The sequence below is a fragment of the Duganella levis genome (assembly GCF_009857605.1).
GTDB lineage: Bacteria > Pseudomonadota > Gammaproteobacteria > Burkholderiales > Burkholderiaceae_D > Rugamonas > Rugamonas levis.
In genome coordinates this window covers 56097-113228 of sequence record NZ_WWCT01000001.1, presented here as the reverse complement: position 1 = coordinate 113228, position 57132 = coordinate 56097, and the positions used below count along the sequence as shown (strand labels likewise).

Sequence of the window (57132 nt, the reverse complement as noted above, 5' to 3'; positions counted from 1 at the left end):
GCTGGGCTTCGCCGGCCTGTTGCTGGTGGCGCTGCTGCTGGGGCGTCAACGCCGCACCGGCATGTTCCAGTGGGCGATGCCGATCTCCGCCAACCTGGTGTTGCGCAATTTCGGCCTGACCTTGTTTCTGGCGGTGGTCGGTATTTCGTCCGGCGCCACTTTTGCCGCCACCTTTGCGGAAAGCGGCATGCTGTATCTGCTGCTGGGCAGCGCCATCGTTTCGGTGATGGTGATCGTCACCATGCTGGTGGCGCTGGCGGTGTTCCGCCTACCGTTCGACAGCGTGGCAGGGATTGTGGCCGGCGCCACCGGCAATCCGGCCATCCTGGCGTTTGCCAACCGCATCGCCCCCACCGACCGGCCGGATGTCGGCTACGCCATGATCTTCCCGTCGATGACGGTGCTGAAGATTTTACTGGTTCAACTGGTAGGCATTCTGGCCCAGTAGCGCGCGCTGGCTGCCGCGCAGCAGGTACACGCCGTACAGGCACAGCGGCAGCACGGCCAGCAGCGCCGCGTACGGCAATATCGACGCCTCGTCGCCCGCCGTGGCGCCCTGTATCGACGACACCAGCGCAAAGTCCCACACGCCGTGCACCACCATCATCGGCCACACTGAACGGGTGCGCAGGCGTATCGCCGCATAGACGATCCCTTGCAGGAAGGCCGCCGTGGCCTGCCACAACGCGCCGCCAAGGTCGCCCGTGGCCAGGCCGTTGGCCGTGTGCACCACGCCGAACAGCGCCGACGACAGCAACACGGCAGGCCAGATGGCGTAACGGTCAAGCAAGCCTTGCAGCAGGATGGCGCGGAACATCAATTCTTCCGACAGCGCCACCAGCGCCGCGTTGCCGGCCACCAGTAGCAGCGCCTTGGGCGGCGGCCAGCCGCCGGCCCACGCCACCACCAGCATCAGCAGCGAATACAGCAATGGCGGCGAGACCAGCCACCAAGAGCGCGAAGGCGATGGCGCGTGCAGGCCACTGGTACGCCGCTCGTTGCCGGCCAGCGAGACCAGCAAGGCAAACAGCGCCGCCAGCAGCCAGGACAGCCCGATGCCGCCGGCTTGCAGCTGAACCAGGCCCAGCGTCAAACCCAGCCAGACCGCCAGCACGATCAGCGCCAGCGGCAAGGTGATATGGATTTTTTTCATCGGTTCACCAGTAGCCCAGCAGTTTCCACCAGGCGCCGCCGACCACGGCAAACACCAGCAATTCCAGCACGCACATGACAAAGCCGACGCGCCACCAGTTGCCCATGGTGACGTAGCCGCTGCCGAAGATGATCGGCGAGGTGCCGGTGGCGTAATGGGTCAACGTCATCATGATGGCCGAGCCGGCCGTCATCAGCAGCAGGAATGGCACCAGGTATTGCGGCGGCAGTAGCTGCGCGCCGACCGACAGGAAGGCGAACAGCATGGCGCTGATGTGGGCGGTGGTGCTGGCGAACAGGTAGTGCGAGAAGACGAAGGCCAGCAGCAGCACGGTGGCCACCGGCAGCCACCCCATGCCGCTGGCGACGATGGCATCCTTCATCGCCAGCGCGGCCCAGCCGATCACGCCCAGCTTGTTCAATTGCTCGGCCAGCATGACCAGCGCGCCGAACCAGATCAGCGTATCCCAGGCGCTTTTTTCGGATAGCACATCGTCCCAGTCCAGCGTGCCGGTAATGATCAGCACAAACAGGCCGAGAAAGGCAACCACGGTCGGGTCCAGCGTCCAGGCCGGGCCGAGGATCATGGCCGGCACATTGGCCCACAACACCAGCAGCAGGCCGAAGGTGCCGAGCATGACTTTCTCTTTCGGCGCCAGCGGTCCCATGCGATCCAGTTCGCCGCGCGCGTATTGCACCGCGTCCGGCGTCGCTTTCAGTTGTGGCGGCGACAGCAGGTAGATCACCAGTGGCATCAGCAGCAGGCAGACCAGCCCCGGCAGCAGCATGCACAGCGCCCAGGTGGTCCAGCTCAGATGAAAGCTCTGGTTGCTGGCCTTGGCGACGAAGTCCACCACCAGCGGATTCGGCGCGGTGGCGGTGAGGAACATGGCGGAAGTAATGGGATTGGCGTGGTAGTTGACCAGCGCCAGATAGGTGCCGACCTTGCCTTCCGTGCCCTTGGCGGGATCGGAGTCGAAGGCATTGGCGATCGACTTCATGATCGGGTGGACGATGCCGCCGCCGCGCGCTGTATTGCTCGGCGTGAACGGCGCCAGCACCAGTTCGCACACCGTCAGGCCGTAACCGATGCCGATGGTGCGCTTGCCCAGCATGGCGATGAAGATCAGGCCGATGCGACTACCCAGCCCGGTTTTCTTGAGGCCGCGCGAGATCAGCACGGCCACCACGATCAGCCAGATCAGCGGGCTGGCGAAGCTGCTCAGCGCATCGGTAATCGCGCCCTTGGATGAGTTGGAGGTGACTTGCGACAACGCGACGATGACGATCGCCATCAGCGCCATCACGCCAATCGGCATGACCTTGAGGATGATGGCGACAATCGTGGTGAGAAAGATCGCCACCAGCGCCCAAGCCTTGGGATCGAGGCCGGCGGGACAAGGCAGCGCCAGCAATACAAACAGGACAGCGGTGGCAATCAGCGCCGGCACCAGACGAAACGGCACGGCGCTATTGAAGTAGCGGAACATGGCAGACAGCTTGGACAGCATGGACAACCTTTCACTCACAAGATCATCAAATCATACAGGAGTGAAATGTTTAATAGGCAATATTTACGCCGTTACTTGATCCAGGCGCTTGATCTTAGCGATGCAGCGCCTGCGCGATCCAGCTATCGAACAGCTGCTGGTGGTATTTGATCCAGCCGTCGGTATGGCGGGCGATGTCGGCCTGCGAGTTTTCGCCGTCGCGCATGCGCTGGTTTTGCGCACTGATGTCGGCAATCGGCAGGCGCATTACCTCAAACAGTTTGACGGCGGCCGGATTCTGCTCGGCCCATGCGCGGTTGACCACGATGCGCGTGGTGTTGACCGCAAAGCCATAGTCGCTGCCGTCATCCATCCGCGTGCTGGTGTGCTGCGGATTGGACGAGAACGGCACTTGCAGCCAGACCACGTCCTTGCCCGGCACCAGCACCCCGCTCACCCAGTATGGCGTCCACGTGTAGTACAGGATCGGTTCGCCACGCTGGTGGCGGCCGATGGTGTCGGCCATCAGGGCCGCATAGCTGCCCTGCACGTGCTTGACCGTGGCGCGCAACTGGTAGGCGTCCAGATGGTTTTCGATCATCGCCTCGCAGCCCCAGCCGGGATTGCAGCCGGTCAGGTCGGCCTTGCCGTCGCCGTCGTGGTCGAACAGCTTGGCCAGGCCGGGATCGCGCAACTGCTCGATATTGGTGATGTTGTACTTGTCGGCCGTGGCTTTGTCGATCATATAGCCTTGCGCGGCTGGACCGGCGTACTGGCCGGTGCGCAGCAGCTTGGCGTCGCCGCCGGCGTTGTTGTAATAGTCCTGGTGCAAAGGGTCCCAGTGCACCGCGAGGAAGGTGGCGTCGCCATTGGCGATGGCGATATGCGCGGCCGGATAGTCGACTTCCTTGATCGGCTGCGGCTCGTAGCCCAGCTTTTCCAGCGCGCGGTCGACCAGCATGGTCTGGAAGGTTTCTTCGGCGATCGAGCTTTGCAGCGCCTGCACCTTGATGCCCTTGCCGGGCAGGCTGTCGTCCGGCGTTTGCGCCATGGCCAGGCTGGTTGTCAGCACCAGCACGCACAGCGCCAGCATCGACAGCCATTGGAACTGGCCGCGTACCGGGCCGTTGCGCACCAAGCGCAGGATCAGGCCGGCCGGGCCGGTCTGATACCAGTGACGCACGCCGCGACGCGGTTGTCCCATCGCTTGCGTCAGACGGTCCAGCGTGATGGCCAGCAGCACGATGCCCAGTCCGCCGACGGTGGCCAGGCCCATATCCAGCCGGCCGATACCGCGCAACACCATCTGGCCCAGGCCGCCTACCGCAATCATGGAAGCGATCACCACCATCGATAACGACAGCATCAGCGACTGGTTGATGCCGGCCATAATCGACGGCATGGCCAGCGGAAACTGCACGCGGGTCAGCAACTGCCACGGCGACGCACCATAGGCGCGTGCCGCTTCGATCAGGTCCGGACGCACCTGGCGTATGCCAAGATTGGTCAGGCGCACCAGCGGCGCCAGCGCAAAGATAATGGTAACGATCACGCCCGGCGCATTGCCGATGCCGAACAGCATCACCACCGGCACCAGGTACACAAAGGCCGGCGTGGTCTGCATCGCGTCCAACAGCGGCCGCAGGATGTTCTGCGCGCGGTCGCTGCTGGCCAGGAAGATCCCTAGCGGCAGGCCGATCAGCAAACAGAACGCTAGCGAAGTCAGCACCAGCGACAAGGTGATCATGGCTTCCGGCCACACGCCCAGCATGGATACCACCAGCAGCGCCAGCACGGTGCCGACCGCCAGCGCGCGGCTGGTGAACTGCCAGGCCAGCAGGCCGATAATGGCGATGACCATCAGCGACGGCGCCGCCAGCAGCAAGGCGCCGACGCCGTTCAGCGTGGCGTCGATTGGCGCCCGCACGGTCTGGAAGAATGGACGGCAATGCGACACGACCCAGCCCAGGCCTTGATTGATCCAGGATTCCAGCGGCAGCGCGCCGTCAAAAATTTGTGTCAGGTGCAAGCCGCCGGCGTGCTCGGGGGCGACGGCCGGTTTGGCGGCGTCAAGCCAGGCGGTGTCGGCCGGCGCAGATGGCAGCCATGGGTTGACCTGAGCAGCGTGCTCAACAACAGGTTCTACGGCGTTAACGGTGCTTGGATTCATGCGAGTCCTTTCTGTGTTTGTGGCTCGGCAATGGCGGGCGTATCGCGGTCGAGGAACTTCAGCAAGGTGGTCCTGCTGATCGCGCCGTGGAAGCTGCCATCATCGGCCACCACAGGGACGGCGTAAGGCAGCTGCGCCACCTGGCCGAACAGGCCGGCAACAGGATCGTTGGCGTTGATCGACTGCACTTCCGGCAGATACGCATGGGCCAGGCCCAGCGGACCGGTGTGTCCATCCAGCGCGCCACGCAGCGAATCGGCCGACACCAGGCCGAGGAATTTACGCTTGGGATCGACCACATAGGCGTAGCTGCGGTCCTGCTCTTCCAGCATCGACAAGGCCGCCCGCGCACCGCGCGTTGGCGACTCCGACACCACGATCTGGCTCTTGCGGGCAATATCGCTGGCCTTGAAGACGGCGGCGGCATCGACCCCGCGCACAAAGCTGCGCACGTAATCGTTGGCCGGCTTGCGCAAGATTTCTTCCGGCGTGCCCACTTGCACCACATGGCCGTCCTTCATGATGGCGACGCGGTCGCCGATGCGCATGGCTTCATCAAGGTCATGCGAAATGAAGACGATGGTGCGGCGCTTGATCTGTTGTAGGCGCAGCAGTTCCGATTGCATTTCGGTGCGCATGATCGGGTCCAGCGCGGAGAAAGCCTCATCCATCAGCAGGATCGATGGATCGCACGCCAGCGCGCGCGCCAGGCCGACGCGTTGCTGCATGCCGCCGGATAATTCATCGGGATAGCTGCCGGCATAGGCGGCCAGGCCAACCTGTTCCAGCGCCTGCCGCGCCAGCGCGTGGCGCTCGGCTTTCGGCATGCCGGCCAGTTCCATGCCGAAGGCGGTGTTGTCGAGCACGGTAATTTGCGGCAGCAGCGCGAACGACTGGAACACCATGCTGATGTCCTTGCGGCGCAAGGCGCGCAGCTGCGCGTCCGGCAGCGTGTTGATGTCGTTGCCGTCGATCAGGATGCGGCCGGCGGTCGGCTCGATCAGGCGGTTGAGCATGCGCACCAGGGTCGACTTGCCCGAACCGGACAGGCCCATGATGACGAAGATCTCGCCGGCTTCAATGGTAAAGGTGGCGTCGAACACGCCGATGGTGCATTCTGTCTGGGCAAGAATGTCTTGTTTGCTGGCGCCTTTGCGGACCAGCGCCAGTGCCTGTTCCGGCTGGTCGCCGAATACTTTAAAGACCTGGTCAATAATGATTTGTTTAGCCACGATGTGGTTCTCCTTCGTTTTGGCGAATGGAATGAAACCTCGCTGGCCGTAAGCCTGCGATGGGAATCAGCGGGATAAAGGACAAGGGTGACCGGAGCGGAGCCGGTATGCCGGAATGTCAAATGCGTGCCAAAAGAAGCTGGGGCTCAGGACTGTTAGCCACGCTGGGGTGGGCGCTTGGCCCATGAATGTTGTAAAAACGCATCAATTATACTTGAAACCCTTACAGAAGTCCATTGACTTTCCAGATTGAAATGCGTAGACAATGTTCGCCAGCGAACATAGCAGTGCAAAATATTGGATAAAAATGAAGGTTACGCTGGTCATGCTGGACGGGGTGCAGGCGCTGGATGTGGCGGCGCCGTTGGATGTGTTTGCCGAGGCAAACCGCTTTTTGCCAAAGAAGGACCACTATCAAACCACGCTGGTCGGTGAGCGGCCGGACGGCGTGACCAGTTCCAGCGGCATGGATTTCAAGGTCCATTACGACTACCTGAATTTTCACGCGGACAGCGATCTGCTGCTGGTGGCCGGCGGGCCGCGCTATCAGGACTATCGCCCGGCGGCGGCGCTGGCCGACTGGCTCAACCTGCATGCGCGCCGCGCCAAGCGCTTCGGCGCCATCTGCAATGGCGTATTCTTGCTGGGCCACGCGCGCCTGCTGGACGGCCGCGAAATCACCACCCACTGGGATCACGCCGAACGGCTGGTGGCGCAGTTCCCCTCCTCCATCGTCCGGCCTGACAAGATCTTTGTCCGCGACGGCAACCTGTTCACCTGCGGCGGCGTCAGCGCCGGCATCGATCTGTGCCTGGCGCTGGTGGCCGAGGATTGGGGCCATGAACTGGCGCTCAAGGTGGCCAAGCGGCTGATCGTCTACATCCGTCGCGACGGCGGCCAGTCGCAGTACAGCCCGTACCTGGCCGTCGGTCCGGACCAGGACTCGCTGGTGGCGCGGGTGCTGAAATACGTCACCGACCACATCACCGAGCCGCTCAGCATTGAAGAGATCGCCGACGCGGTAGGCGTTAGCCGCCGAACGTTCTCGCGCGCGTTTGCCAAGCACGCCCACGTTACGCCGTCGGTGTTTGTCGACCAGGTGCGGATTGACTTCGCCCGCAAGCTGCTGGAAGAGACCGACGTGCCGCTGAAAACCGTCGCCTTCCGCTGCGGCTTCAACACCGCCGAAAAGATGCGGCTGATTTTTTCGCGCCAGCTGGATACCACACCCAAGGCTTATCGCGAACGTTTCCGCTCCCCTGCGCCTGACGCTTGACGTCTTTCGGGACAGCTAGCACGCGTTTGGGGACAGCACGTCCCGCCCGCCCGTTTGCTCGGGCAGAATTCCCGCATCCACTCAATCACGGGGAACCATTATGGAATCTGCCCACGAAACTTTTACCACGGCGACGCTGCCGTCCACGCGCAACCTGCCCGTCAACCTGTTCGGCTCGGTCATGAGCGTGGCCGGGCTGGCGCTGGCGTGGCGTCTGGCCAGCAAGCGCTACGGCGTTGGCATCGCCATCTCCGATAGCATCGGCATCGTCGCCCTACTTCTGTTTGCCGTGCTGGCGATGGGTTATCTGCATAAACTGATACGGCACACGGCGGCCGTGCGACAGGAATTCGACCATCCGGTGATTGGCAGCTTTTTCGGCACGATCGGCATCAGCATCTTGCTGCTGTCCAGCGTAGTTGCCAGTTACAGCAGCGGCGCGCAGTGGCTCATGTGGAGCATCGGCGTCGCTGTCACGCTAGCGCTGAGCGCCGTCATGATCGGCCGTCTGCTGAACGGCAACGCCGCGCCGGCCAGCGTGGCGCCGGCCTGGCTGATAGCCGGCGTCGGCAGTCTCGATATCGTTGTCACCGGGGGCAGCCTGCCCGGTCCGTGGGCGCGTGAAATCAACTTGCTGGCGGCGGCCATCGGCGGCGTCAGCGCCCTGGTGTTCTTCGTGCTGATCTTCTCGCGCCTGGTGCATCAGGCGCCGATGGCCGATGCCATGCGGCCGTCCAAGATGATCCTGATGGCGCCATTCGCGGTGGGTTTCGTCGCCTACGTCAACCTGATGCAGACGGTGGACAGGTTTGCCGCGCTGCTGTTTTACTTTGGCCTGTTCCTGTTTGTGATCATCGCTTGGCGCCTGGTGCGCAAGCCGCCGCCGTTTTCGTTGTCGTGGTGGGCGATTGGCTTTCCCATGGCGGCCCTGAGCAGTGCGGCGCTGAACTACGCCGGCGCAGTCGGCGGGCTTGGGCTGGAACTGCTGGCGGTGACCTTGCTGATCGTGCTGTCGCTGACCATCATTGCGCTGGCGATCCGCTCGCTGTGCGCCATGGCGGAGGTGCGCGCATGAACGCCGCCCTCAACCTGAAACAGAATCTGGACGATTACGACGACTTCTACGACATGCTGACCGAGTCGCACCACGACCTGAGCGAAGCGCAAAGCAAGATGCTGGACGCGCAGATGGTGCTGCTGCTGGCCAATCACATCGGCGACCTGGCGGTACTGCGGCAAGCTTTCGCCCTCGCCCGCGTGACCGTGGAAGCCAGCAGCTAGGTGTATCATACCGGCCATGAATAATATCGACTTACCTTTCAGGGCCACCACTGAAGAAGCCTGCGCCTGGCTGGCGCATCAAACCAGCGGGCCATGGACCTTGGCCCGCCTGCTTGAGCACGAACTGACGCCGGTGGTATGGCTGGACTACGATGCGGCCTATCCCGAGCTGTTCGGCGACGCCAACGGCGGTTACGCCGCGCCGATTTTTTTCCAGGACGACATCGCGCGCCTGGCGGCCGGCAGCGAAGACGTGCTGATCACCTTCACCAAAGACGCCTACAAACTGCCGGCGCGATTACCCGAACCGGGCTTCCGCCGCCCTCTCGACCAATTGCGCTTCCAGAAACGGGATCTTGAGCGGCTGGCCGCTAAGCTGAAACAGGATGCGCAAGCGGCGCTGGCACCACCGCCCAAGCCGCCGGAAACGCAAGAATCACAGGCCGGCATTAGCAAGCAAGAGGTGCTGCTGGCGTTTGCGGCCATGGTGCGGCTGGACCTGGACCGTTCGCTGGACGATGCGATCGGCATCTTCGGCGATGATGGCGCGCGGGTGAAAGCCAGCGCCAAGAAATCCAAGCGCAACGCGGTCTGGAATCCCGTCACGCTGGCGCTCGGCCTGCATGATGTGTATCGCACGCCCATCGGGCCGCTGAAACGCGCCTTCAAAACGCACGACTTCCTGCATGCCTGGCAGGGCAACTGGGAAGAATCGCTGCGCTTACTCGGGAAGTAAACGCCGTTCGCGTATCCATTCGTACACCCGTTGCCGCACTTGCGCGGCCATGCGGGTTGGGAAGCGGATAAAGCCGTGCGGTGCTTCCGGCATCAAATGGCATTCCACCGCAGCCACGGCGCGCCAGCGTTCGGCCATCAGTGTGGTGTCGTCGCGCAAGGGGTCGCGCTCGCCGGCGAACATCAGCACCGGCGGCATACCGGACAAGTCGCCATACAGCGGCGATAGCGGAGCTTCGCGGCGCTGTTCATCGGTCAGACCGGGCGTGAGCAGGCGTAGCGAATCGAGCATACTGGGGCCGTGCAGCACCAAGGTGTCGGCGCCGGCCTGGCGCACGCTGGGCGTACCCGCCAAATCGTACACGCCGTAGTACAGGATGGCGCCGTCGATGCGGCGCAGCAAATCAGGCCTGCGCTTGAGCCGCAACAGCGTCGCCGCCGCCAGATGGCCGCCTGCCGACTCGCCGAGGATGTAGACCGGCAAGCCATCAAATTCAGGAAGTCCGCCGTCCAGCAGCCAGCGCGCGGCTGCCAGGCAGTCATCCATGATGGCGGCCAGCGGCGCAGTCGGCGCCAGCCGGTAATCCACCGATATCACCGCCACGTTGCAGGCGCTGATCAGGCCGGCGTTGAGCTGGTCGTTCATTGCCGCATTGCCGATGGCCCAGCCGCCGCCGTGAAAATCCAGTACCACGCCCCGCGCCGGCATTGCGCCGCGCAGCACGCGCACCGGCACCTTCAATCCGTCTGCGTGCGCCGAGTAACTGGCGACCCGGATGCCCTCACGCGCCAGTTTGCCATCGGCGCCGAACTGCGACAGCCGCAGCAGCGACTGGATCACCAGCGGAATCACACGGTTGTTGATCTTGAAGCGCGGCGCCCAATGCAGCTTGCGGTTGAAGCTGCGCGCGTCTTCCAGCGTTTCGCTATCCCACGCCAAGGTCATGGCGCCAGGTCTTCCTTGCGGCATGCATCCGCCAGAATTCGCTCGACCACATCGCGTGGCACCTTGCGGAACAGCAGAAAAGCGGCGGCGCTGCGCTGGCCATAGGTGCGCGACCACTCCAGGCCTTCGCGAACGACGGATGCCTGTTGCGCATCCGAACGAGGTGTCATTTTAATATCCATGACGAACTATCGCATAAATGCCCTGGAGACATTGTGCGACTGCACACGGACTCGGCAATCGTCCGCTGGTGAAAACGAAAGAATGGTAATTTAATAAAACAAAAAAGCACCATCGTTCGTTTATTTGTCTTCAAAGGAATATTTTGACTCCCCTACCCTACACCCCAGACATCGAAGTCATCGACGCCGAAGAAACCGCCTTGATCACGGAAATCGTTGAACAAATGGCAGCATCATCGCGCTGCGCCTTCGAACGCCACCGTCACGCCATTCGCGACGCGCACGCCAAGTCAAACGGCCTGCTCAAGGGCGAACTCACCATCCATGACGACTTGCCGACGGAATTGCGCCAGGGCGTCTTCGCCCGGCCCGGCACCTACCAGGTGGTGGCCCGCCTATCCTCGGCGCCAAGCGATATCCACTCCGACAAAATCCCGGCGGCGCGCGGCTTCGCGCTGAAGATTATCGGCGTCGATGGCGAGAGGTTGGCTCCCGAAATTGGCGGCAACAATCAGGATTTCCTGATGGTCAATTTCCCCGCGCTGGCCTTCGGCACCATCCCCAAGTACAAGCGCATGCTGACGCTGCTGGAAGCCAATTCCCACGCGCCGGACACCTTCCAGCGGCTGGTGGCAGGAACGGCACACGGCGCCAAACAGGTGCTCGAAAGCGTGGGCGGCACGCCCGGCGCGACGCTGGACGGCCTGGCCCGCGACAACCATCATCCGCTGGGCGAGACTTACCACACACAAGCGGCCATCCGCTTCGGCGCCTACATCGCCAAGTTGGCGTTGGAGCCGAGCTCGGACAGCGTGCGCCGCCTTACCGGCCAGCCGGTTGACGATGTCGGCTACGCCACCTTGCGCGACGTGATCAGTGATCACTTCGCCGAGCACGGCGCGGAATACACGCTGAGCGCGCAACTGTGCACGGACCTCTCGCGCATGCCGGTGGAAGACGCAGCCATCGCTTGGCCGGAAGAACTGTCGCCGCACCGTCCGCTGGCCACCTTGCGCTTCGCGCCGCAATCGACTGCGCACCCGGCGCGCCAGGTCTACGGCGACGACGTGCTGTCGTTCAATCCGTGGAACGGCATCACGGCGCACCAGCCGCTCGGCGGCATCATGCGCATCCGCCGCGCCGCCTACGAACGTTCGACCGCCTTCCGCCACAGCATGAACGCGCAGCCGCGCGTCGAGCCATCCCAATCTTCCGACATTCCCGATTAAAGGACCACCATGACCGACCACAATCCCGACCCGCGCCTGGCCGACGAAACCAGCCTGGAAGCGATCCGCCGCAAAATCGACGCCGTCGCCCACGACGCCCCGCACCTCGCCAAGATCGCGCTGGAGGCGCTAGTGCGCAAGCATAATCCCGACCTGAAAGGCACGGCCAATTCCGCCGGCCGTGTCGGCAAGCAGTCCGGCAACGTCTCGGAACTGACCGCGATCGCGCCGCTTAAGCCGGGCGGCGCCGAACGCCTGCGCCGCATCTTCGATCTGACCAACGGCAATATGGACGGCGCGCAGCGCGTCTCCACACTGCACGACATGCGCTTCGTGTTCTTCGATGACGATACGCGCATCCTGTTCGCCACCACCTACGACGGCGACTGGGACAGCTATATCAACGACTTCGCCACCAAGATTCCCGAGCTGATGGATCTGCTGTTTGCCAACATCGAAGGCTGGCCGGGCATCGACAGCCCGGCCGTGAAGGACTTCATCGCCGGCCACCAGATTGACGCCGCCGGCTGGTTCGTCGCTAATCCGCAGGTGACGGTGGTGGACACGCGCCGCTTCCAGCGCATGGACAAGGCGCTCACCGCCTTCCTCGACCAGATGTCGGCCCACCCGCCGCAGGACGAGACCACGCGCGAGGCGCTTGAGACGCTCAGCGCAGCGCTGGCGCAACCGCAGGGAGTGGACTACTGATGACTTTCCTCACCGACCTCAAAGCGCGCTTCGTGCGCGAACACGTGACGCTGGCGCTGGACGATATCCAGGCACTGATTTTGCGCGCGCGGCCAGAACCCTATGTCGGCATCCACGCGATGCTGCACATCGACGACGCTGCCGGCGGCCGTGACCTGATCCGCCGCATGGCCGAGCACATTCCCTCGGCAGCCGGGTGGACCGACGACCGCGATGCCTGGATGGGCATGGCGCTGAGCTTCCAGGGTCTAAAGGCGCTCGGCGTGCCGGAGTCTTCGCTCAGCAGCTTCCCGCTGCCGTTCCAGCAAGGCATGGCGCAGCGCGCCGAACAGTTGCGCGACGTCGGCAGCAACGCGCCGGAGCATTGGGACGACGTGTTCCAGCCGAGCGCCTGCCACATCGCGCTGACCATCTACGCCCGCGACGAAGCGGCGCTGGACGTGGCGATCGACAAAGCCATGGGTGAACTGGAACACTCGCACGGGGTCACGCTGGTCGGCAAACACGCATTTGGCGCGGACGAAGAGGCGAAAAATCCCTTCGGCTTCCGCGACTCGATCTCGCAACCGGCCATCGCCGGCAGCGGTGTGGCGCCGCTACCCGGCCAGGAGCGTTCGATTGCGGCAGGCGAATTCATCCTCGGCGAAAACAGCGAAACCGGCGCTCCGGTGGCCATGCCGGAGCCGCCAGAACTGGGCCGCAACGGTTCGTTCGTGGTGCTGCGCAAGTACGAAAGCCAGGCCGGCGCCTTCAACGATTTCATCCGCAGCCAGGCGCAAGATGAAGCGGCGCAAGACCTGCTGGCAGCCAAGCTGGTCGGCCGCTGGCGCAGCGGCGCGCCATTGACGCTGGCGCCGGAGCATGACGATCCGGAGCTCGGCGCCGATCCCAAGCGCAACAACGATTTCGATTTTTCAAAAGACCCGCGCGGCCTGATGTGCCCGCACGCCGCGCACATGCGCCGCCTGAATCCGCGCGATAGCCAGCTGACCATCCTCACCGACGTCAACATCCACCGCATCATTCGCCGCTCATCGACGTTCGGCCCGAAATGGCGGCGCGAGCTGACTGCCAGCGACGATACCGGCGAGCGCGGCATCTTTTTCATCTTCATCAGCGCGCGCGCCTACGACACCATCGAATTCTTCCAGCAGGAATGGATCAACCGCGGCAACTTTATCGACCTCGCCACCGAACGCGATCCGATGGTGGGACTGCACGAGACGCCGGGCAGCTTCACCATTCCGGAAACGCCAGTGCGCCGCCGCGTCGATGGCGTCACCACCTTCAACCAGCTGCGCGGCGGCGAATACCTGTTCATGCCGTCACTGAGCGCTTTACGTTGGATTGCAGAAGCGCACTGAAGCATTATCGGCGCGCATCGCCCTTGGCCATTTGACCAAACACCTCGTCGCGCCGCACCCATGCATGAAACAGCGCCGCGCCGAGGTGGCCGAGGATGGTGAAGAACAGCACATAGGCCAGCACACCGTGCAGCGGACGCAGCCAACCGTAGATCACCGGGCTGTGCGGCAGGATGGCCGGCAAATGCACGCCGCCGAACATCGGTATCGGGTAGCCGCCTGCCGACAGCATGGCCCAGCCGATCAGCGGCATGGCCAGCATCAGTCCGTACAACAGCCAGTGCGACGCGTGCGCGGCGAATTTCTGGATGGCCGGCAGATCGGCCGGCAGCGCCGGTATCGGCCGCGTCAGGCGATTGACCAGACGCACGATGGCCAGCAGCAGGATGGCAATCCCAAGCGGACGATGCAGGGCCAGCAACTGGTCGCGGTACTGCAACGACACGACCATGCCGGCGCCGACAAACAGCATGCTGAGAATGGCGATGGCCATGGCCCAGTGCAGTACCCGCGCCAGGAGATTGAAGTGTTGTGGGCGATTCATCGGGCGCTCCCGTTCTGGACGTTAGGATAGGCATTCTTGCCTTCGCTGATCTCGCGTTCGCGCCGGTTGAACGACACCGAGTACGCTGCCGAGCGCGCATGCAGGATTGGATCGTCGCTGGCGGCGATACCGGTCGGCAGGATCAATGGATCGAAATTCAGGTCGCGGCATGGGCCGTTGGCCTGCGGTTCGGCATGCACCAGGGTCAAGGTGGCGATGTTGACCTCCTGCCGGGTATCCGGCCAGGCTTGCGACGGATCGGTGATCGGGTCACCCGGTGCGGCGATTTGCACCACCATATCCCATACCAGCGGGCCGGCCGCGAGGCGTTGATCCAGGTCGGCGGCGAGGAAGTTGACGTCAGCCGCCTTGAGCTGCTCGGCGGTCATCGCTACCACCGGCGTGCGCGGCCGCATCGACCAGCGCACCATGCGCTCGACGCCCTGTGCATCGGTCAGGCGAAACGCGTTCACGCCGTTGAAGCGGGTATTCCCCAGGCTATCCGACTTGGGCGCCGTTTTTGCCCACGCCATGAAGGCGGCGACCTCGGGATGGTCAGCCAGCAAGGCTTTCATCTTATTCGGGTCCGGCTTGCCGGTGGCCGGGTCGGGTATCCCCGCCTCGTTCATCTGCTGGAACCCCTGCGGCGTCGAGGCGGCGAAGAACGGGAAACTGTTCATCGCAATGCGCCACTCCTGGCCGTCGTCCGTTTTGATCTGCACCGCCATGCCGCGCACCGGCGACGCGCCATCGGGTGCGTACGGGTTATTGGACGAGGCGGAAAAACGGCCGATGACCGCGATCGACGGCTGCGCGAACGCGCGCGCCGTCGACAGCTTGGCCGCCTCCGCCGTTGGCGCGAAGGTGCCGGCAAAGCAAATACCCTTGCTGTGCGCGCGTCGGAAACCCGGCTGTTGTTTGCCCGATGTCTGGGCCAGGTCCATCATTTGTTGCGGCGTCAGGTCGTGGTGGCCGATCCAACCGCCGACCCACGCGAACAGCGCGACGATTAGGGCCAGGATGAGCGCAATCGGCAGGAGCAGCAGCATGGAGCCGCGAGAGGTGGGTATGGGCATGGCTGTCTGGCTTTCAGTGATGAGATGGCTAACAACCGGGATTGTCGCATGGCTAACGACCACAGCGGCGCGCCAAAGCCCCCTCTTTGGTCGTACAAAAGTCCGGCACATGCTGTATTGTTGTCTTTTCCGTACTGAGGACATCGCATGAAACGTTTGGTCGCTGTGATTTGTGCCGCATTTTCCGTTCATGCAGGAGCCGCCGATGTCTCTGGCGATGTCACTGCGTTTCTGAAGCAAACCATGCAGGAGCAGCGCATTCCCGCCTTGCAGGTCGCCGTCATCCGGCACAACAAGATTGTGAAGCTCGATGCGTATGGCACGGCCAATGTCGAAAACGCCGTGCCGGCAACGCGTGACAGCATTTTCTCGATCAACTCCTGCACCAAGGCGTTTACCGGCGTGGCCATCATGCAGTTGGTGGAAGCCGGCAAGCTGGGCATTGACGATCCGATTTCCAGGTATCTGGACGACCTGCCCGACGCCTGGCGCGCGATCACGGTCAAGCAGGTGCTGACCCACGTCTCCGGCCTGCCGAATATTATCGACAGCAAAGAAAATCCAATCGGCGACGGCAGCGATGCGTCGGCGTGGGCGACCGTAAAAACGCTGCCGCTGGAGTTTCCTGCGGGCGAACGCTTTAAATACAATCAAACCGGCTACGTCATCATCGGCAAGATCATCGATAAACTGAGCGGCCAGCCATTCGCCCGCTTCATCGAAGAGCGCCAGTTCAATGTGGTCGGCATGCCGCATACGCGCTTCGGCGATTCGTCCGACGTGATCCCGCATTCGGCCGGCGGCTATTCCTACCTGCGCAACGACAACGGCGAGTGGAAAACCGGCGACCGGCTGTCTGCGATTTATGTCTCGTTCCCCGGCTACTTCAGGACCGCTGCCGGCATTCTCTCCAACGCCGAGGATATCGCCCATTGGCTGATCGCGCTGCAAAGCGGCAAGCTGTTGAAGAACAAGTCTAGCCTGGACGTGTTGTGGTCAACGGTGGTTCTGAACGACGGCAAGACCGGCGGGATGAATGCCATGCTGAACGGCTCGGCGCTGGGCTGGCCGGTGACGACCAGGGCCGAGCATCCGGCCGCCGGGCCCATTGGCGGCATGCGCTCGACGTTCTTCGTCTATCCCAAGGATGATATGTCGGTGGTCTTGCTGACCAATCTGCAAGGGGCGAATCCGGAAAACTTCGCCGATGAAGTCGCCGCCTACTACATTCCCGAAATGCACGCGTCGAACGGCTTCGGCCTGCCGCCGCAGATCAAGACGCTGCGCACGGCCTTGCTGCGCCACGGATTCAATCACGCCGCCTCGGTGTATGCCGACCTGAAGCGCGCCAACGCTGCCTTCAATCCGAGCGAAGAAGAAATCAATGACTGGGCTTACCTGCTGTTTGCCCAAAAACAGCCGAAGCAGTCAATTGCGGTACTGACGCTCAATACGGAACTGCATCCGGCCAGTTGGAACGCCTTCGACAGTCTCGGCGAAATCTTCCAGAAGGCGGGCGACACGACGAAGGCGATCGAGAACTACCGCCGCTCGTTGAAGCTCAATCCCGACAACACCAACGCTACGGTGCATCTCAAGGAAATGGGCGCGGCGTAGCGCAACGACATTGATGGACACAACCACCCAATTCTGGCGCGACGCTGCCCTGCCCTATGCGGAGAGCCGTCGCGCCTGTATCAGCCGCGCTTGCTACAAGCCGCATAGCCATCCGACGTATTCGGTCGGCGCTATTGATCAGGGGCAGAGCCTGTTCTCCAGTGAAGGCGGAACGCCGGTCATCCTCGAACCTGGGACGCTGGTACTGGTTCCTGCCGGCCATGTTCATTCGTGTAATCCCCGGCCCGGATTGACGTGGAGCTATCAGATGCTGTACCTGAGCGCTGCGTGGCTGAGCGAGGTTCGCGCCGAGTACGACGGCCGGCAGGAAGCGGTTCGCCTGATACGCAATCCCGCCATGTATGCCAAGTTTTGCGCCCTCAATGCGCTGCTGTTTTCAAAGAACGATGTGCAGGAAAAGGAAGCGGCACTGGTCGAGTTTGTCGGCGATTGCGACGCCTATCAAGTGACGGAGATGGATGACTTGGTGCCGGCTGCGTCCGCGTCCCCGCAACAATTGCTTCCGGTATTCGAGATCCTGCGGGCAGCGCCAACAACCAACTTCCCGCTGGAATTGCTGGCGCGGTCGGCGCGCATGAGCCGCTACCAGTTGATCCGCGCCTTCCGCTCCGCCACCGGCCTGACGCCGCACGCGTGGCAGCTGAATCACCGCATCAATCTCGCCAAAGAACTCATTCGCGCCGGCGAAAGCAGTGCCTGCGTGGCACATACGCTGGGCTTTGCCGATCAGGCGCACTTCCAACGCGTATTCAAAGCCTATGCCGGTATCACACCCGGAGGTTTCCGGGCCTGACCGGCGCTGCAATTTCATTCAATACTTTCTGCGCCGGGGTCGGCATCATCGATGAAAACAACTTCGATCGATACTCCCCATGGAACAATTCCTCATCATCGCTGCCGCGCATTTCCTGGCGGTGCTGTCGCCGGGCCCTGATTTTTTCCTGATCACCCGGACCTCCGTCACTTCCGGATGGCGGGTTGCCAGCGGCGCCTGTCTTGGCGTGGCCGCTGCCAATGCGGTATTCATCGCCCTGGCACTGACGGGCACATCGGGATTGAATCGCCACAGCACGTTCTTCCTGTGTTTGCAGCTTGCTGGCTGCGCTTACCTGCTGTATCTCGGCATAGCGTTTATTCGCTACGCTGGCGCCACTTCGCTGGCGGCCGCTTCAGGACCAGTGCCCCTGCCGCGTGCCGAGTGGATGATCAGTGCGTGGCAGCGCGCTGCGGCGATGGGCTTCGCCTCCGGCATTCTCAATCCGAAAAATGCCCTGTTTTATGTCAGCCTGGCGGCCATGCTGTCAGGTCCGCTGGCCAGCGCTGGCGGCAAGACTGTTCTCGGCGTCTGGATGTTCAGCGTCGTGCTGCTGTGGGATGTGCTGGTGGCTGTCATGATCGGCAATCCGGCGGTATTGCGGCGCTTTGCTCATGGCTTGCTGTGGCTGGAAAGAATCTCCGGGGCCGTACTCATTCTGCTTGCGATGGGCATCCTGTTCGCTTTATGGATCGGGCCAAGTCAGGTGTAATACCCGCGTTAGGCTACAATCCCGGTTTCCCCTGGAGCCGCAGAAATGATTTTCAAGCTGCGATGCATGTGTTTTGCCGCTTGCACCCTGTTTATATCGGCATCTTCAATCTCGGCGCCCGTGCCGGCATCCAGCATTGCGCCGCTTGAATTACGGATCGCCGTGGTGTCGGATGGACGTGCCGACTACTTCGTTCGTCTGCTGGAAGAGTCGCTGAAGTTGATTCAACAGCCCTATCATATTCAGTATGTGAAGGACATCCCTGCCCGCCGCATGTGGTGGATGCTGGGCCGGGGCGACATCAATCTTTTCTACGGCATGCAGTCAAAGGAAAAGGATAACGACAAACAACTGGTGCCGGTGCGGAACGCCTTGACGAATGGCTTGATCGGCCAGCGCGTGCTGCTGATACGCCGCTCCGACACGGACGCCTTCCTGCCAGTCCGCTCCGTGGGCGATTTAAAGCATACCGGGCTGATCGCCGGGTTCGGCGCCGGCTGGGGCGACGCCAGGGTGTGGAAGAGCGCCGGCTTGCCACTGTACGAGCATGCCGCGCCCTGGAATACGATTTACGCGATGGTGACGGCTGGAAACCGCCACGTCGACTATCTGCCGCGCGGCGTGATTGAGGTGCTGGCAGAGGCGCGCGCGCATCCCGAACTGGCGGTGGAACCGCGCCTGCTATTGGAATACCCGGCCGACTTTGGCTTCTATCTGAGTCCATCGGTCGCCCATTATCGCCCCATCATCGAGCGCGCCTTGCAAGCAGCAGAAGCCAGCGGACTCAAAGCCCGCCTGATCGACGAAGCATACGGCGCCGACATCAAGGCGCTGAACCTGAACCGCCGTTTGCGCCTGCGCCTTCCTGCCGCGCCGGACTGACCTCACGGCGCGGCATGCATGCGGTACAAGGTACGGGCGGCGAGCGCGTCACGGCGTGGCGTCAGCCCGAACATGCGCACATATTCGCGACTGAACTGAGACGCGCTCTCGTAGCCGACATGGAACGCCGCACGCGTCACGTTGGCGTTCTCGGCCCCATCAGCCGCTTGGCCTCCAGCAGCCGCAGCTGCTTCTGGTATTGCAGCGGCGTCATCGATGTCAACTGCTTGAAATGATGGTGGAACGACGACACGCTCATGCCGGCGGTGACGGCCAGCTCGTCGATGCGCACCGGCCGCGCGAAATCGCAGCGCAGCATATGCAAGGCGTCGGCGACGCGGCGGGTGTCGACCACGTACAGTCCCAGTCCATGGTCGGCGCCGGACGGTGGCGCCGGCGGCAGTTGCCGCATCGTCTCGATCAGCAGCGGCACGTCCAGTTCCAACGCCATCACCAGCAAAGGCCGCTCAGGGGTGGCCTCCAGTACCCGGCCCACACCGGGCAACTCGACGCTGGCGACCAGCGCCTGCATTTCGCGGTAGTCCAGTGCCACGTCGCCCAGCATCACCGACTTGACGCCTTGCACGACCACGCACAGTTCCGGGCGGTAAATCAGGTGGTTCGGCAGCGATGTATGGCTGGCGCGCATCAATGTCAGGCCGTCGATGGCGGTACGGAACAGCCCATCGCCACCGCCGTTGCCGTCGATATAGCGGGCCAGCGCCTGTTGTAGTTCGACGCTCATCGGCGCTCCGGAAAAATCACCCAGCGCCCGATTCTACCCCATCCTGCACACCACGGCCCACCGGCAATTTGGAGGAATAGGCAGGAATTCCGCAAGTTTCCCCGTTTCTTCCGTGGCTGGTCCGCGCGACACTGACGACATCGCAACGCTCACCCACGCAAGGAATCTTCACCATGAAAATGCACGACAACACCATCCTGATCACCGGCGGCAGCTCCGGCATCGGCCTCGAACTGGCCAGGCAATTGATCGCTTTGAACAATACGGTCATCATCACCGGCCGTGATGCGGCCAAGCTGGAGGCGGTGCGCGCGCAGCTGCCCGGCGTGCACACCGCGCTGCACGAGCACATTGCTGCCAGCCATCCCGGCATGAACATGCTGATCAACTGTGCCGGCATCATGCGCAAACTCAACCTGCACAAGCGCGGCGCGACGCTGGAAGACGCGACGCGCGAGGTCACAACCAACCTGAACGGAACCATCTGGACAAATTTGCAGTTTTTGCCGATGCTGAAAAACCAGGCCAACGCGGCAATCGTCAACGTTTCGTCGGGACTGGCGTTCGTGCCCATGCCGATCTCGCCGGTCTACTCCGCGACCAAGGCGGCGATCCACTCGTACACGCTGTCGCTGCGGGCACAGCTGAAAAACAGCGGCGTGCGGGTATTCGAGCTGGCGCCGCCGGCCACCGAGACGCCGCTGTTCCACAATGACTTCACCAAGGAGGACGTGGGCGGGCTGGTGCCCATGCCGGTGGCGACCCTGGCCAAGCGCGCCATCGCCGGGCTGGCTGCCGATGTGGCGGAGATCCGGCCGGGCCTGAGCAACATCCTGAAAATCGCCAGCCGGCTCGCCCCGGACTTCATGTTGCGCCAGCTCGGCAAGTCGGTCGATCTGATGCTGAGCGCGGACAAAAACCGCTGAGACCGTCAAGCGCCGGGCTGCCGTGTGCTAAGCCAGCAAGCGCTGCGCCGTGCCAACAATGGCAGTGCGCAACACACGCGTAACCTGCGTCTGAATATTCCACTGGTGCCAGTACAGGGGCACACTAATCATGTTCTTCTCCTATGGGCATCTGTCCGTTCTGGCCGGAAGCGCGTGGTTAGGTGTGTGCTTCTACACAAATTACAGCAGATGGATGATGTTCTCGGATGGTATCAGGGGCACCCTTAAGGTCATCCCCGTCGTCGATTGAATAGGTGAACCGCGAAACAGCTGCCCCGGTATGCGACTCAAACTCGCCCTCGGACAGCACGCCAACGCCACACCAGACAGTCGCACCAGTGGCATTGCTGACCTGTAGTGCGTTCTCAAAACCGTTATTTGTAATTGCTAAATGCCCGTCTTCATAAATATGTCGTTTTCCGATTCGTCCTCTACTGGCCGATTGGCGGCGATGGGCTAGCATAGCATTGTTGCCTAGATGGAAAATCCTCAGATTCTAACGCTGCAGGAATGCACTAGTGATGACGGCAGCGCATAGTGGAGCTCCAACACAAGGAGGTCCATCATGAACACACACTTCCGCTTCCGGGCGCGGTGCGCCATGGAACAAGGTAAGCTAGTGGGTCAGAAGGCGCCGCTGCGCATCAGTGAGGTCTGGGCTATTCGGGTCAGGCTTGAAATCTACGGGCGCCGGCGAGATCTAGCACTTTTCAACCTCGCGATAGACAGCACCAGAAAAAGCCTGCTTGAATGGATTGATGCGGCCGGATTACGGCACAACGATTTTCTATTCCCAAGCCGAATCGGTAAATCCCCACATATCTCAACCAGGCAATATGCACGGATAGCATATCAATGGTTTGATGAAATACGCTTGAAATGGCTGAACAAACTGATGCCTGATATAGCCACGTGGACGCGCACCGGGGGCTGGTCGCGTGCACCAACAAAATTCGCCCAAAAGATTGAGTAAAAAGTGAAAATGAGTTTTTTAAGAAAAATGCAATGTACATCGTACCTGCACCATGGCTTTTTTTGTCGAGCGTGGAATTCTGGATGGCGACCCATTACGGTGGCGATACGAAGTACATTGCAGGAGTTGGTTTCGGCTGTTTTGCAATGCTGTTCTATCTTGGTCAGAAGCGCCGTTATGAGGCGCTCTTGACTCGTTGGAGTTGAAGCGCGCGTTGGTGGCTCTGGCGCACGGTACGGCGGCGTACAGTGCGGTGGGTTCTTCCAGTACACTGCGTAGCTCGAATACAAAGCCAGGAAAAAAGACGATGTTACATTTGATGTTGCCACTGCTGGCCTGCGCGCTACTGGGCGGATGCGCCCTTACCCGCGTTTCCGACGCCACGCTGGCGGCCGAAGCGGACCAGCTGCAAGCGGTCGGCCTGACCATGGACGCGGCCAGAAAGGTCGCCACAGAACACGGCTTCGAGTGCCGTCCGTACATCGATCGGGACGTCTCGGTATCGACCCCGCAAGGCACGCGCAAGACCGACATGCTCGAATGCAGCAAGAAATCGCTGGAACTGGTCTGCCCGCAGCGCCGCTACGTGGTGTTTAATATCGAACCATCTACCGGCTTGGTGCGATCGGTTGGCAAGCGGTTCAACCAGAATTCATGTTTTTGATGTTCAGCTCAGCTGGCAACCTCAACTTTATCTTCACTGATGCGGAACTATTATTTTTTAAGAAATCCTATTTGTCATGGCGAGAGAGTTAAGATGAGCACGACGACTACAAAGCTCCGTTAGGGCCTTGGGACGCAAAGACCGTCTCATCGTGGCTTAATGAGGAATACGGCAACCTTGCTCCGTCGGCCGAAGTCGCAAAGCGGCTCGGGCTAGTCTAGCGACCGGATCTCGGGCGGGTATCTCTGTTTCCGAATGGCTGCTCGGGGCGTAACCAGCCGCTTCAAGGCAGCGTCGAGAAGTTCCGCAGCAGGAAGATTCGCACACATTGAAGTTCGCGGTATAGTTGCCGGATCGTGTGGACAACAGCGGAGGTGGGCGTGTCGTCGGGAACAATACTGATCGCATGGAGCGGTCGCTACATCGCGACTATCACGCAGTCGCTGGCGCGCGTCCTGCTGGACGGTGGCATCTTCGCGACCAAGGCACTGCTTCTGCTGCTGGCCAATGCCGGCATTGCCGCCGCTGCCGATCCGGTGGCGGCTCAGGTCGACCAGTACGTGGCCACGCAAATGGCGCGGCTGCATATTCCCGGCATGGCGGTGGCGGTGGTGAAAGATGGCCGCATCGCGCTGGTGCGCAGCTACGGCACGGCCAACGTCGAATTCGGCGTGCCGGTGGCAGACGACACGGTGTTCGCCATCAATTCTGTCACCAAGGCATTTACCGGCGTGGCGGCGATGCGTGAGGTGGAACTGGGCCGGCTCGACTTGACGGCGCCGGTCGAACGCTACCTGCAAGACTTGCCGGCCAGCTGGCACGGCGTCACCATCCGCCAACTCCTGAGCCACACCTCCGGCCTGCCCGATGTGTTGCGCGCGCCCACCGTGGAAACCGATCAGGCAGCTGCCTGGGACTGGCTGCGGACGCAGGCTCCCTTGTTCGCACCGGGTGCGCGCTTTCACTACTGCCAAACCAACTATATGCTGGTGCAGCGCATCGTCAACCAGCTGGAGGGACGCGCGCCGGACGCCCCGTTGGCGAATGAACAGTTGCGCGCGGCCGGCATGACCAGCACCGCTTATGGCGATACCTACAGCGTCATCCCGCGCAAGGCGCCCACCTATCGCTGGCAGTGGACAGGCCCCAAGGTGCACGGCTACCCTGCTCCCACTGCCGCCGAGTCACTCCAGGCCGACGGGAATCGCACCCTCACGGCCGTCTCCGAGCGCTTCCCGCCCTTCCGCCACGCCGCTTCCGGCATGAACAGCGACGCCACCGATATGGCGCGCTGGCTGATCGCATTGCAACAAAACCAGATGCTGAAAGACACCACGCTGAACCTGATGTGGACGCCAGTCGCCTTTAACAGCGGGCGCCTCGGTCAATGGGGCATGGGCTGGCAGATCCTGCAGCGCGGCGACCATCGCGCGGTCGGCATGACCGGTGGCGGCCGTGCCGCCTTCTACCTTTACCCAGAAGACAAGGTCGGCGTGGTTATCCTCACCAACCTGACCGGCAGCTACCCGGAGGACATGATCGACAAACTAGCCGCTCTCTACATTCCCGACCTGCCGCTGGGCGGTGTGCCCGGCCTGCGTATTGCCTTGGAATCGCGCGGCTATGAACAGGCGGCCCAGGCTGCCGCCGACGTCGAGCGCAGTTACCCGGGCCAGCCATGGCAGGAGGACGAACTGAACGACTGGGGCTACCGCCTGCTGGCGGCCGGTCGCCCGGCAGACGCGCTGGCCGTGCTCAAGCTGACCGCCGAGCGCTTCCCTGCCAGCTTCAACGCCCAGGACAGCCTGGCGGAAGCGCTGGCGGTCAACGGCCAGCGCGAGGCGGCAAAGCGCGCCTATCAGCGCGTATTGGAACTGCATCCAGGCGACCCTAACGCCCTCAAGCAGCTGGAGTCGCTGTAACGCTTCGCCGCACCATCAACGCACACCAAGCCGCCTTGCCATGAGAATCACCAAATAGCTTTAGCAGAGGCATCCTTGATCTGTGCCTTCCAGGCGTTTTCGATCAGGGTCACGACCGGCGCCGGCATCGGGATGTAATCCAATTCGGTAGCCATGCCGGCGCCGTTCTTGAACGCCCAGTCCATGAACTTCAGCACTTCCTTGCCCTTGGCGGCATCATCCTGGTTCTTGTGCATCAGGACGAAGGTGGCGCCGGTGATGGGCCAGCTTGCCTTGCCCGGCTGATCGGTCGACACCACGGCGAAGCCAGGCGTATGAGCCCAGTCGGCGCCGGCCGCCGCAGCCTTGAAAGTACTGTCGTCAGGTTGCACGAACTGGCCTTCCTTGTTCTTCATCTGGGTGTAGGCCATCTTGTTCTTCTTGGCGTAAGCGAACTCGACGTAACCAATCGAACTCTTCAGGCGCTGCACGTTGGCGGCCACGCCTTCATTGCCCTTGCCACCCACGCCCACCGGCCATTTGACGGCGGTGCCGGCGCCGACACTGCTCTTGAAGCTGGCGTCGACTTTCGACAGGTAGTCGGTAAACAGGAAGGAAGTGCCGGAGCCGTCGGCGCGGTGCACCACGGTGATGTCGTCGGCAGGCAGCTTGACGCCCGGATTCAGCGCAACGATTTCCGGCGCGTTCCACTTGGCGATCTTGCCCAGGTAGATGCCGGCCAGCACGGGGCCGTTCAGTTTCAGCTGGCCAGCCGCGATACCGTCCAGGTTCACCACCGCCACCACGCCGCCCATTACCACCGGAAACTGTACCAGGCCTTCTTTGTCCAGTTCTTCGGCCGACAGCGGCATGTCGGAAGCGCCAAAGTCCACGGTCTTGGCCTTGATCTGCTTGATGCCGGCGCCCGAGCCGATCGACTGATAGTTCAGACCGGTGCCGCTGGCGGCCTTGTACGCCTCCGCCCATTTGGTGGCGATCGGATACACGAACGACGAGCCGGCGCCGGTCATGTCGGCCGCCAGGACTGGCAGCATCAGGGTGGCGCTCAGTACAGCGGCGACTGGTTTCAGCAGGGATTTGAATTGCATGGTGTGTGTCCTTCAGTGGTCAAAAGCGGGCAGTCTAGGCAGGCTTTATGACATCGGCGTGACATTCAAAATATAGTTGCCGCCAAGGGTTAAGTGGTCAAAAATTAAGGATGAGTTAAGTACATTTTGGCATACTCCGGCAGCTGCATTTGGCCTGCTTTTACTCATATAAATCCATATTCATGCATGTCCTGTTGATCGAAGATGATGCGCTGATTGCCGACAGCGTACGCCAGGCCCTGGGCCACGTCGGCATCCAGGTCACCTGGCATCGCAACGGTGCCGGTGTGGTCGCGACGCTGGCCGAAGAACGGATCGATGCGCTGCTGCTCGACCTGTCCCTGCCCTGCCAGGACGGCATCGACGTGCTGACCACGCTGCGCCGCGCCGGCCACGACACGCCGGTGCTGATCCTGACCGCGCGCGACACCGTCGCCGATCGCGTGCGCGGCCTGAACGCAGGGGCCGACGACTACCTGGTCAAGCCCTTCGATCTGGATGAGCTGTTGGCACGCGTGCAGGCGCTGGTGCGGCGCGCGCGCGGCCGCCAGCAGCTGGCGTATCTGCACGGTGACGTGGTGATCGATACCGACGCGCACCAGGCCACGCGCGCCGGCCAGCCACTGGTGTTGACCAGCAAGGAATGGACCTTGCTGGACTTATTGGTGATGCGGCCCGGCATGATCTTCTCGCGTGGCAAGCTTGAACAGCTGTTATACGGCCATGCCGCCGACATCGACAGCAATGTGGTGGAGGTGCACATCCACAGCCTGCGCCGCAAGCTGGGACAGGAAGTGATCGTTAACGTGCGCGGCCTGGGCTATATGGTCGCCAAGAGCCGATGACCGGTATCCGGCGTCGCCTGCTGTCGCTGCTCGGTACGCTGATCGTGGTGGTCAGCGCGCTGCAGTTTGGCGTCTCGTTCACCGCCGCGCTGGACCAGACCAACCGCCTGTTCGACGAGCAAATGCGGCAGATCGCCCACACACTGCGGCTGTCCAAGGACGGCACGGTGTTTGGCGCCGATCAGGATTTCCACACCGAGTACGACCTGGTGATCCAGATGTGGCACGCCGGTCAGGTCACCGTCTACGAAGAACGCCAGCACCGCATGCTGCCATTGCGCGCGCCGTTCGGTTACTCCAACATTACCCTGGCCAATGGCGAATGGCGGGTGTACGCCGCGCAGTACCACGGCGGCGTGGTGCAGGTGGCGCAAAAGCTGTCGATGCGCCGCCAGGAGGCCGTCAACCTGGCCCTGCACACGCTGTGGCCTATGCTGCTGTTGTCGCTGGTGCTGCTGGCCGCGATGGGCTGGGCGGTGCGGTTCGCGCTGCGGCCGCTGGACGCGGTGCGTGCCCAGATCGCCAGCCGCGACGCCACCGCGCTCGATCCGATCGCGCTCGATGCCGCGCCGGCCGAAGTGCTGCCGCTGCTGCAGGCCCTGAACGATCTGCTGGCGCGCGTGGCCGACAACGTTGGCCTGCAGCGCCAGTTCGTGGCCGACGCCGCGCATGAACTGCGCTCGCCGCTGACGGTGCTGCGCATGCAGATCCAGATGCTGGGCGGACAACAGGCCGAACCCGAACGCCTGGCCTCGCTGGCGGCGTTGACGGCCGCCATCGGCCGCAGCAGCCGCATGGCGCAACAGCTGCTCGGCCTGGCGCAGCAAGACGCGCTCGACGAGAGCGCCAGTCCCGCTGCGATCGCGCTGAACGAATTTGCCGCTGCCGCCATCGCCGAAATGGCGCCATTCGCGGCCGCGCGCCAGATCGAACTAGGCTTCCTCGATGCCTTGCCGGTGACCGTGCACGGCCATGCCGACAGCCTGATGATCCTGCTCCGCAATCTGCTCGACAACGCTGTCCGTTACACGCCGGCCGGCGGCGCCGTGCACATTGCCGTCGACAGCCACCACGGTCACGGCGTGCTGACGATCGCCGATTCCGGCCCCGGCATCCCTGAAGCGGAGTTGCCACGCGTGACCGACCGCTTCTACCGGGTGCCGGGCAGCGGTGACAGCGGCAGCGGGCTTGGCCTCTCCATCGTCGCCGCCGCCGCGCGCCACCTGAACGCCCGGCTGGAGCTCCGCAATGCCAGCAGCGGCGGCCTGGTCGCCAAAGTGGTGTTTCCGTGAGACGCGCCCTGTCCATCGCCCTGCGTGCCCGCATAACCAAGCACCTGCCCCGCCTGGCCTGGCAGCCTCCGCTGCTGGCCGCCGCAGGCATCGGCGCGCTGGGCGCACTGTGCACCATCGGCTTCCGCGAAGGCGTGCTATTGCTCGAACAACTGGTCTACGGCCGCAGCGGCAGCCTGGTCGGCATCGCCGGCAGCCTGCCATGGTGGCAACGCCTGCTGGCGCCGGCGCTGGGCGGAATCGCCGCCGGCCTGCTGCTGGCCTGGGCGCGCCGCTACCAGGCGCGCGGCGACGACTATATGGAGGCGGTGGTACTGGGTAATGGTGACCTCGGCGTACGCGCCTCGCTGCTGCGGGCGCTGTCCTCGACGGTCACCGTGGCCAGCGGTGGCGCCATCGGCCGCGAAGGCCCGATGGTGCAACTGGCGGCCTTGACCGGTGCGCTGTTCGGCCGATGGCGCGCGCTACCGGTGCCCCGCCGTCGTCTGTATGTTGCCTGCGGCGCCGCGGCCGGCATCGCCGCGGCCTACAACGCGCCCATCGCCGGCGCCCTGTTCGTGGCCGAAATCGTACTGCGCTCCCTGGCGGTTGAAAGCCTGGGGCCGCTGATCGTGGCGGCTGTCGCCGCCAAGCTGGTGGTGGCGCAACTGTTCGGTTTCCGGCCGGTCTACCACATGCCTGCCATGCGGCTGTCCGGTGACGGTCCAGCCATGGTGCTGGGCCTGCTCGGCATTGTCGCCGGTCTGCTGGCGCCTGCCTACCTGATCCTGTTGGACGGCAGCCGCACCCTGTTCCAGCGCTGGCGTGGCAGCGCGCCCTGGCAGCAACTGGCGGTGGGCGGCTTGCTGGTGGGCGTCATCTCCATTGCCAATCCGGCAGTCTGGGGTAACGGCTACAGCGTGGTGAACTCGGTGTTGCAGGGCGGTTGGCTGTGGCAGCCACTACTGGCCTTGCTCCTGCTAAAACTGCTCGCGGTGGCGGCCAGCGTCGGTTCCGGCGCAGTCGGCGGCATCTTCACCCCGACACTGTTTGCCGGCGCCGTCACCGGCGCGCTGTTCGGCAGCCTGTTTCACTGTCTGTGGCCGGGCCTGGTGCCAGTGCCGGCCGCTGTCGTCGTCGGCATGGGCGCTTTTCTGGCGGCGTGCACGCATGCGCCGCTGATGTCCATTCTGATGATTTTCGAGATGACCGACAGCGACGACCTGATCGTGCCGCTGATGGCGTCCTGTGTGCTGGCATATGCGATCTCGCATGCGCTACGGCCGCAATCGATCTACGCTGGCACCCATGGCAGAGGCCAGTACATGCCGGCGCTGGCGATGGCATCCGACCTGCTGCGTACCGATCCGCCGCGCATCGCGATCGGCCAGAGCTTGGGCGAACTGGAAGCCGTATTCGTGCGTTTCCGCTGGCAGCACGTGTATGTGATCGAGCGCGACGGCACCTTCCTCGGCGCCGTGTCGTTGCATGATTTCGGTCCGTATCGTCAGACCAACGCCGACACAGCGGCGCCATGGCCAGTGGCGATGATACGGCGAGACTATCCGCGTGTGCTGGACACTGCGCCAATCTGGCAGGTAATGGATGCCGTTGGCGGCCATCCCGGTGAGCGATTGCCAGTGCTGGACCACAGCGGCAGCTTGCGCGGCTATCTAACCAAGACCGACCTGATGCTCATGTTTCGTGGCCTGGAATCCGTTGGCGCCCATTGACTGCACCGTCCAGTCAAGACATCAATTGCATGTCGGCTCGACTGCGGCGGCCATCGATCCGGGGTCAATGATTGAGGGGGCGACTCTCTCCGGCATCCGCCCCAGTGCGCGCCTGCTTACGCGACTGCTTCGACCGCAGCGAAGTGCTGGCCAAGCCTGTGGTTGAGCACGCCGCAACCAGCTTCAGCGCGGGCATCAACTCGCTGAAGCCTATTTTCGACGCGAGCACCAGGCTCTCCGCGGAGGTCGGCAATTCGGTCGAGAACTTGCCTTCGATATCCAGCACACCCACCTCATGGATCTGCAATTCGAGGGCGATAGATTCCTGGCTGCTGCTCCTCGCAACCTGCCGGCCGTTGATTTGCAACGTCATTTCAACCGCGCCGGTATCGCGCGAAAATGTCACATGAGCAGTTTTCATAGCATTCCTCGTTTCAGACTGGCGAAGCAAATTCGCGTTCATTCGACGTCAAGCGTACCATTTCCGGGCATGTCAGACAACATTGCCACAACCTCAGCAGATGCATCAGCCGAGTGCTTCATTGTGCGCTCAGTTTCGCCAGCGCGCCGGCCACCACTTCCCGCTCCTGATCGAGCAGTATCTGGCAAGCGATGCGCAGCAACAGGCTTTTCTTGATCTTGCCCCCCTCACCCAATTCATCGCGCAAGACTTGTAACGCCTCGTGTTCCGATGCCGGCAAGGCGACCGTCCATTTCACCGGTTTCGACGGCTTGCCCCTGGCTGGTTTAGGCTTCTTGAGCTTTTCATCGGGTGCCGGACTGCCTTCGACGCCGGCATTTCCGCTGCCGGCCAACACCTGTGCTCCGGTCTTGCGCAATGATGGCGTCGCGTCTGTACCATCAACAACCACTGCGGCGGATGTGGGCAACGTCTTGGATTTCATGGCGTCCTCCTTAGTTGAGGAACCAGCATACGCTTGAGTCCCTCCCGCACATTTGCGCGGGACTAGATCCATGTCAAATGATCGTCACATCAGATCCGTTCTTTAAGCGAGTGCAGTTTAATGCTCAGAACTCGACCCAGTCCGCCTCGGCGCCTATCTTGCCAGACTTCAGACCGGAAGCTTTTGTCGTGACCAGCGAACGTTGCGGTTCACCCTGGCTTTGACCGGCTTTTTTGACGGCCACAATTTTAGGTTGAAACGCGGCCTTTACCATGGGGCGCGCGGCACTGCGCTTCACATCGGCAGGATGCAACACGAATTTCGCGACCACGTTGGAAAGTGCAACGGCCTGATCCTGCAATGATTCGGCGGCAGCTGCAGACTCTTCAACGAGAGCGGCATTCTGTTGCGTCACGCCATCCATCTGAATGATGGCCTCATTGACTTGTTCGATACCCAAGCTTTGCTCCTGGCTGGCCGCGGTGATTTCCGTGATGATGTCACTCACTCGCCGGACGCTGTCCACCACATCGCTCATCGTCACCCCGGCCTGGTTGACCAACAGCGAGCCCGCCTCTACTTTTGATACCGAATCGCTGATCAGGGTTTTAATTTCCTTCGCCGCCGCCGAACTGCGGTGCGCGAGGTTGCGCACTTCTGTCGCAACCACCGCAAAGCCACGACCTTGTTCGCCCGCGCGCGCAGCCTCTACGGCAGCATTCAAAGCCAGGATATTTGTCTGAAACGCAATCCCGTCGATCACACTGATGATTTCAACGATTTTCCTGGAGGCGTCATTAATGTCACCCATCGTGCTGACCACGTCAGCGATGACGGCGCCACCCTTGCTAGCGACGTCCGAGGCAGTATGGGCCAAGCTGCTGGCTTGACGCGCATTGTCTGCGTTCTGCTTGACGGTGCTGGTTAATTCTTCCATCGATGATGCAGTTTCCTCAAGCGAGCTGGCCTGTTCTTCGGTGCGCGAGGACAGGTCCAGGTTACCTACGGCAATCTCTTGCGAGGCCGTGGTCATGGTTTCGGTGCCGTTTCGCACCTGGCTGACGATCAGTTGCAAACTGTCATTCATCGCCTTCAGCGCGCTTAACAGCAGGCTGGTTTCATCGGTCCCGCGCACCTCGATGTCGCTGGTCAAGTCGCCTGCGGCCACCGTCTGAGCAATCTCCACCGCACGATTGATCGGCACCGTGATGCTACGTGTAATCAGCAGCGCCAGGGCAATCCCGAGTGCGACAGCAACCACAGCCAAACCGACAACCATGTTGCGCGCAAAAATATACGAGGCATCTGCTGCCACAATCAGCTCTTCGTTTTGCTTACGCTCGGATGCCACCAGGGACGCCAGGCTTGCGCTCCATTTATTCTGTATGGTGCGCAAGTCGCCCATCAAGAGCTTTACCGCCTCGGCGTTGTTGTTGGCCAGCCCAAGCCCCTGCACTTTTTGAATCAATGGCTGAGCCGCCTGGCTACTCTCCTTGATGTCGGCTAACAGCTTGGACTCGTCGTCCTGGATGCCATACACCACGAAAGTGGCGCGCAGCTTTTCTTCCGCAGCGTCGTAAATCTCACCTTGCTTGGTGATGCGCTCAACCTGCTGCTGCATCTGCTGCGCATCCTCCAGGAGCACAACATTGCGCAGCGCGATCATGCGATCGTCAAGACTGAGCTTCATGTCCGACGCGAGATTGGCCTCAACATCGTTTCCTTTTGTGATCTCTTCCATTGCCCGTTGGATGGACGCCATCCGCGACAAGCCCACAATGGAGACACCGATGAGCATGACCAGAACGATGATGAAAGCCCCAATAAGCCGCGAACCTATTTTCAAATTTTCGATTTTCATTTTGCTGTTCCCATAGAGGAAAAATCTTTCGCACTTTGACGTACGCTTGGAATATGACAGCGGCGGGCATGGGCCGGAGAGATGTTGCGTTGGTTAGCAACGGTGATTTAGGCAAGACCTGCCATCAAATCGGAGAGCAACAGTGCTGCGGAGTTGGGAAGCACTAAGCGATGAAATAAGTGTACATTAATTTCCAACAGGAAATTAATCCTTTCCAAAAAGATAGGTCGCAACGTTTACAGGGACGATTGTGGCCGGCAATGCCGGCCTTGCAAGGCTCAATCTTCCATCACGCGCTGAATGCGCGGAAAGTCGCTGCCATCGCACTGAATCGGGCTAAAGGCGACTTTATCATGCTCGGTGAGCGCTATCGCGCGCGGCGCATAGGCCGTCGCATACTTGCGCAGGCGCATGGGGCCGTACTTGAGGTCGACAAACCGGCCTTCCGCCAGTTGTTGCGGCGTCAATGCCGCGAGGCAGGCCGGCAGTTTCGCGGGCTTTTCGCCCACCGCATACACTTTGCTGACGTAGCCATGGCGGCCTTGTTCAGGTTTACGGGTGGCGCAGCCGGCAGTGACCAGTACGGCGGCGACGGCAAGCATGCATGGCAGTTTGTTCATCTCATTCTCCTTAATCGACAGACCATAGGGCGTGCGCATCCAGCTGGACACGCGCGCTGGATGCCAGCGCGGTAATCTGGGCAGTTTGCGCGGCCAGCGCCGCATCGAGCGCCTGCCTGCGGCCCAGCAAGGCATCGGCCAGGCTGGACTCGCCGGACTGGTAGGCCCGTTCCATCAGCTGCGCCTGCCGTGCACTCTGCTCGGCCACCGCGCGCAAGCTGGTCCAGATCTGATAGCTGTGCCGCTCTTCGGATACGGCCCGTTGCGCATCCAGCTGCACCTTGTTGCGCACCTGCGTGACACGTTCGTCGGCCATGCGCGCGCGCACGGTGGCGGCGGCCGCTTCGGACGAACGCAGCTGTCCCGGCAGCGGGATCGACAGCATCAGTCCCAGCGTGCGTTCCTGGCCGTCGCGCTCGCGCGTGGCGCGCACCGCGATGGTGGGATCTGGCATGCGCTCGCTGGCGGCGCGGCGCGCTTTCAGCCCGTACAACTGGGCTTCGGTCTGCGCCAGCTCCAGTTCGTGATTGTCTTGCGTGATGCGGGCAACCCGTTCCGGCATGGCGTCCTGCGCGCGCTGCGGCTCGGGCAGGCGATCCGGCTGAGGAACCGGCAACTGCTGGTAGGTCGTCGACAACAAGGTCACGGCCTGCGCCACATCCTGCCGCGCTTGCTCGACCAGCGCCTCGGAGCGGCGCAGTTCGGTATCGGCCTGCATCACTTCCAGCGCCGGGCTGTCGCCGGCCTTGACCCGCCGTTCGGCCACGGATTTCAGCTGCTGCACCAGCGCATGCTGTTCGGTCAGGCGTTGCAGCGTGGCCTGCGCGCGCAGGGCTGCATACCAGTCCTGCATCAGGGTACGGCAGCTTTCATGCCAGACATCGGCGCGCTGCGCCTCCGCCAGCGTGATGCCTTTCTCGCCGATGGCGCGGTCCTGATCGGCCTTGCCGAACCAGCGCACGCCACGCTCCAGTCCAAACTCCTGTTCGCGGTAGCGCTGTTCGCCCGCCACGCGGCGCTGCGACGCGCCGGCGCGCACCAGCCACTCGTGCGGCCCGGCGTTCAGCTTGCTCTGCTCGGCCGACGCCAGTTCGTTATTCATGGCGCCGATGCGCAACTGCGGCAAGGCTTCCAGCGCACGGCGCACCATCGGCTCCGGCGGAAGCGCGTACAGCAGATCGCCCGCCAGCGGCAAGCCGGCGCCGCGCGCGCCGATGCAGGCAGCGGCAATGGCGGCGGCCAGCGCCAGCTTCGACAGCACGCCTGTCATGCCAGCCTCCCGCTGGCCAGCAGAGGGCTCAGCCAGTACGCCACGTCCGGCGCCGGCATGTCATCAGCCAACGCTTGCACCAGCTGTTGCAGATCGGCCTGCACGCCGGGGATCAGCACCAGCTTGCGGGCGCTGCGGCCCTGCACCAGTTCCATCGCCGATTGCAGCGGCGCGCCCTGCCCCATGCCTTGCGCGGCCAGAATCGAAAAGCCGCTGGCCCACTTCGGATGCAACAACAAAAAGTCCATAATGTCTTCTTCAAGGCTGACGGGAATCACCAGCGTCAACAGGGTATCGTTGGGTAAGGTTTTCATGCGGTTTCCAGTTTTGCGCTGCCGGGCGCGCCGAAACGGCGGAACAGCAGCGGCAGCAAGATCAGGGTCAACAGGGTGGCGCTCAGCAGACCGCCGATCACCACGATGGCCAGCGGCTTCTGGATCTCCGAGCCGGGGCCGGTCGCCAGCAGCAGCGGCACCAGGCCCAGGCCGGTGATACTGGCGGTCATCATCACCGGGCGCAGGCGGCGCAAGGCGCCCTGCACCACCACCTCGGCCAGCGGCACGCCGCGCGCCACCATCTGGTTAAAACAGGTAATCATCACCAGCCCGTTCAGCACGGCGATGCCCATCAGCGCGATAAAGCCCACCGAGGCCGGCACGGACAGGTATTCGCCGGTCACCGCCAGCGCCACCACGCCGCCGATCAACGCAAATGGAATGTTGACGAACACCAGCACCGCCTGCCGCACGCTGCCCAGTGTGCTGAACAGCAGCAGGAAGATCACCGCCAGCGCGGCCGGCACCACCACCGCCAGGCGCGCCGCAGCCCGCTGCTGGTTCTCGAACTGGCCGCCCCACGACAGGCGATAGCCGGCAGGCAGCTTGACCTGTTGCGCCACCGCCGCCTTGGCCTCGTCGACAAAGCCGACCAGGTCACGCCCGCGCACATTGGCGCGCACCACCGCCAGGCGGCTGCTGTTCTCGCGTTCAACCTTGACCGGGCCGTCCACCGCGCGCAGCGTGGCGATCTGGCTTAGCGGCACCGCCGCGCCGTCGGCCAGCGGCAGCCGCAATTGCCGGAACAGTTCCGGCGACATGCGCATCTCGTCGCCACCGCGCAGCAGCAGCGGCAGGCGCTGCACGCCATCGATGACGATGCCGGTGGTACGGCCTTCAATCATGGTGCGCAGGTCGTTCTGCACCTGCTCGGCACTCAGCCCCAGGCGGCCGGCGGCCACGCGGTCAATATCGACCTGCATATACTGCACGCCTTCGTTCTTGACCGTCAGCACGTCCTCGCTGCCGTGGATGGTCTGCACCACGCCGACAATCTGTTCGGCCAGCTCACCCAGCTTCTGCGTATCCGTGCCGAAGATCTTGATGGCCAGGTCACCGCGCACGCCGGACAGCATTTCGGAGGTACGCATTTCGATCGGTTGCGTGAAGCTGAAGTTAATCCCAGGGAAGCCGGCGGTGGCCTTGCGCAAGGCATCAATCAGCACTTCTTTATCCGGGTTGCGCCATTCAGCGCGCGGTTTCAGCACCAGGAAGGAATCGGTTTCGTTCGGCCCCATCGGATCAAGGCCCAGTTCATCGGTGCCCAGGCGGGCCACAATGCGCGTCACCTCCGGCACTTCGGCCAGAATGCGGCGCTGTATCGCCAGATCCTGCGCAGTCGACTCCTGCAGGCTGACCGACGGCAGCTTCTCGGCCTGCATGATCAAGTCGCCCTCTTCCAGCACCGGCATGAAGGACTTGCCAACCACCATGAACAGGCCCACCGCCACCACCAGCGCCGCCGCAGCCATGCCGACCACAATGCGTTCATTGCCCAGCGCACGGGTCAGCACCCTCTGGTAGACCGCCTCCATCCACACCACCATGCGCGGCGCCGGACCGTGATGCGCCTTCAGCAGGAAGGACGCCAGCACCGGAATCACCGTCAACGACAGCAGCAGCGAGGCGCCCAGCGCAAAGATAATCGTCATGGCCACCGGCGCGAACATCTTGCCTTCCAGCCCCTGCAAGGTCAGCAGCGGAATGAACACCACCATGATGACCACCATGCCGGCCGTGACCGGCACCGCCACGTCACGCACCGCGCGGTAAATCACATGCAGCCACGACATGCCGGATTGCGCCTTGCTGCTATGGGCTTCGATATTCTCGACCACCACCACGGCGGCATCCACCAGCATGCCGATGGCAATCGCCAGCCCACCCAGCGACATCAGATTGGCGCTCAGGCCAAACTGGCGCATCAGCAGGAAGGTGCCCAGCGCCGACAGTGGCAGAATGCACGCCACCACCACGGCCGCCCGCACATTGCCCAGGAACACGTACAACAGCACCACCACCAGCACGGTCGCCTCCAGCAGGGCCTTGCTGACCGTGTTGACGGCGCGCTCAACCAGACTGCCGCGGTCATAGAAGGTGCTGATGGTGGTGCCCGCCGGCAGCGATTTGCCAATCTCGTCCAGGCGCTCGCGCACCTGGTCCACCACATTCAGCGCGTTGGCGCCGCGCATCGCCAGCACCAGGCCTTGCACCGCCTCGCCCTTGCCGCTCTGCGTCACGGTGCCGTAGCGCGTCAGCGCGCCGGTGCGGAGCCGCGCCACCTGGCCCACCGTCACCGCGACGCCGTCGCGGCTGGTGATGGCGATGGCGGCCACGTCCGCCAGCGTGCGCACGCTGGCGTCGCTGCGGATCAGGAACGATTCTTCACCGCTGACCAGACGGCCGGCGCCGTCGCTGCGATTGTTGGCTTGCAGCGCTTTTTCCAGCTGTTCCAGCGACACCTTGCGCGCCGCCAGCGCGGCCAGGTCGGGGATCACTTCGAAGCTGCGCACTTCGCCGCCCAGCGAGTTCACATCAGCCACGCCGGCGATGTTGCGCAGCTGCGGGCGGATGGTCCACTCCAGCAGCGTGCGCTTTTCCATCAGCGACAGCGGGCCTTCAATGGTGAACATGAACACATCGCCCAGCGGCGTGGTGACTGGCGCCAGGCCGCCGCTGGCGGAAGACGGCAAGTCCTTCAGCACCGCCGCCAGGCGTTCGGTGGCTTGCTGGCGGGCCCAGTACATATCCGTGCCTTCCTGGAAGTTCAGTGTGATGTCGGCAATCGCATATTTGGACTGCGAACGCAGCACCGACTGCTGCGGTATGCCCAGCAGCTCCTGCTCAATCGGCGCCACGATGCGCGTTTCCACCTCTTCCGGGGTCATGCCGGGCGCCTTCATGATGATCTTGACCTGCGTGCTGGAGACGTCGGGGAAGGCGTCTATCGACAGTTCGCCAACCGCCTTGGCGCCGGCCAGCACCATCATCACGGTCAACACCAGCACCAGCAGACGCTGCGCCAGCGACAGGGCAATCAGACGGCCCAGCATTATGGCTGTCCTTTCGCTTCAACGGCCGGCTCGCCAAGGCCGCTCCAAGCGCCCTTGATGGCCACCAGGCCACGCATTGCCACCGGCGCGCCGGCGCGCAGCGCGCCGCGCACCCAGACCTGGTCGCCGGCGGCGGCGCCCGGCTGCACCGGCACCGCCTGGAAACCCTTGGCGTTGCGGACGAACACGTAGCTGGCGGCGCCACGGCGCACCAGCGAAGCGGCCGGCACCGCCATCGCACCGGCTTGCGCACGCGGCCGCGCCAGTCGGGCTTCCACAAATGCATTGAGCTTCAGGCAGCCATTGCGCTCGACCTGCTCGGCGCGCACCAGCGCGGTCTGATTGACGCCGTTCACCAACGGCGAAATGGCGCTGACTTTCAGCTGGCAGCCTTCCGCCACCAGCAGCTTGTCGCCCACCGACACCGACGCCAGTTGCTGGCGCGATGCTTGCAACTCCACCCATAGCGGACCGTCGCGCACGATCCGGGCCACGCTGCTGCCCGGTTCAGCCTGCTGGCCCACCGACAGCGGCAATTCCACCACCGTGCCGGCCGCTTGCGCGCGCACCGTCAGCAAGGGACTCAGTTGACGCTCGTCCGGCAGCCTGACTATCGCTGCCTGGGGCATGCCGCCGGCCCGCAACGCTTGACCGCGCTGGTCAGCCGCCAGCCGCGCCAGATGGGCGGCGGAGCGGCTTTCCTCCAGCCGCACGCGGGCAATGATGCCGTCGGCGTAAAGGCTTTCATCGCGGGCCAGCTTGTCAGCTGCCAGGCGCGCCTGCGCGGACAGTTCCACATACTCGCGCTGCAATTCCATCCATGGCTGACTGAACAGCGTGACCAGCGGCGCGCCGGCTTTCACCGCCTGCAAGGTCGCGACATGGACTTCCTGTACCATTCCGCCCCAGACGGCGCCGCTGACGACTGTCGCCGTGGTCGGCGGCACCACCGTGCCGGACAACACGATGGCGTCGCCGCCGGTCGCGCCATGCTCCGGCAGTGTAGCCAGCGCCGGCGTGGTAACGATGCCGGCGCGCGTGATCTGCTCCGGCGTGATGAGCACCTGCTCCACTGCGGCGGCGGGCGCCGCAGCGGCGGCAGACAATAAGAGAAATGCATTCAACATGTCGGGACGGGTTCCATAGTGGGACGAAATGCCGGCGATGTTGCTAAGAAGTTCTTAAGAGGTTCTTAACAAGTTGTTCGTACGATCCAGACATCTTTTTTCAGGCTTGCCCCCATGCGTATTTTGCTCACCGAAGACGATCCCCAACTTGGCCGCGCCACCCAGATCGGGCTGGAGCAGAACGGCTACGCGGTCGATTGGGTCACGTCGGCCGAACATGCGCGGACAGCGGCGCGGCTGCACGACTACGGCTGCGTGCTGCTGGATCTCGGCCTGCCCGACCAGGATGGCATGCAGGTGCTGGCCGGCCTGCGCGACACCGGTTACCAGGGCGCCGTGCTGGTGGTGACGGCGCGCGACCATATCAGGCAACGCATCGCCGGCCTCGATGCCGGCGCTGACGACTTCATCATCAAACCGTTTGACCTCGACGAACTGGCGGCCCGCATCCGCAGCGCCAGCCGGCGCGCCGCCGGCCGCCTGCGCGAACAGCTGGTGCATGGCAACCTGGTGCTGGACATCGCCGACCGCCACGTGACCCAGGCCGGCCAGACGGTCACGCTGACCATGAAGGAATTCCTCATCCTGCAAATGCTGGTCGAACAGGCCGGCCGCGTGCTGAGCCGAGAACAGCTGGAAAAGAATCTGTATAGCTGGGGCGACGAAGTGGAAAGCAATGCCGTGCAGGTGCACATCCATCACTTGCGCCGCAAGCTGGGGCGGGAGCTGATCCGCACCGTGCACGCGGTCGGCTACTGCATCGATAAGCCGGCGGCCCCATGACCGGCAATGTGTTCGGCAAGCGCTGGTCGCTGAAGCGCACTTTGCTGGCGTCGCTGCTCGGCCTGACATTGACGCTGTGGGCCAGCAGCGCCGCCATCGTCTACGTCGACGCGCAGCAGGAAAGCGACGAACTGTTCGACCAGTCGCTGGTGGAGACGGCGCACCTGCTGCTGTCGCTGGTGGAAAACGAAGTCCGCGAGCACGGGCTGGCACAGCCGATCAGCCTGCCGATGAAGGGGCACGCCAATCCACACCGCTACCTGCTGTTCCAGGTGCGCGACATCAACCAGCGCGTGCTGTACAAGAATGACGGCGCGCCTGGCGACGTGTTCTCGCCCGAGGCGCCAGACGGCTTGTCGTGGACGCGGATCGGCGGCAAGCGCTGGCGCCTGTTCACGCTGTGGGACGAGCGCCACGAACTGGCGCTGGTGGTGGCCGAGCCAACCAGCCACCGGGAAGACATCAGCAGCCGCTTCTTCTACAAGATCATCATCTTTGGCACGTTGCTGGCAGTGCTGGCGACGGTGGCGATCTGGTGGAGCATCAGCCGCGTGGTGCGCGCGCTGCAGGCATCGGCCGACGAGGTCACGGCGCGCACGCCCAACGATCTGGCCGAGGTCAGCCTGAGCGGCGTGCCCAGCGAGGTACATCCACTGCTGCAGGCGATTAACCGCCTGTTCGGCCGCGTCAGGCAAACCATGGAGCACGAGCAGCGCTTTACCGCAGACGCGGCGCACGAGCTGCGGACACCGTTGGCGGCCATCAAGACGAATCTGCAAGTGCTGAAGCGGGCGCGCAGCGCGGAAGAGCGCGACGAATTCATTGCCGGCCTGAGCGCCAGCGTCGATCGCGCCACCCATCTGGTCGGCCAGTTGCTGACGCTGGAAAAGATGGACCCGCAATCGGGGGTAACCACCACACCGGACGCGGGCGACCTGGCCGATTTGCTGCGCGAACAAAGCAGCCATTGGCGGGAGCAATGCCCACAACTTGATGTGCAGCTGGGCATCGCGCCCGCGCCGTGCGCATTGCATGTCGACAGCATGCGCATCCTGCTCCGCAATCTTGTTGAGAACGCGATGCGCTACACGCCGTCGCCGGGCACGATCATCATCAGCTGCGGACAGCGTGACGGTCGCAGCTTTCTATGCGTGGCAGATTCAGGCCCCGGCGTACCCCAGGAAATGCAGGACCGTGTGTTCGAGCGCTTCTTCCGCCTGGGCGGCGCATCCCAGCCTGGCAGCGGACTGGGGCTATCGATCGTGGCCCGTATTGCTGACCGTCATCGCGCGCAAATCCGCTTAAGTCCCGGCATCGCCGGTAGAGGACTCTCCGTCACCGTGACCTTGCCATAACCCCGCGAGCACGAGCCGATCCATGCTTCGCGCCCTAACACAATAGCAACTCCCTGAGATCGAGTTGAGCCCGAGATTGTTGCAGTGACAAACCGCGTACTTTACACACAAGCAAGATGCTATCCTCACCATCTTGGTCCGTCTTCGGCCAGAAGCAATGGGATGGACTCCTCCTCACCTATCGGCGTCTAGGCGCCTAAACTGGGAGTTACCACACAACCAGTTAAGAGAAGGAGTCCACGATGAAGATTATCCGCGTCGGCGTCGATCTGGCCAAGAGTGTCTTTCAGGTGCATGGGGTGGATCGTTGCGAAAAAGTTGTTTGGCGTAAGAAGCTGGGCCGTGCAGAGTGGTTATCGGCGCTGCTGGAGAAGATAGAGCCAGGCTGCGAGATTGGCATGGAAGCCTGTGGCGGTGCGCACCACTGGGCGCGGCAATTACAGAAACGCGGCTTCACCGTGAAACTGATTGCGCCCCAGTTCGTGAAGCCGTACGTGAAGAGTAATAAGAACGACGCCAACGACGCGGAGGCGATCTGCGAGGCGATGAGCCGGCCGAGTATGCGCTATGTCGCCGTCAAGTCAGTCGAGCAGCAGGACCTGCAGGCGATCCACCGGATCAGGGCGGAGCTGGTGAGTCAGCGTTCCGCCAAGGGCAACCAGATCCGTGGGCTGTGCAGCGAATATGGCTTGGTGGCTCCCAGGGAAATGATCCAACTGCGCGCCGCCATTCCGCTGTGGCTAGAGGACCTGGAAAATGGATTGACGCAACGTTTCCGGCGTATGCTTCGCGGCTTGTGGCTCGATCTGTTGAACCTGGAACTGCGAGTTAAAGAACTGGATCAGGAAATAGAAATCGCGGCGGCCACGGATCCTGTCGCCACCAGGTTGCAGCAACTGCGCGGCGTTGGCCCGATCATCGCGACCGCGCTTGTGGCCAACGTCGGTGACGCCAAGCAGTTCAGCAGTGGCAGGCAGATGGCGGCATCGTTGGGGCTGACGCCCAGGCAAAATAGCTCGGGCGGGAAGGAGCGATTGCTGGGGATCACAAAGCGAGGAGATGCACAGCTACGCACGTTGTTGATTCACGGTGCCCGGTCCGTGTTGCGCACGGCGGCCAGCAAGAATGACCGGATGAGTCGCTGGGTAACGCACATCGCCCAGACTAGGCATCACAACATCGCGGCGGTTGCACTGGCCAACAAGATGGCGCGTATTGCCTGGGCGATGATGACCAAAGGGACCGATTATCAGCCTGGGCTGGTGGCGGTCTAAATAGTAGCGTAATCAGTACGTAAAAAAGAGTATCCAACCACGATTGCGAAACATGCCGATGATGGCCAACAGGTCGAACCGGCGCTGGCAGAACCCGAGAATGTCTGCGGCCTTCGAGCCCGAAGAAGCGATAGGGAGCCAGCGCGCGAATAGCCCATTATGGTCATTGCCCGAAAGCGGGCAATGTAGTTAGAGACCGAATATACGTGAGCAGTCGTACCTGAAAGTCAAAGACGGAATGTTTGCAAACGAGGAGGAGTCCATATACGGGCTGTCCGGTCGCGTGCGCCCACAAAATTCGCCAAAAAATTCGGGGGAGAAGTGAAAATAAGTTTCTTTAAGAAAAAAACAATCTACATCGCTCCTGCACCGTGGCTTTTTTTTGTTAAGGCATCCCTGAGCGTGAAGATCACGGCAGCCCTTATTCCTTTTCGTGGTGAACTTTCTGTACCCATGATGGGGTTAAGACCGCTTGACGGGTCCTATGACCTCGACACCATTCATTGATAAATTTTTAGCAGCTCAAACGAGGAGTTTATGAAAGCAGTTCGCTTCACCGTACTGGTAGTCCTTGTCCAATTGCTTCTGGCCGCTTGCGCAGCACAACCGCCTGTTGACTACAAGAGCTCAGCGGCCCCTGCTGACAAGCCGGAGCTCGACAGCGCAGCCCTGATTTCCGATTTGCGCACCTTGTCTTCGCCGGCGTTCGCTGGCAGATTAGTCGGCAGCGACGGCAGCCGCCTCGCGCAGGAATACATCAAGCGCCGCTTCGACGAGATCGGCCTGGCTCCCCTCGGCGCCAGCCACCTGACGCCGTTCACCTTCACCCGCCCTGCCAGGAATGGAAAGGCAGAGAAGACGTATCCATATGCGGCCAACCTGATCGGTCAAATACGCGGCAGCGTCAGTCCCGAGCGCTACATGGTGGTGTCGGCGCATTACGACCATCTGGGTGTCCGAGACGGTAAGGTTTATCTGGGCGCCGACGATAACGCATCGGGTGTGGCGGCGATGCTGGCGGTTGCCGCGCATTTCAAGAAGTATCCTCCGCACAATACGATCATCTTCGCTGCTTTCGACGCCGAAGAGGGGGGCGCCGATGGCGCGAACTATTTCATCAATTCGGCGCCAATTCCGATCGAGCAAGTGGCGGTAAACCTGAACTTCGATATGGTCAGCCGCAACGACAACAATGAGATTTTCGCCGCTGGCACCAGCTATACGCCTGCCCTCAAGATATTAGTGGCAAAGGCGGCGGCGACCAGCAGTGTCAAGGTCCGGCTGGGGCACGACAGCAAGCCAACCGGCGCGGCGCCCGATTATGACTGGACGACCCAGTCGGACCACGTCAAGTTCCACGAGCGGGGCATTCCCTTCCTGTATTTTGGTGTGGAAGACCATGTCGATTATCACAAGCCAGGCGATTCTTTTGAAAAAATCAATCTGGTGTTTTATGCCGAGGTCACGCGCCTGCTCGTATCCACGGCCGAGATCCTCGACCGTAATCTGGACACACTCAAATAGCGAGGGCAAGCGGGGCCACAGGAGACCCCATCAATAGGGTGCGCCATGGACTGTGAGCGGCCAGGACTGGCCAGAGGCAGTAAAATGAGCAATGGAACGTCGGCTTAGGGGCGAAAACAGACCCAGGCAGTTCTTACCGACCTCAACCGCAAAAAGGGCAGCCACATGGCTGCCCTTCTACATTTTGGAGCGGGGGAAGAGTCTCGGCCTCTCGAACTCTACCTTGGCGAGGTTACGCTCTACCAACTGAGCCACTCCCGCATGGAGCTTTGGAGGCGATGATAGAGTCGAACCGACCTAGACGGCTTTGCAGCCGCTGCAAAACCGCCCAAAGACCGCTCGCTAAGTCAATAATGCCTTGATCTAAATCGTGAACGCCGTTGATAACTCAAGCGACGCCCATAAATAAGTCCACTATTTCACTTTAAAATCATGGACTTATAGCGAACCCCTCACTCCCACTCGATTATTAATGGGGCCGGTAAGCTGTTGAATTCATGCACAATAATTCATGGCCGCCAGCGCAGTACCATCAAAAATACCATCAAAAAAAAGGCTAGGTGGAAGCGATGTCGAGATGTTCTGCGCATTGAACGTTGTCTCAGATTATAGCTCCAGCGCTATTTTCGGCGCCACCACGGAAGGTACGCCGTTGCCCTTTCCACTTACCACAGTAGTCTTTCACGCAGGCCTTGAATCGCACGAAGCGGGTTTGTCTGCTGCTGAAAGACAACCGGCGATGGCGCCTCCACGAAGGCCGCATTTGTTGGGGAGATAGGAGTCTGCTATGCCAGCCTCATTAAATTGCGCCCGCATTTGAATAAACTCGCCTACCACCTTGGCAATCTGGGAGGTGATTCGCCAGTACTGGAATCAAGAAAGCATGAGCGCCAAGGAAGCCGCGCGCCGGCTGGCGCAAGCGACGCGCGCGCCAACCTCACATTAAACTTCGTCGAGGATAGCGACGGCCCGGTTCCAGCGGGCAAAAGCGCGGCGGATTTTGTGGGGAAGCAGCTGATGGTGACGCCGGTCGGCGGCGGCGCTTCGAGATTATGCCTCTTTTCAAGGTGACTGTACTCTGGGTAGCGCTGGACGGCGTATCGAGTTCGGGGGCGGCGCGCCTGATCGAGTGTCTGGCGCCCAGCAGCGCCGTTGTCGGCTACGCGATGATGAGCGGGCAAAAAACTACCTCGGGAGACCTGATCATACCATTAAGAATGCCATGAAAAAACATCGCTTAAACGTGCTCATCGTTGTCAGACAGCGCTAGGGGAAATAACAATCAAGCCCGTGAAATCACGGCTTGGGTGTATTTCACTGCCTGTTAGTGCAAGTAATTGTTAAACATCAGATCATTCCCACCAGCACATACTTGATGTGAAAGCGGTTCGCCAGCCAGTCGCCGCCGACCACGCCGATGACCGCGCCAAAGTTCAGCACCTTCACGAAGGTCAACGCCGAGTCCAGGCTGTAACCGACGCCTGCCATCAGCTTCGCTAGCCAGGAACTCAGCGCATTCACCACGTCGCCAGCGCTACGTTGAACGGCAAGCCGCTGGCGCAGACATACCTGCGCCACGAGCAGATTACCGCCGGCGGTGATCTGTCGCCATGGCGAAAGAGCCGAACCAGGAAAGGGGCAAGGGCTCTAACTCCCGTGCTTATACCGATACCGCCTACTAGGCCGACAGGCGCAGCACGCGCTCGTCCGTCAGACGGAAGGCGCCGACTAGGCCGGTCATTTGGCAGGCCTCATGCTCCAACGCTGCTGCGGCCGCGGCCGTTTGCTGCACCATGGCGGCATTGGCCTGGGTCATCTGGTCCAATTGCATGACTACTTGATTGACCTGTTCGACACCGTGGCACTGCTCGGCGGCAGAAAGGCTGATCTGTTCGATGACATCAACCACCTGATCGACGCTGGCGACCACCTCCTTCATCTTTGCGCCGGCCTGTTCCACCAATCTGCTACCGGCCGCGACATTCGTCAGCGACGTGTCGATCAGCGTCTTGATCTCCCTGGCCGCTGCGGCGCTGCGCTGGGCCAGTGTGCGCACCTCGCTGGCAACGACGGCAAACCCCTTGCCCTGCTCACCGGCTCGCGCCGCCTCGACCGCCGCGTTCAGCGCCAGAATATTGGTCTGGAAAGCGATGGCGTCGATCGTCGTCAGGATCTGCGCGATGTGTTGCGCACTGGTGTCGATCGCGCCCATGGTATCGACCACGCCGGCCACCACTGCTGCACCGTCGCGCGCCACCTGCGATGTCGACATCGACAGCACATTGGCTTTTTGCGCGGCCACAGCCGTTCCCTTGATGGCAACCGTCAGTTCCTCCATTGATGCGGCAGTCTGCTCCAGGCTGCCGGCCTGCTCCTCGGTACGTTCGCTAAGGTGGGCGTTGGCACTGGCGATCTGCGTTGCACCCGACGCGACCGACAGCGCGGCCTGCCGTACCTGGCCAACTACCGTGGCCAGCGCCCGCTGCATTACCGCCAGCGAATCGAGCACGCTGCCGGTGGAGGCGTGCTCAATGGCGATATTGCGCAAGTCGCCGTCCGCGACCTGGCGCGCCGCCGCGCCCAACTGCGCCGGTTCGCTGCCCAGCGAGCGCTGCAGCGTGCGCGCTATCCAAACGCCGGCCAGAGCCGCCGAACCGAATGCCGCCAGGCAGACCGCCACCAGCAGATTGCGCTGGTGGGCGAACGCTACCGTTCCGGCCCGCTCGCGGCTGGCGGCGCGGGTCTCGGCATGTTCTGCATAGTCTGCGGTGGCCTGGCCCAGCTGCGCCAGCAACGGCTGACATTCGCGGCGCAGCTTGGTGATGGCTTCGCCATGCTGACCGGCCAGCGCAAGCTTGACGATTGACATGGCGACCTGGCCGTAGCGGCTCTCCAACGCCTGGATGCGGGCGATCATGGTCGTGGCGGTTTCAGTGATTTCGCTCGACTGCTGAGCGCTTTGCTCCAGTTGTCGCAGGAAGAACTGCACCGCGTCATGCGACTGAGCGACCCGCTCGGCCGCATCGCGGATCTCTGCCGCGTCGTCGAGCAATACCATGTCGCGGGCGCTGATGGCGCGGCGATCGACCGCTTCCCGCAGCTTGGTCATCAGTACCGCGCGGGCGTGGCTTTCGGCCAAGAAGCTGTGGAAGCGCGCATTGGCATCCAGCAGCGATGTTATCGCGATGGCGGCCACCAGCAGCACCATGCATGCTAGCAGGGTAAAGGCCAACGCCAGCTTGCCTTTGACGGTATGAATTTTCATCGCTGAGTGCTTTCTTCAAAATAAGTTGGAATGAATGTCGACGGCGCACGCGTCGCTGAACACCACGCGGTTCTTGCCGGCCTGCTTGGCCTGGTACAGTGCCTCATCGGCCCTGCGCATGGTGTCGGACAGGGAGTCGGAGCGCAGCAGGCAGCCGCCAATGCTGATGCTCATGCGTCGCTCGGCCACCGTGGCGCCGCTCACCGCCCGCAGCAAGGACTGGCCCACCTGGGACGCTTGCGCCAGACCGCCGCGCACCACCACGGCAAACTCCTCGCCGCCGAGCCGGCAATGCGGCAGGCCGATCGCGGTATCGGCAATGATGGCGGCAATTTTCTGCAGCACGGCGTCGCCGACGTCGTGGCCTGCCTGATCGTTGATCTTTTTAAAGTCATCGACATCGATCATCAGCAGGTAGCCGTTTAACTGCTGGTTTTTCAACCCAAGGTTGACCGCCTCCATGAACCAGCGCCGGTTGGGGATGCCGGTGAGATGGTCCTTGTAAGCCATCTGCACCAATCGCAATGTGCACAAATGGTTGAAGACGCGCAGGCGGAACAGGAAAATACTCAGCATTAGACCGATCACGACCGCCGACGCCATGTATAGCGTCGACCACCAGCCATCCGGCCCGGACAGATCAAGGTCCAGCAACAGCCAGGCCAGCACCATCATGAAGCCATACATCAACGGGCCGCTGACAATCACGGCAACCGATGTCGCAATCAATCCGCTGAGCGGCAGCGCCCAGTAGTCGCTGCGATCGTACGCCGCGAGTATCAAGCGGAATCCGACGCACACTGAGGCGATGGTCAGGCAGCCGCCGACGTTCAGTGCGCGCAGGTTCCGGCTGGCGTAGCTGATCAGCAAGCCGGCGAGGATACCGATCAGGCAGGCCGGATAGAAACGCAGCGGTGTACCCGGCACAAGGTCGGGCGCCGTAGCTTCGGCGGCGATCAGGCCGACCAGCGCGATGCATTGCAACGACAGACTGGGTGTTTTCAGTTCCCGCAACGCGTGCTGGTACGGCGGTTGGGCGCTGATATCAAGTTCAAGGATGCCGGATAGCTCGTGAATTCTGCGCGCGATGATCATGCGTGGCGCCTTTCTTTGGTGCACTCATGAACTGAGTATTGTAAAAAATATCGTTGGTATTTCCATTTGGAAATCGTGGGGGCAGCTTACGCGGGCATTCCGGTGCGAACTACTACACCATGGTTCTATTGATCTATGTTCATGCGGCCGGTACTATCGCCGCACCTCGTTGACAGGAATTACCAATGCTCATGCTGCGTTTTTGCGGCGCTGCCTTACTGGCCGCGTTGCTGATGTTATTGATGTGCGATCAAGCGAGAGCGGGCAATGTGGACCACGACGTGGCGCGGGAAGAGCAACTCGGGTTGGTGCTGCGCTATGAGTTGTTGCCGGACCCTTCCGGATCGCAGGGACTGACCGAAGTACGCAACACTGGCGGCTGGAGCTATGTGAGCGGCCGTTCGCCGCATTTCGGCTTCACCAAGTCCGCTTGGTGGCTGCGACTAGGACTCAGCAATTCCGGTGCGCAGTCCAAAGAGGTGGTGCTGGACATGCGCACGGCGCTGCAGGACTATGTCGACTGGCATGTGGTCGATGCCAGCGGCCGGGTGAGGCAGACTGTCCTCAGCGGCGACCGGCGCGCCTTCGACTTCCGGTATCAGCGCCATTACACGCTGTCGCTGCCGTTGACACTGCAGGCCGGTGAGCGGCTTACGCTGTATATACGGCTGGCCTCCCACGACGGCGTGCTGGAATCCACCGCGCTGACCTTGATGATGGCCGATCAGTTTTTTGTCCAGCAGTCGCAGCGCAAACTATGGATGGGCATGTATTTAGGCGCGCTGCTGGCGTTTTGGGTGTGTGCGTTCTTCCTGTATTGCCTCACCACGGAAAAGATCTACTTGTGGTTCTCGCTGTTCCTGTTGCTATTCACTGCCACCAGCGTGGTGTACCACGGTGTCAGCGCGGAGCTGATGCTGAGATCGTACACAGCCGTGAACAACGCGCTGGTCCTGATTTTCTTCGCCCTCGCTGCAGCGGTTTTTTATCTTTTTGCGCGGCGCTTCCTGCGCTTGTCGGGCAGCGCGCCTGGTGTGCTTCTGAAAATTTACGATGTTCTCATCTGCGCGGTGCTGGCGTCGGTACCGCTGGTGCTGTTGATCGGCTATTCGCTGGCCTACATGGTCAGCTCGACGCTGATTTTGATGAATACCATGCTGTTGGTGGTCATCGGAATCAAGTTGTGCATTCGTCGCAATGTGGACGCGATGTTTTTCTTTATCGCTTTTTTGCCGATGGGCTTAGCGCTGACGTTCAAGCTGCTCAGCCTATACAAGGCGTGTGTTTGCCAGATGCTGCTGGAACGGAATTACTATCTGGCCGAGACCAGCATGTTCACCGTGGTTGCGCTGGGTTTTTCGATCGCGCATTCAGTGCAGAGCTGGCGCACCGCCATGCGGGAGAATGAGTTGAAAGTGCTGCACCTTGGCCGCATTACGTTGGCCGGAGAGATGACAGGCACGCTCACGCACGAACTGGCCCAGCCGCTTAACTCCATCCTGAACAATAGCCAGGCGGCGGAAAGGATGATCAAAGACCGGCGCTTCGATCCTGCCAGGCACCTGGAGATCATGCTGGACATTACCCATCAGGCAAAAGTGGCGACCAGCATCATCACTCACGTGCGGCGCCTGCTGCTGCCGGGCGAGCGCACGGTCGAACGGGTGGCTGTGTGTGAGAAATTCCAGACCGTGCACAAGCTTTTGAGGCACGACTTGAAGCGACGCCAGATCCGCCTGCGGCAGGAATGCGAGGCCGGGCTGCAGGTGCGCGGCGACCCAGTGCAGCTGCAGCAGGTGATCGTCAACCTGGTGATGAACGCCACCGATGCGGTCAAGGACTTGCCGGAGGAGCGGCGCAACATTACCTTGGCCGCCAGGAGCGTGGGAGGCAGTCACGCGCTGTTATCGGTGAGCGACACCGGCTGCGGCTTCCCCACCGATTGCCAGGATGAGATCTTCTCGGCGTTCTTCACTACAAAGGAAGGCGGCATGGGACTGGGGCTGAACATCTGCAGAAAGATCGTGGCGGCCCATGGCGGCGAGATCACCGCCAAGTCCAACCAGGCGTGCGGCGCGACCGTGGAATTTACCTTGCCTCTTGACCATTATGTTTAAACCCCATTGTATTTTCCTGGTCGATGACGATGAGTTCATCCTGCGCTCGATCGAACGGCTGTTTTACGGCTCGCGCCACGAGGTACAGGCATTTGCGTCGCCAAGAGCGTTTCTTGCCTGCGCCGACCTGAACCGGTCTGGCTGCGTGGTGCTAGACCTGTCCATGCCGGAAATGCCGGGCTCCGAGCTGCAACAGCATCTGCTGCAGGCAGGCTCGCTGCTGCCGGTCATTTTCCTCACCGGAAACGGTGATGTTGCCAACAGCGTCGCCGCAATGAAGCTGGGCGCGTCGGATTTCCTCACCAAGCCGGTAGACGCAGACGTGCTGTTGGCGGCTGTCGAGCAGGCGTTGACGCTGAATTTCAAGCGTCGGAAGGATCGCGCGGTGGTCGCCGACATCGAATCGCGCCTGGCGTTGCTGACCAAACGCGAAACGGAAGTGATGGAGCTGGTGGTACAGGGCCGTCTGAACAAGCAGATCGCCGCCGCGCTGGGGACGGTGGAGCACACCATCAAGTTGCACCGGGCCAGCGTGATGCGCAAGATGCGAGCCGAATCGATTTCCGACCTGGTCACCGTCGTCAATACCCTGCGCATGCTGCGCCCGCGCTGACGTCCCGCGGGCGCTAGAGCGGCATCGTGTATTGATACGCGAGCCTCAGACGCCATTCAGGGCCGGCGCGGGCTTCGCTGTGCAGCTTGAGCCGCGCCGTGATATACACAGAAGCACTTAGCGTTTCCCAGTGTAATTTGCTTGAGCAGGACCGCCCGTTCCACCGGCAGCAGTCCCGATGTGCTGATCTGCCTCTGAACACGTCACTTAAAACAGACCAGAATGAACCTGACCGCACCGGTATATCGTGCGCAGTGCCGAATTCGGCGCGAACGAGCACTTGCCCAGCTCGTACAACCATGCTACGACCTGATCGTAAAGCATACGATAATGCAACAGGGTGACCCGAACCCGCGTGATCCAATAGCCGCCCGCCCGTTCCCAGCCCACCATCCCGGCTTGGTACTCATCAACCGAAAACAACTATTACAAAAGGTCCCCCCTCTCGGAAAGGACAATACTCGACATGGAAAACGCCGAGAGCTCCCACGGCGATTCGCGATCAGTGCCCGCCATGTCGCGTGGGACCTCCAGGAAGTCGATCAATGGATCGAGCGCCGGCGTCAAACTGCAGGTCAGCTTCAAGCGCCGCGGACGGATTTGCGTACCAAATAGTCAGGTCAAGCCGTCACACCTACCCACTCATCGATCATATCAGCCTACTTCTGCAGCATGTCACAGCGCTGCACCGCATACTCCGCCTTGCTGTAGACAGATCTGACGCCCCGCTGCTTATGCGCCAGGCACTTTTCTATCCAGTCACTGTTAAAGCCCGCGTCGTGCAAGAGTGTCGATTTGGTACGCCGCAGATCTTGGTCGGTGAACGGCGCTAACTGGCGATCATGCGTCCATGCCTGCTCCTCCACCGCATACACAATCCTATTGAGCGTAAGGTGCGAGATAGGTTGATCGGGATCGTAGCGGGAAGGGAAAATAAGATCTAACCCGCCTGCGCAGATCTTCAAGGCCAACAGTATTTCTAACGCCTGGCTCGACAAATACACATGATGGGGATTTCGGCGTTTCATCCGCTCAGTGTTCGTTTGCGCGCAGAGTCGACCCGGTATGATTGACCCGCCTTTGCACCGCAAACATGGACAGGATGCTTTACGCCTCAAATCGTATGGGTCATCTGGCACCACAAAACTATACCTAAGGTTGGGTCATAATCTCTCGCAAATCAACACGCAGAGGATACAAAGTCTTCCAACCGTTCAAATCAGTTCGTATCCATCATTAATCATTGAAGCCCCCGCAAAATGGTGGTAAGCGCCGCAAAGCGGCCACTTATGCTTCTCGCAGCGCCACTAGTCTCGCTCAGCGTGGTCAGCGATTCCTAGCCGCGCAATGATCAAGGACGAGAAGCTCCTGACTCCGACTCGGATGCTTTCTTCATCTACTTGAAAATCCGGAGCATGGTTCATTGCAATGAGACCTTTCTCGGCATTTGATCCGCCGAGGAAAAAGTATACACCCGGAATTTTCTGCTGAAAGTAGGCGAAGTCATCATTGAAGAATGGTGCCTGTCCAAAAGCTGGCTTGACCGTGCCAACTCGGTTGCTTCGCTCCAGTGTGCGGAGGGCAAAGCGAGTCAGTGAGGCGTCGTTGAACACAGTGAGATTCTTTTGCACGTAGGACACGGAGATCAGTTTGCGTTTGTGGCCGCTGGCATCAATCACGCGCTCGATGCTAGAAATGATTCCCTCCAGCTTCGATGCGTTTGTTTCATATAGATAGAACTCCAGAACTAGCTCGTCGTTTTCTGTGCGAGTATCAAAGGTGGCATCCATGATCAGGTAGTCCTGAAACGCAGTATTCGGGGACGTCACTCCGATCACAGGATCGGCAATATTCTGAATCTCCCAAGGCTTTGCGCCAGCCCTGCTCCGAAACAGCTCACTGTTCACATTCTTCGTCAACTGCACTATATCCGCCTTCGACAATGCGTTTTTCAGGCGGATGCTGACTCGCCGCTGATATGCGAACATTTCATTCGGCTTGACCACAATCTGCCCAACAGGCAATGCCGTCACGTGCACGCCGTAGATCTCATCCGGGATGAGTGATGAGAAAACGCCCCGATCGATCAGGCCCTTGGCGCCCTTGAAGGTCTCCTCTTCCGACTGAAACACGAAGACAACCGTTCCATGCAAGAACTGCCGCTGCTTCGCAAGAACCTCGGCTATTCCTAGGGCGATTGCAATGTGGATATCGTGCCCGCAGGCATGATGAACACCGGGATTCTGCGACCTAAAGAGTGCGGGATCACGGAACTCGCCAGGAAGCGCATCAAGGTCGGCTCGCCATGCAACCGTCTTTCCCGGATGCCCGCCTCGCAGTATTCCGATAACACTGTGGCCGAACTGACCAGTCTGAACTTCAAGACCCATTTCTCGCAGGTGCGCGCTGATTGTCGCTGAAGTTCGAGATTCCTCGCCCGCCAGTTCAGGGTGCTGGTGGATATCTCGCCTCACGGCGACTAGCTTTTCGAAAAGGCCATCAGTCTGCAAATCAACCGCATCCGGGCTAGTGCGCTGGCTTTGGTTATATTGGCATCCGACGAGTAGCAGTCCGCAGACACTTGAGAAAATTATTAAAAGTCGCTTCATGGTTCTCGGTTTCATGATGGTGGGGTGAAATTGCGTCGATGACCTCGAACGTCATTCCTGAAATGTTGCCCCGACGTTCTCCATGTAATGTGGGGCGGGCTATTCAAATCGAGTATGTCACATCGTCAATTCACGTCGCGACCCAATTGCGATGAACTGCAGCTCGATCAGATGAACTGCAGTTTGCTGCGATGAAACCCAGGAAGATGCTGTTACTGGAATGATTCCGATCGGATGATTTGCTCACGGATAGTTGCATCAGTTGCCTACCCACCGTCAGTTCGCCGTACTGTTCATTCGAGACACCGACGTTGGAGCGGCGATTGAACAGGCTGCTGTTGTTGTTGCTCTGGCCGTCATTGGTGCCGAAACCGATCTCCAGATGAGCGACGCCGTTCCAGCCGTCGGTCAGCGGCGTCTTCAGGGTCAGGCCCCACCACAAGGTGCCCCATTGATTGGACGCCACCTGCACCCGGCTGCCCTGCAAGCCGGAGTTCATGATGTTGTTTGTATAGTCGATGCCGGCCACCACGCGGGCGTACGGGGTAATCCATCTGCAATAAACTGGCATTCGAACCTAACTGCGAATTTGACGGATGCGCGCGCGGGCGTATCGGAGTGGCCAGCAGGAAACCCGAGGCTGCGCGATCGCGCAAGCAGCGGCGCACGCTCAAACAGATCCATGAGGAATTAAAGGAATTGGGATTCGGGGAATTTTGCGACAGGGTCGCGCCGTCCGCGTGGAGCTGGGGAGAGGTCAATTCGACAGGGGCAATCCGGCCAGTAAACGAACAGTAAGCAGAAATATTCCCTTTGCGCTGCAGCTGACCAGGGTTCTTGACAACCAGATCGAATCGATCAAGACAGGCAGGGACGGCGCTGAGATATTGACGATGTACGCCGTGCACGAAGTTCGTTTTACCCTTCCCTTAAAGGAGCTGCCCGACACGCTTGCGTGAATTAGGACGCTTGATGAATTGTTTCGCTGTCATACCTGCGTCATCATCCGCGACTACACTAGCAAGCATGTCTCCCAATTGAATTTTTCTGCCTCGCTTGAGGCAGTTTTTTTTAGTCGAAGCTGCGCCGCAGGACACCGTGGCTAAGACGCGCTTTTATGGAATAACTGCCGCAGCGTTCGCGCGGCACGCTGGAGTGAGAAATGGCCAGAATAGAAATCCCTTACTATCTCACGCCCAAGCTGGGCATCGAGATGAATTCCGGCTACCAGCTGGTCAGCGTGGAACTGCGCGATGGCCGCTTGATTACCAACCTCGTGGTAAAGCAAGACCGTTACATCACCGGGCGCCGGGATGACCCCGACGGTGAAGGTCCCCTGCTATTTTCCAGCATCGATATCTGCGACATCCAGCCACATGCGTTCGTCTTTGCGCGCGCCATGATGACGTAATCGTGACCGAATATTGCCGCATGGGGCACGAGGAACACTTGGGATGCTGCGACTAACCCGGCAGTAATTTTGTGCACAGCGGGGTCAACCTGGGCCTGCATGCTCCACGCCGTCTTGATGCGCCGTGGCGGCGCCAGCTACCATACTGCCTAGCCAGTTGTTCGACTGCTGCCTTCGCGGCAGATGCAAAATTCGCCGATAGCGCCACTGAAGGGGAAAGCGGTTTGCCCATGCGACCGGCCCATTTCCTGGTGGCGGCAAGCATGTGCGGAGTCAGACATTTTCCAGACGCGAACCCCCGCAGGCCGAGTGCTGAAAAGACCGGCAAGTCGTTTTTATGCTGGCAAGCCGGGCAGGCGAAAACCCAACGCTCGCCGAGCTTGAGCGGAAAGATGAAAAGGCGGTTGACACGATGACCTCAGCGTTTGCAGATGCATCTGTACATAGGTAATCCTCGGCACGAGGGACGCGTGAGACCCGCTGCCATTCAGGGAGCGGAGAGAACAGCCTAGCGCTGGTTTATGACGGGCGTTTGACATCCGGGAGATTGGTCGGCGCCTCGGCTAGCTTGCCGGCGCAAGCCGGAAGACGACCAGGAAGTAGCATTGGAGCAGTACGGTGAAGGCAGACGGAATGGCAGTTTGGCAGTTTGACTTGTATCTCGCAGCAGGAATTGAAAAACTACCGGATATCTTGGATGATGGCTGGCAGCCACCGATCTTGGCGGAAGACAGCGTGCAGCATGCGCGGCGGCTGCTGGAGCACTATCTGGGGCGACACTGGCGGCTGGCGGAGCGCTGGCAGGTCTTCGGCCCCGAAAATGGCAACCGCATCGACCTGATTTCAGAGACCCCATCGACGACGTCGGTCGTCGCACGGTTTGACCTGCGCGACAGCAGCATTCAATTCCAAGGGCTAGTGTGCACGCTGGCGAAGACGCTGACGTGCGAACTGTTTTCACCCGACCTGAATGCGATTATTCAACCAGACCGCAACGCTTTGCGAATGGCGCTAGCCGACATTTGCGCAGCCTCGCATTAGAAATTTCTGCAGCATACCCGGCGTCAAACAGGCGTTTGACAGTCGCTTGGGATGGCGGGGCCTGGCCAGTATGGCGGCATCAGCTGCCAGCCCGTGACGGTGACGACACACCAAGCCGTGAGTTCTACGTAATGTCGCCCTACCTTTTGCTGCCATCGTTTCTTCCAGTCCCGGTACCGCTGCGGCGAATGCATGCTACCCCGAACGTCAGGAACTCGACGATGCACTTGACGAGCTTTTCCATCGATTTGTGGCCGAACCATGGATGCGGCACAACCGACGACACGCGAATTTCCTGACTACCCAACACGCCAACCCCGTCGGAAAGACCGCAGCTGCTTCCTCTAGTCACGCTGGTAGGAGAAGTGAAATTTAGCCTGCACCACTGGGCTGCCTATCAGCATCCGAATTCAGTCTGTTAGGCGGACAGCGCTTGCTGCGGTTGCCTTGACCCGCCTTGGCGATGCCTCGTCGCCGCAAGCAGAATTGGTTCTTGCGTACCGTCGATTTTGAAGAAGCTGACCACTTGCGTAAGCGTGCTGGCCTCCTTATGCATGGCCTCGGCCGTGGCGGCCGCCTCTTCGACCAGCGCGGCATTTTGCTGGGTAACCGTATCGATATCGCTGATGGCGCTGTTGACTTCATGAATGCCGGCCTCTTGCTCCGAATTGGCTGAGCCTATTTCGGCCATGATTGAAGTCACCCGCGCGATGCTCGCCACGATTTCCGACATCGTGTCACCGGCGGCGTGTGCCAACGTTGTTCCGGCATCAATCCGGCTGGCGGAATCGTTGATCAGCGTTTTGATTTCCTTCGCCGCCGTTGCCGACCGCTGAGCGAGGTTGCGGACTTCGGTTGCGACCACTGCGAAGCCGCGCCCCTGCTCACCGGCGCGCGCAGCTTCCACGGCCGCATTCAACGCCAAGATATTGGTCTGGAACGCGATGCCGTCGATGACAGCAATGATATCGACGATTTTTTTGGCGGAGGCACTGATTTCATCCATGGTCTGCACCACCTCCTCGACCACACTCCCCCCCTTGCTCGCCACGGCGGACGCCGATCGGGCCAGTTCGTTGGCGGTACGCGCGCTGGCGGCGTTGTGTTTCACCGCCGACGTCACCTCCTCCATTGAGGAGGCAGTTTCTTCCAGTGCACCGGCTTGATGTTCGGTCCGTCGCGACAGGTCCAGATTGCCCGCTGCCAGTTCTTTCGATGCATCATCGATGGTATGGGCGCCGTCCCGCACTTGCCT

Annotated in this window: 52 protein-coding genes, 1 tRNA gene and 3 pseudogenes (2 of these 56 running past the window's edge); 29 read left to right on the top strand and 27 right to left on the bottom strand. The window is 61.5% G+C overall.

Going from position 1 to position 57132, the window contains the following annotated elements; all coding sequences use genetic code 11:
• Positions 1-448, top strand: partial view of an aspartate-alanine antiporter-like transporter gene (locus tag GTP69_RS00575; protein WP_161053048.1) — the 3' portion only. Its footprint begins 1142 nt before the window's first position; 448 of the gene's 1590 nt are visible here — the last part of the coding sequence; the start codon falls outside the window, past its left edge; the stop codon is at positions 446-448.
• Here the strand turns inward: GTP69_RS00575 and GTP69_RS00570 are convergent.
• The 4 genes from GTP69_RS00570 to proV form a co-directional block, all read right to left on the bottom strand.
• Positions 413-1153 carry a CPBP family intramembrane glutamic endopeptidase gene (locus tag GTP69_RS00570; protein WP_161053047.1) on the bottom strand — a complete coding sequence of 247 codons (741 nt, stop codon included), beginning with the start codon at positions 1151-1153 and terminating at the stop codon, positions 413-415. The genes GTP69_RS00575 and GTP69_RS00570 overlap by 36 nt on opposite strands.
• 4 nt (positions 1154-1157) lie before the next feature.
• Complete coding sequence (locus GTP69_RS00565) at positions 1158-2663, bottom strand: DASS family sodium-coupled anion symporter (protein WP_161053046.1); 1506 nt, start codon at positions 2661-2663, stop codon at positions 1158-1160.
• A gap of 94 nt (positions 2664-2757) precedes the next feature.
• Positions 2758-4812: a glycine betaine/L-proline ABC transporter substrate-binding protein ProX gene (proX, locus tag GTP69_RS31795; protein ID WP_371867757.1), complete on the bottom strand. Its 2055-nt coding sequence runs from the start codon at positions 4810-4812 to the stop codon at positions 2758-2760.
• Positions 4809-6044 (bottom strand): glycine betaine/L-proline ABC transporter ATP-binding protein ProV, encoded by a 1236-nt coding sequence (proV, locus tag GTP69_RS00550; protein WP_161053045.1) that lies wholly within the window; start codon positions 6042-6044, stop codon positions 4809-4811. Before proV ends, proX begins: the two co-directional genes overlap by 4 nt.
• Positions 6045-6351: 307 nt before the next feature.
• Here proV and GTP69_RS00545 point away from each other — a divergent pair, with 307 nt between their 5' ends.
• The 4 genes from GTP69_RS00545 (at position 6352) to GTP69_RS00530 (ending at position 9337) form a co-directional block, all read left to right on the top strand.
• Entirely contained in the window at positions 6352-7320 is a 969-nt protein-coding gene (locus GTP69_RS00545) for a GlxA family transcriptional regulator (RefSeq protein ID WP_161053044.1), read from the top strand.
• A gap of 100 nt (positions 7321-7420) precedes the next feature.
• Entirely contained in the window at positions 7421-8395 is a 975-nt protein-coding gene (locus GTP69_RS00540) for an SLAC1 anion channel family protein (protein WP_161053043.1), read from the top strand.
• A complete protein-coding gene (locus tag GTP69_RS00535; RefSeq protein WP_161053042.1) occupies positions 8392-8601 on the top strand; it encodes a DUF2783 domain-containing protein in 210 nt (69 codons plus the stop codon). The genes GTP69_RS00540 and GTP69_RS00535 overlap by 4 nt, the downstream gene beginning before the upstream one ends.
• A gap of 16 nt (positions 8602-8617) precedes the next feature.
• Positions 8618-9337 carry a hypothetical protein gene (locus GTP69_RS00530; RefSeq protein WP_161053041.1) on the top strand — a complete coding sequence of 240 codons (720 nt, stop codon included), beginning with the start codon at positions 8618-8620 and terminating at the stop codon, positions 9335-9337.
• Here the strand turns inward: GTP69_RS00530 and GTP69_RS00525 are convergent.
• Together GTP69_RS00525 and GTP69_RS00520 are read right to left on the bottom strand one after the other, a co-directional pair.
• A complete protein-coding gene (locus GTP69_RS00525; RefSeq protein WP_161053040.1) occupies positions 9323-10282 on the bottom strand; it encodes an alpha/beta hydrolase in 960 nt (319 codons plus the stop codon). The genes GTP69_RS00530 and GTP69_RS00525 overlap by 15 nt on opposite strands.
• Positions 10279-10452, bottom strand: coding sequence for a hypothetical protein (locus GTP69_RS00520; RefSeq protein ID WP_161053039.1), 174 nt, complete (start codon positions 10450-10452; stop codon positions 10279-10281). Before GTP69_RS00520 ends, GTP69_RS00525 begins: the two co-directional genes overlap by 4 nt.
• A gap of 155 nt (positions 10453-10607) precedes the next feature.
• Between GTP69_RS00520 and GTP69_RS00515 the strand changes: the two genes are divergently transcribed.
• Genes GTP69_RS00515 through GTP69_RS00505 form a run of 3 tightly spaced genes read left to right on the top strand, consistent with a single transcriptional unit; the run spans position 10608 to position 13765 of the window.
• The gene (locus tag GTP69_RS00515; protein ID WP_202424247.1) at positions 10608-11693 is read left to right on the top strand and encodes a catalase family protein; all 1086 of its coding nucleotides are present in this window, start codon (positions 10608-10610) and stop codon (positions 11691-11693) included.
• A gap of 9 nt (positions 11694-11702) precedes the next feature.
• On the top strand, positions 11703-12401 hold the full coding sequence (locus GTP69_RS00510) for a hypothetical protein (protein ID WP_161053038.1): 699 nt from the start codon (positions 11703-11705) through the stop codon (positions 12399-12401).
• Positions 12401-13765, top strand: coding sequence for a Dyp-type peroxidase (locus tag GTP69_RS00505; protein ID WP_161053037.1), 1365 nt, complete (start codon positions 12401-12403; stop codon positions 13763-13765). Before GTP69_RS00510 ends, GTP69_RS00505 begins: the two co-directional genes overlap by 1 nt.
• A 4-nt stretch (positions 13766-13769) precedes the next feature.
• On the opposite strand, the gene GTP69_RS00500 is transcribed toward GTP69_RS00505, so the two are convergent.
• Together GTP69_RS00500 and GTP69_RS00495 are read right to left on the bottom strand one after the other, a co-directional pair.
• Positions 13770-14309, bottom strand: coding sequence for a cytochrome b (locus GTP69_RS00500; RefSeq protein ID WP_161053036.1), 540 nt, complete (start codon positions 14307-14309; stop codon positions 13770-13772).
• Entirely contained in the window at positions 14306-15358 is a 1053-nt protein-coding gene (locus GTP69_RS00495; protein ID WP_161053035.1) for a catalase family peroxidase, read from the bottom strand. The genes GTP69_RS00500 and GTP69_RS00495 overlap by 4 nt, the downstream gene beginning before the upstream one ends.
• Before the next feature lie 174 nt (positions 15359-15532).
• Here GTP69_RS00495 and GTP69_RS00490 point away from each other — a divergent pair, with 174 nt between their 5' ends.
• The 4 genes from GTP69_RS00490 to GTP69_RS00475 all read left to right on the top strand — a co-directional run bounded on the left by GTP69_RS00490 (position 15533) and on the right by GTP69_RS00475 (position 19431).
• Positions 15533-17002: a serine hydrolase domain-containing protein gene (locus tag GTP69_RS00490; RefSeq protein ID WP_161053034.1), complete on the top strand. Its 1470-nt coding sequence runs from the start codon at positions 15533-15535 to the stop codon at positions 17000-17002.
• A gap of 13 nt (positions 17003-17015) precedes the next feature.
• Positions 17016-17816, top strand: a complete 801-nt coding sequence (locus GTP69_RS00485) for a helix-turn-helix transcriptional regulator (RefSeq protein WP_161053033.1) — start codon at positions 17016-17018, stop codon at positions 17814-17816.
• Positions 17817-17895: 79 nt separating this feature from the next.
• The gene (locus GTP69_RS00480) at positions 17896-18549 is read left to right on the top strand and encodes a LysE family translocator (RefSeq protein ID WP_161053032.1); all 654 of its coding nucleotides are present in this window, start codon (positions 17896-17898) and stop codon (positions 18547-18549) included.
• Positions 18550-18669: 120 nt separating this feature from the next.
• Positions 18670-19431, top strand: coding sequence for a hypothetical protein (locus GTP69_RS00475; RefSeq protein ID WP_371867756.1), 762 nt, complete (start codon positions 18670-18672; stop codon positions 19429-19431).
• Between the two features lie 136 nt (positions 19432-19567).
• Here the strand turns inward: GTP69_RS00475 and GTP69_RS00470 are convergent, their stop codons facing one another.
• Positions 19568-20176: an AraC family transcriptional regulator gene (locus tag GTP69_RS00470; RefSeq protein WP_202424245.1), complete on the bottom strand. Its 609-nt coding sequence runs from the start codon at positions 20174-20176 to the stop codon at positions 19568-19570.
• A 173-nt stretch (positions 20177-20349) separates the two neighbouring features.
• On the opposite strand from GTP69_RS00470, the gene GTP69_RS00465 reads away from it, so the two are divergent.
• The 5 genes from GTP69_RS00465 to GTP69_RS00445 all read left to right on the top strand — a co-directional run bounded on the left by GTP69_RS00465 (position 20350) and on the right by GTP69_RS00445 (position 24682).
• The gene (locus tag GTP69_RS00465; RefSeq protein ID WP_161053030.1) at positions 20350-21102 is read left to right on the top strand and encodes an SDR family oxidoreductase; all 753 of its coding nucleotides are present in this window, start codon (positions 20350-20352) and stop codon (positions 21100-21102) included.
• 586 nt (positions 21103-21688) lie between these two features.
• On the top strand, positions 21689-22096 hold the full coding sequence (locus GTP69_RS31005; RefSeq protein WP_202424244.1) for a hypothetical protein: 408 nt from the start codon (positions 21689-21691) through the stop codon (positions 22094-22096).
• Between the two features lie 32 nt (positions 22097-22128).
• Entirely contained in the window at positions 22129-22302 is a 174-nt protein-coding gene (locus GTP69_RS00455; RefSeq protein ID WP_161053029.1) for a hypothetical protein, read from the top strand.
• Positions 22303-22403: 101 nt separating this feature from the next.
• Positions 22404-22760, top strand: coding sequence for a hypothetical protein (locus GTP69_RS00450; RefSeq protein ID WP_229260740.1), 357 nt, complete (start codon positions 22404-22406; stop codon positions 22758-22760).
• 380 nt (positions 22761-23140) lie between these two features.
• Positions 23141-24682: a serine hydrolase domain-containing protein gene (locus tag GTP69_RS00445; RefSeq protein ID WP_202424243.1), complete on the top strand. Its 1542-nt coding sequence runs from the start codon at positions 23141-23143 to the stop codon at positions 24680-24682.
• Between the two features lie 47 nt (positions 24683-24729).
• Here the strand turns inward: GTP69_RS00445 and pstS are convergent, their stop codons facing one another.
• Positions 24730-25770 carry a phosphate ABC transporter substrate-binding protein PstS gene (gene pstS, locus GTP69_RS00440; protein WP_161053028.1) on the bottom strand — a complete coding sequence of 347 codons (1041 nt, stop codon included), beginning with the start codon at positions 25768-25770 and terminating at the stop codon, positions 24730-24732.
• A gap of 182 nt (positions 25771-25952) precedes the next feature.
• Here pstS and GTP69_RS00435 point away from each other — a divergent pair, with 182 nt between their 5' ends.
• The 3 genes from GTP69_RS00435 to GTP69_RS00425 are packed head-to-tail and all read left to right on the top strand — an operon-like array spanning position 25953 to position 29619.
• Positions 25953-26615: a response regulator gene (locus tag GTP69_RS00435; protein ID WP_161053027.1), complete on the top strand. Its 663-nt coding sequence runs from the start codon at positions 25953-25955 to the stop codon at positions 26613-26615.
• Positions 26612-27907, top strand: coding sequence for an ATP-binding protein (locus GTP69_RS00430; protein ID WP_161053026.1), 1296 nt, complete (start codon positions 26612-26614; stop codon positions 27905-27907). Before GTP69_RS00435 ends, GTP69_RS00430 begins: the two co-directional genes overlap by 4 nt.
• On the top strand, positions 27904-29619 hold the full coding sequence (locus GTP69_RS00425; RefSeq protein ID WP_161053025.1) for a ClcB-like voltage-gated chloride channel protein: 1716 nt from the start codon (positions 27904-27906) through the stop codon (positions 29617-29619). The genes GTP69_RS00430 and GTP69_RS00425 overlap by 4 nt, the downstream gene beginning before the upstream one ends.
• Before the next feature lie 64 nt (positions 29620-29683).
• Here the strand turns inward: GTP69_RS00425 and GTP69_RS00420 are convergent, their stop codons facing one another.
• From GTP69_RS00420 to GTP69_RS00385, 8 genes are all read right to left on the bottom strand, one after another.
• Entirely contained in the window at positions 29684-30040 is a 357-nt protein-coding gene (locus tag GTP69_RS00420) for a hypothetical protein (RefSeq protein WP_161053024.1), read from the bottom strand.
• Between the two features lie 118 nt (positions 30041-30158).
• Positions 30159-30524: a hypothetical protein gene (locus tag GTP69_RS00415; protein WP_161053023.1), complete on the bottom strand. Its 366-nt coding sequence runs from the start codon at positions 30522-30524 to the stop codon at positions 30159-30161.
• A gap of 124 nt (positions 30525-30648) precedes the next feature.
• Entirely contained in the window at positions 30649-32385 is a 1737-nt protein-coding gene (locus tag GTP69_RS31680) for a methyl-accepting chemotaxis protein (protein WP_161053022.1), read from the bottom strand.
• Positions 32386-32663: 278 nt separating this feature from the next.
• Positions 32664-33005 carry a hypothetical protein gene (locus tag GTP69_RS00405; protein ID WP_161053021.1) on the bottom strand — a complete coding sequence of 114 codons (342 nt, stop codon included), beginning with the start codon at positions 33003-33005 and terminating at the stop codon, positions 32664-32666.
• Between the two features lie 10 nt (positions 33006-33015).
• Positions 33016-34275, bottom strand: a complete 1260-nt coding sequence (locus GTP69_RS00400) for a TolC family protein (RefSeq protein WP_161053020.1) — start codon at positions 34273-34275, stop codon at positions 33016-33018.
• Complete coding sequence (locus GTP69_RS00395) at positions 34272-34589, bottom strand: DUF3240 family protein (protein WP_161053019.1); 318 nt, start codon at positions 34587-34589, stop codon at positions 34272-34274. The genes GTP69_RS00400 and GTP69_RS00395 overlap by 4 nt, the downstream gene beginning before the upstream one ends.
• Complete coding sequence (locus tag GTP69_RS00390) at positions 34586-37663, bottom strand: efflux RND transporter permease subunit (RefSeq protein ID WP_161053018.1); 3078 nt, start codon at positions 37661-37663, stop codon at positions 34586-34588. Before GTP69_RS00390 ends, GTP69_RS00395 begins: the two co-directional genes overlap by 4 nt.
• Positions 37663-38790 carry an efflux RND transporter periplasmic adaptor subunit gene (locus GTP69_RS00385; protein WP_229260739.1) on the bottom strand — a complete coding sequence of 376 codons (1128 nt, stop codon included), beginning with the start codon at positions 38788-38790 and terminating at the stop codon, positions 37663-37665. Before GTP69_RS00385 ends, GTP69_RS00390 begins: the two co-directional genes overlap by 1 nt.
• A 114-nt stretch (positions 38791-38904) precedes the next feature.
• Here GTP69_RS00385 and GTP69_RS00380 point away from each other — a divergent pair, with 114 nt between their 5' ends.
• The 4 genes from GTP69_RS00380 (at position 38905) to GTP69_RS00365 (ending at position 43726) form a co-directional block, all read left to right on the top strand.
• Positions 38905-39573 carry a response regulator gene (locus GTP69_RS00380; protein ID WP_161053017.1) on the top strand — a complete coding sequence of 223 codons (669 nt, stop codon included), beginning with the start codon at positions 38905-38907 and terminating at the stop codon, positions 39571-39573.
• Complete coding sequence (locus GTP69_RS00375; protein ID WP_161053016.1) at positions 39570-40928, top strand: ATP-binding protein; 1359 nt, start codon at positions 39570-39572, stop codon at positions 40926-40928. Before GTP69_RS00380 ends, GTP69_RS00375 begins: the two co-directional genes overlap by 4 nt.
• A gap of 242 nt (positions 40929-41170) precedes the next feature.
• On the top strand, positions 41171-42202 hold the full coding sequence (locus tag GTP69_RS00370; RefSeq protein ID WP_161053015.1) for an IS110 family RNA-guided transposase: 1032 nt from the start codon (positions 41171-41173) through the stop codon (positions 42200-42202).
• 537 nt (positions 42203-42739) lie between these two features.
• Complete coding sequence (locus GTP69_RS00365) at positions 42740-43726, top strand: M20/M25/M40 family metallo-hydrolase (RefSeq protein WP_161053014.1); 987 nt, start codon at positions 42740-42742, stop codon at positions 43724-43726.
• 185 nt (positions 43727-43911) lie between these two features.
• Here the strand turns inward: GTP69_RS00365 and GTP69_RS00360 are convergent.
• From GTP69_RS00360 to GTP69_RS00340, 5 genes and pseudogenes are all read right to left on the bottom strand, one after another.
• Positions 43912-43987, bottom strand: a tRNA-Gly gene (locus GTP69_RS00360).
• A 681-nt stretch (positions 43988-44668) separates the two neighbouring features.
• A pseudogene (locus GTP69_RS31195) lies at positions 44669-44802 on the bottom strand (cyclase family protein); the annotation flags it as partial.
• Between the two features lie 277 nt (positions 44803-45079).
• Positions 45080-45250 (bottom strand): annotated as a pseudogene (locus GTP69_RS00350) (MFS transporter); the annotation flags it as partial.
• A gap of 154 nt (positions 45251-45404) precedes the next feature.
• Positions 45405-46991: a methyl-accepting chemotaxis protein gene (locus GTP69_RS00345; RefSeq protein ID WP_161053012.1), complete on the bottom strand. Its 1587-nt coding sequence runs from the start codon at positions 46989-46991 to the stop codon at positions 45405-45407.
• Positions 46992-47006: 15 nt separating this feature from the next.
• Positions 47007-48086 (bottom strand): GGDEF domain-containing protein, encoded by a 1080-nt coding sequence (locus GTP69_RS00340; RefSeq protein WP_161053011.1) that lies wholly within the window; start codon positions 48084-48086, stop codon positions 47007-47009.
• Positions 48087-48271: 185 nt separating this feature from the next.
• On the opposite strand from GTP69_RS00340, the gene GTP69_RS00335 reads away from it, so the two are divergent.
• The 3 genes from GTP69_RS00335 to GTP69_RS00325 all read left to right on the top strand — a co-directional run bounded on the left by GTP69_RS00335 (position 48272) and on the right by GTP69_RS00325 (position 51431).
• Positions 48272-50203 (top strand): sensor histidine kinase, encoded by a 1932-nt coding sequence (locus GTP69_RS00335; protein ID WP_161053010.1) that lies wholly within the window; start codon positions 48272-48274, stop codon positions 50201-50203.
• A complete protein-coding gene (locus GTP69_RS00330) occupies positions 50196-50816 on the top strand; it encodes a response regulator transcription factor (RefSeq protein ID WP_161053450.1) in 621 nt (206 codons plus the stop codon). Before GTP69_RS00335 ends, GTP69_RS00330 begins: the two co-directional genes overlap by 8 nt.
• A gap of 222 nt (positions 50817-51038) precedes the next feature.
• Complete coding sequence (locus tag GTP69_RS00325; protein WP_308494401.1) at positions 51039-51431, top strand: helix-turn-helix transcriptional regulator; 393 nt, start codon at positions 51039-51041, stop codon at positions 51429-51431.
• A 44-nt stretch (positions 51432-51475) separates the two neighbouring features.
• Here the strand turns inward: GTP69_RS00325 and GTP69_RS00320 are convergent.
• The 3 genes and pseudogenes from GTP69_RS00320 to GTP69_RS00310 all read right to left on the bottom strand — a co-directional run.
• A pseudogene (locus tag GTP69_RS00320) lies at positions 51476-51850 on the bottom strand (tyrosine-type recombinase/integrase); the annotation flags it as partial.
• A 273-nt stretch (positions 51851-52123) separates the two neighbouring features.
• Positions 52124-53425 (bottom strand): M20 metallopeptidase family protein, encoded by a 1302-nt coding sequence (locus GTP69_RS00315; protein WP_202424242.1) that lies wholly within the window; start codon positions 53423-53425, stop codon positions 52124-52126.
• Positions 53426-53555: 130 nt separating this feature from the next.
• Positions 53556-53954 (bottom strand): porin, encoded by a 399-nt coding sequence (locus tag GTP69_RS00310; RefSeq protein WP_161053007.1) that lies wholly within the window; start codon positions 53952-53954, stop codon positions 53556-53558.
• Positions 53955-54587: 633 nt separating this feature from the next.
• Here GTP69_RS00310 and GTP69_RS00305 point away from each other — a divergent pair.
• Positions 54588-54836: a hypothetical protein gene (locus GTP69_RS00305; protein ID WP_161053006.1), complete on the top strand. Its 249-nt coding sequence runs from the start codon at positions 54588-54590 to the stop codon at positions 54834-54836.
• 618 nt (positions 54837-55454) lie between these two features.
• The gene (locus GTP69_RS00300; RefSeq protein ID WP_161053005.1) at positions 55455-55877 is read left to right on the top strand and encodes a hypothetical protein; all 423 of its coding nucleotides are present in this window, start codon (positions 55455-55457) and stop codon (positions 55875-55877) included.
• Positions 55878-56295: 418 nt separating this feature from the next.
• Here GTP69_RS00300 and GTP69_RS31675 read toward each other — a convergent pair whose 3' ends face one another.
• Positions 56296-57132, bottom strand: partial view of a methyl-accepting chemotaxis protein gene (locus GTP69_RS31675; RefSeq protein ID WP_161053004.1) — the 3' portion only. Its footprint extends 789 nt past the window's final position; 837 of the gene's 1626 nt are visible here — the last part of the coding sequence; its start codon lies off the right edge, out of view; its stop codon occupies positions 56296-56298.

Coding starts and splice junctions, on each gene's coding strand:
- GTP69_RS00345 (WP_161053012.1), bottom strand. CDS start 46,991: ATGAAAATTCATACCGTCAAAGGCAAGCTGGCGTTGGCCTTTACCCTG.
- GTP69_RS00375 (WP_161053016.1), top strand. CDS start 39,570: ATGACCGGCAATGTGTTCGGCAAGCGCTGGTCGCTGAAGCGCACTTTG.
- GTP69_RS00370 (WP_161053015.1), top strand. CDS start 41,171: ATGAAGATTATCCGCGTCGGCGTCGATCTGGCCAAGAGTGTCTTTCAG.
- GTP69_RS00315 (WP_202424242.1), bottom strand. CDS start 53,425: ATGAAGCGACTTTTAATAATTTTCTCAAGTGTCTGCGGACTGCTACTC.
- GTP69_RS00390 (WP_161053018.1), bottom strand. CDS start 37,663: ATGCTGGGCCGTCTGATTGCCCTGTCGCTGGCGCAGCGTCTGCTGGTG.
- GTP69_RS00435 (WP_161053027.1), top strand. CDS start 25,953: ATGCATGTCCTGTTGATCGAAGATGATGCGCTGATTGCCGACAGCGTA.
- GTP69_RS00520 (WP_161053039.1), bottom strand. CDS start 10,452: ATGACACCTCGTTCGGATGCGCAACAGGCATCCGTCGTTCGCGAAGGC.
- GTP69_RS00470 (WP_202424245.1), bottom strand. CDS start 20,176: ATGAGCGTCGAACTACAACAGGCGCTGGCCCGCTATATCGACGGCAAC.
- GTP69_RS00340 (WP_161053011.1), bottom strand. CDS start 48,086: ATGATCATCGCGCGCAGAATTCACGAGCTATCCGGCATCCTTGAACTT.
- GTP69_RS00430 (WP_161053026.1), top strand. CDS start 26,612: ATGACCGGTATCCGGCGTCGCCTGCTGTCGCTGCTCGGTACGCTGATC.
- GTP69_RS00385 (WP_229260739.1), bottom strand. CDS start 38,790: ATGTTGAATGCATTTCTCTTATTGTCTGCCGCCGCTGCGGCGCCCGCC.
- GTP69_RS00540 (WP_161053043.1), top strand. CDS start 7,421: ATGGAATCTGCCCACGAAACTTTTACCACGGCGACGCTGCCGTCCACG.
- GTP69_RS00535 (WP_161053042.1), top strand. CDS start 8,392: ATGAACGCCGCCCTCAACCTGAAACAGAATCTGGACGATTACGACGAC.
- GTP69_RS31680 (WP_161053022.1), bottom strand. CDS start 32,385: ATGAAAATCGAAAATTTGAAAATAGGTTCGCGGCTTATTGGGGCTTTC.
- GTP69_RS00485 (WP_161053033.1), top strand. CDS start 17,016: ATGGACACAACCACCCAATTCTGGCGCGACGCTGCCCTGCCCTATGCG.
- GTP69_RS00420 (WP_161053024.1), bottom strand. CDS start 30,040: ATGAAAACTGCTCATGTGACATTTTCGCGCGATACCGGCGCGGTTGAA.
- GTP69_RS00455 (WP_161053029.1), top strand. CDS start 22,129: ATGTACATCGTACCTGCACCATGGCTTTTTTTGTCGAGCGTGGAATTC.
- GTP69_RS00400 (WP_161053020.1), bottom strand. CDS start 34,275: ATGACAGGCGTGCTGTCGAAGCTGGCGCTGGCCGCCGCCATTGCCGCT.
- GTP69_RS00500 (WP_161053036.1), bottom strand. CDS start 14,309: ATGAATCGCCCACAACACTTCAATCTCCTGGCGCGGGTACTGCACTGG.
- GTP69_RS00570 (WP_161053047.1), bottom strand. CDS start 1,153: ATGAAAAAAATCCATATCACCTTGCCGCTGGCGCTGATCGTGCTGGCG.
- GTP69_RS00395 (WP_161053019.1), bottom strand. CDS start 34,589: ATGAAAACCTTACCCAACGATACCCTGTTGACGCTGGTGATTCCCGTC.
- GTP69_RS00335 (WP_161053010.1), top strand. CDS start 48,272: ATGCTCATGCTGCGTTTTTGCGGCGCTGCCTTACTGGCCGCGTTGCTG.
- GTP69_RS00505 (WP_161053037.1), top strand. CDS start 12,401: ATGACTTTCCTCACCGACCTCAAAGCGCGCTTCGTGCGCGAACACGTG.
- GTP69_RS00510 (WP_161053038.1), top strand. CDS start 11,703: ATGACCGACCACAATCCCGACCCGCGCCTGGCCGACGAAACCAGCCTG.
- GTP69_RS00565 (WP_161053046.1), bottom strand. CDS start 2,663: ATGCTGTCCAAGCTGTCTGCCATGTTCCGCTACTTCAATAGCGCCGTG.
- GTP69_RS00415 (WP_161053023.1), bottom strand. CDS start 30,524: ATGAAATCCAAGACGTTGCCCACATCCGCCGCAGTGGTTGTTGATGGT.
- proX (WP_371867757.1), bottom strand. CDS start 4,812: ATGAATCCAAGCACCGTTAACGCCGTAGAACCTGTTGTTGAGCACGCT.
- GTP69_RS00325 (WP_308494401.1), top strand. CDS start 51,039: ATGAACCTGACCGCACCGGTATATCGTGCGCAGTGCCGAATTCGGCGC.
- GTP69_RS00525 (WP_161053040.1), bottom strand. CDS start 10,282: ATGACCTTGGCGTGGGATAGCGAAACGCTGGAAGACGCGCGCAGCTTC.
- GTP69_RS31005 (WP_202424244.1), top strand. CDS start 21,689: ATGAACACACACTTCCGCTTCCGGGCGCGGTGCGCCATGGAACAAGGT.
- pstS (WP_161053028.1), bottom strand. CDS start 25,770: ATGCAATTCAAATCCCTGCTGAAACCAGTCGCCGCTGTACTGAGCGCC.
- GTP69_RS00405 (WP_161053021.1), bottom strand. CDS start 33,005: ATGAACAAACTGCCATGCATGCTTGCCGTCGCCGCCGTACTGGTCACT.
- GTP69_RS00380 (WP_161053017.1), top strand. CDS start 38,905: ATGCGTATTTTGCTCACCGAAGACGATCCCCAACTTGGCCGCGCCACC.
- GTP69_RS00365 (WP_161053014.1), top strand. CDS start 42,740: ATGAAAGCAGTTCGCTTCACCGTACTGGTAGTCCTTGTCCAATTGCTT.
- GTP69_RS00450 (WP_229260740.1), top strand. CDS start 22,404: ATGTTACATTTGATGTTGCCACTGCTGGCCTGCGCGCTACTGGGCGGA.
- GTP69_RS00490 (WP_161053034.1), top strand. CDS start 15,533: ATGAAACGTTTGGTCGCTGTGATTTGTGCCGCATTTTCCGTTCATGCA.
- GTP69_RS00330 (WP_161053450.1), top strand. CDS start 50,196: ATGTTTAAACCCCATTGTATTTTCCTGGTCGATGACGATGAGTTCATC.
- GTP69_RS00495 (WP_161053035.1), bottom strand. CDS start 15,358: ATGCTGCTGCTCCTGCCGATTGCGCTCATCCTGGCCCTAATCGTCGCG.
- GTP69_RS00305 (WP_161053006.1), top strand. CDS start 54,588: ATGGCCAGAATAGAAATCCCTTACTATCTCACGCCCAAGCTGGGCATC.
- GTP69_RS00530 (WP_161053041.1), top strand. CDS start 8,618: ATGAATAATATCGACTTACCTTTCAGGGCCACCACTGAAGAAGCCTGC.
- GTP69_RS00480 (WP_161053032.1), top strand. CDS start 17,896: ATGGAACAATTCCTCATCATCGCTGCCGCGCATTTCCTGGCGGTGCTG.
- GTP69_RS00465 (WP_161053030.1), top strand. CDS start 20,350: ATGAAAATGCACGACAACACCATCCTGATCACCGGCGGCAGCTCCGGC.
- GTP69_RS00545 (WP_161053044.1), top strand. CDS start 6,352: ATGAAGGTTACGCTGGTCATGCTGGACGGGGTGCAGGCGCTGGATGTG.